Origin of the sequence: Streptomyces albidoflavus (assembly GCF_000719955.1) — a bacterium.
Lineage (GTDB): Bacteria > Actinomycetota > Actinomycetes > Streptomycetales > Streptomycetaceae > Streptomyces > Streptomyces albidoflavus.
Map to the genome: position 1 here is coordinate 57,672 of NZ_JOII01000019.1, position 56,440 is coordinate 114,111.

The 56,440-nt window shown below is 73.1% G+C and carries 50 protein-coding genes, 2 tRNA genes and 1 pseudogene (2 of these 53 only partly in view); 11 read left to right on the plus strand and 42 right to left on the minus strand.

Annotated features, from left to right (window positions below; all coding sequences use genetic code 11):
- The 6 genes from rplS to IF45_RS0120000 form a co-directional block, all read right to left on the minus strand.
- Positions 1–144, minus strand: the 5' end (the start) of a protein-coding gene (gene rplS, locus IF45_RS0119975) for a 50S ribosomal protein L19 (protein ID WP_008409401.1). Its footprint begins 207 nt before the window's first position; only the first 144 of its 351 coding nucleotides appear in the window; the start codon lies at positions 142–144; its stop codon lies beyond the left edge, outside the window.
- 132 nt (positions 145–276) lie between these two features.
- Positions 277–1,098, minus strand: coding sequence for a tRNA (guanosine(37)-N1)-methyltransferase TrmD (gene trmD / locus IF45_RS0119980; protein ID WP_015507031.1), 822 nt, complete (start codon positions 1,096–1,098; stop codon positions 277–279).
- Complete coding sequence (rimM, locus tag IF45_RS0119985) at positions 1,098–1,712, minus strand: ribosome maturation factor RimM (protein WP_008409399.1); 615 nt, start codon at positions 1,710–1,712, stop codon at positions 1,098–1,100. The genes trmD and rimM overlap by 1 nt, the downstream gene beginning before the upstream one ends.
- A gap of 163 nt (positions 1,713–1,875) precedes the next feature.
- Entirely contained in the window at positions 1,876–2,112 is a 237-nt protein-coding gene (locus tag IF45_RS0119990) for an RNA-binding protein (RefSeq protein WP_003951123.1), read from the minus strand.
- Between the two features lie 2 nt (positions 2,113–2,114).
- Entirely contained in the window at positions 2,115–2,549 is a 435-nt protein-coding gene (rpsP, locus tag IF45_RS0119995) for a 30S ribosomal protein S16 (RefSeq protein WP_003951122.1), read from the minus strand.
- 237 nt (positions 2,550–2,786) lie between these two features.
- Positions 2,787–3,428: a hypothetical protein gene (locus IF45_RS0120000; RefSeq protein WP_008409397.1), complete on the minus strand. Its 642-nt coding sequence runs from the start codon at positions 3,426–3,428 to the stop codon at positions 2,787–2,789.
- Positions 3,429–4,029: 601 nt separating this feature from the next.
- Between IF45_RS0120000 and IF45_RS0120005 the strand changes: the two genes are divergently transcribed.
- Entirely contained in the window at positions 4,030–4,881 is an 852-nt protein-coding gene (locus IF45_RS0120005; RefSeq protein ID WP_030308729.1) for a hypothetical protein, read from the plus strand.
- A gap of 258 nt (positions 4,882–5,139) precedes the next feature.
- On the opposite strand, the gene ftsH is transcribed toward IF45_RS0120005, so the two are convergent.
- From ftsH to nsdA, 6 genes are all read right to left on the minus strand, one after another.
- A complete protein-coding gene (ftsH, locus tag IF45_RS0120010) occupies positions 5,140–7,080 on the minus strand; it encodes an ATP-dependent zinc metalloprotease FtsH (RefSeq protein WP_030308731.1) in 1,941 nt (646 codons plus the stop codon).
- Positions 7,081–7,587: 507 nt separating this feature from the next.
- On the minus strand, positions 7,588–9,138 hold the full coding sequence (ffh, locus tag IF45_RS0120015; RefSeq protein WP_030308733.1) for a signal recognition particle protein: 1,551 nt from the start codon (positions 9,136–9,138) through the stop codon (positions 7,588–7,590).
- Between the two features lie 484 nt (positions 9,139–9,622).
- The gene (locus IF45_RS0120020) at positions 9,623–12,175 is read right to left on the minus strand and encodes a [protein-PII] uridylyltransferase (protein WP_030308735.1); all 2,553 of its coding nucleotides are present in this window, start codon (positions 12,173–12,175) and stop codon (positions 9,623–9,625) included.
- A 26-nt stretch (positions 12,176–12,201) separates the two neighbouring features.
- Positions 12,202–12,540, minus strand: coding sequence for a P-II family nitrogen regulator (locus IF45_RS0120025; RefSeq protein WP_003951116.1), 339 nt, complete (start codon positions 12,538–12,540; stop codon positions 12,202–12,204).
- Positions 12,537–13,814: an ammonium transporter gene (locus IF45_RS0120030; RefSeq protein ID WP_003951115.1), complete on the minus strand. Its 1,278-nt coding sequence runs from the start codon at positions 13,812–13,814 to the stop codon at positions 12,537–12,539. The genes IF45_RS0120025 and IF45_RS0120030 overlap by 4 nt, the downstream gene beginning before the upstream one ends.
- 189 nt (positions 13,815–14,003) lie before the next feature.
- The gene (gene nsdA / locus IF45_RS33995; protein WP_030768840.1) at positions 14,004–15,461 is read right to left on the minus strand and encodes a transcriptional repressor NsdA; all 1,458 of its coding nucleotides are present in this window, start codon (positions 15,459–15,461) and stop codon (positions 14,004–14,006) included.
- Positions 15,462–15,926: 465 nt separating this feature from the next.
- Here nsdA and IF45_RS0120040 point away from each other — a divergent pair, with 465 nt between their 5' ends.
- On the plus strand, positions 15,927–16,592 hold the full coding sequence (locus IF45_RS0120040; RefSeq protein WP_003951113.1) for a bifunctional DNA primase/polymerase: 666 nt from the start codon (positions 15,927–15,929) through the stop codon (positions 16,590–16,592).
- A 133-nt stretch (positions 16,593–16,725) separates the two neighbouring features.
- On the opposite strand, the gene ftsY is transcribed toward IF45_RS0120040, so the two are convergent.
- The 5 genes from ftsY to IF45_RS0120065 all read right to left on the minus strand — a co-directional run bounded on the left by ftsY (position 16,726) and on the right by IF45_RS0120065 (position 25,627).
- Positions 16,726–17,940 carry a signal recognition particle-docking protein FtsY gene (ftsY, locus tag IF45_RS0120045; RefSeq protein ID WP_030308737.1) on the minus strand — a complete coding sequence of 405 codons (1,215 nt, stop codon included), beginning with the start codon at positions 17,938–17,940 and terminating at the stop codon, positions 16,726–16,728.
- A gap of 804 nt (positions 17,941–18,744) precedes the next feature.
- Positions 18,745–20,163 carry a sugar porter family MFS transporter gene (locus IF45_RS0120050; RefSeq protein WP_008417049.1) on the minus strand — a complete coding sequence of 473 codons (1,419 nt, stop codon included), beginning with the start codon at positions 20,161–20,163 and terminating at the stop codon, positions 18,745–18,747.
- A gap of 154 nt (positions 20,164–20,317) precedes the next feature.
- Complete coding sequence (locus IF45_RS0120055) at positions 20,318–24,235, minus strand: AAA family ATPase (protein WP_030308739.1); 3,918 nt, start codon at positions 24,233–24,235, stop codon at positions 20,318–20,320.
- A 511-nt stretch (positions 24,236–24,746) separates the two neighbouring features.
- Complete coding sequence (locus IF45_RS0120060; protein ID WP_003951107.1) at positions 24,747–24,956, minus strand: hypothetical protein; 210 nt, start codon at positions 24,954–24,956, stop codon at positions 24,747–24,749.
- 389 nt (positions 24,957–25,345) lie between these two features.
- The gene (locus IF45_RS0120065) at positions 25,346–25,627 is read right to left on the minus strand and encodes an acylphosphatase (RefSeq protein WP_003951106.1); all 282 of its coding nucleotides are present in this window, start codon (positions 25,625–25,627) and stop codon (positions 25,346–25,348) included.
- A 144-nt stretch (positions 25,628–25,771) separates the two neighbouring features.
- Here IF45_RS0120065 and IF45_RS0120070 point away from each other — a divergent pair, with 144 nt between their 5' ends.
- Entirely contained in the window at positions 25,772–26,761 is a 990-nt protein-coding gene (locus tag IF45_RS0120070) for a CAP domain-containing protein (protein ID WP_030308741.1), read from the plus strand.
- 66 nt (positions 26,762–26,827) lie between these two features.
- Here the strand turns inward: IF45_RS0120070 and mutM are convergent, their stop codons facing one another.
- The 9 genes from mutM to IF45_RS0120115 form a co-directional block, all read right to left on the minus strand.
- Entirely contained in the window at positions 26,828–27,688 is an 861-nt protein-coding gene (gene mutM, locus IF45_RS0120075; RefSeq protein WP_030308743.1) for a bifunctional DNA-formamidopyrimidine glycosylase/DNA-(apurinic or apyrimidinic site) lyase, read from the minus strand.
- 101 nt (positions 27,689–27,789) lie between these two features.
- A complete protein-coding gene (gene rnc / locus IF45_RS0120080) occupies positions 27,790–28,572 on the minus strand; it encodes a ribonuclease III (RefSeq protein ID WP_010641955.1) in 783 nt (260 codons plus the stop codon).
- A 19-nt stretch (positions 28,573–28,591) separates the two neighbouring features.
- Positions 28,592–28,765 (minus strand): 50S ribosomal protein L32, encoded by a 174-nt coding sequence (gene rpmF, locus IF45_RS0120085; protein ID WP_003951102.1) that lies wholly within the window; start codon positions 28,763–28,765, stop codon positions 28,592–28,594.
- 2 nt (positions 28,766–28,767) lie between these two features.
- Positions 28,768–29,337, minus strand: coding sequence for a YceD family protein (locus IF45_RS0120090; RefSeq protein ID WP_008406290.1), 570 nt, complete (start codon positions 29,335–29,337; stop codon positions 28,768–28,770).
- 298 nt (positions 29,338–29,635) lie between these two features.
- Positions 29,636–30,775: a F0F1 ATP synthase subunit B family protein gene (locus IF45_RS0120095; RefSeq protein WP_030308745.1), complete on the minus strand. Its 1,140-nt coding sequence runs from the start codon at positions 30,773–30,775 to the stop codon at positions 29,636–29,638.
- A gap of 124 nt (positions 30,776–30,899) precedes the next feature.
- On the minus strand, positions 30,900–31,379 hold the full coding sequence (gene coaD / locus IF45_RS0120100) for a pantetheine-phosphate adenylyltransferase (RefSeq protein ID WP_003951099.1): 480 nt from the start codon (positions 31,377–31,379) through the stop codon (positions 30,900–30,902).
- 26 nt (positions 31,380–31,405) lie between these two features.
- Entirely contained in the window at positions 31,406–31,993 is a 588-nt protein-coding gene (gene rsmD, locus IF45_RS0120105; RefSeq protein ID WP_030308747.1) for a 16S rRNA (guanine(966)-N(2))-methyltransferase RsmD, read from the minus strand.
- Positions 31,994–32,059: 66 nt separating this feature from the next.
- Positions 32,060–34,264 (minus strand): ATP-dependent DNA helicase RecG, encoded by a 2,205-nt coding sequence (recG, locus tag IF45_RS0120110; RefSeq protein WP_030308749.1) that lies wholly within the window; start codon positions 34,262–34,264, stop codon positions 32,060–32,062.
- 77 nt (positions 34,265–34,341) lie between these two features.
- Entirely contained in the window at positions 34,342–36,081 is a 1,740-nt protein-coding gene (locus IF45_RS0120115; protein WP_030308751.1) for a DAK2 domain-containing protein, read from the minus strand.
- A gap of 231 nt (positions 36,082–36,312) precedes the next feature.
- Between IF45_RS0120115 and rpmB the strand changes: the two genes are divergently transcribed.
- Positions 36,313–36,498: a 50S ribosomal protein L28 gene (rpmB, locus tag IF45_RS0120120; RefSeq protein ID WP_003951095.1), complete on the plus strand. Its 186-nt coding sequence runs from the start codon at positions 36,313–36,315 to the stop codon at positions 36,496–36,498.
- A 335-nt stretch (positions 36,499–36,833) separates the two neighbouring features.
- On the opposite strand, the gene thiD is transcribed toward rpmB, so the two are convergent.
- Entirely contained in the window at positions 36,834–37,658 is an 825-nt protein-coding gene (thiD, locus tag IF45_RS0120125; protein ID WP_030308753.1) for a bifunctional hydroxymethylpyrimidine kinase/phosphomethylpyrimidine kinase, read from the minus strand.
- A 400-nt stretch (positions 37,659–38,058) separates the two neighbouring features.
- Positions 38,059–39,039, minus strand: a complete 981-nt coding sequence (locus tag IF45_RS0120130) for a thiamine-phosphate kinase (protein WP_008413996.1) — start codon at positions 39,037–39,039, stop codon at positions 38,059–38,061.
- Positions 39,040–39,395: 356 nt separating this feature from the next.
- On the opposite strand from IF45_RS0120130, the gene IF45_RS0120135 reads away from it, so the two are divergent.
- A complete protein-coding gene (locus tag IF45_RS0120135; RefSeq protein ID WP_003951092.1) occupies positions 39,396–39,629 on the plus strand; it encodes an Lrp/AsnC family transcriptional regulator in 234 nt (77 codons plus the stop codon).
- Between the two features lie 20 nt (positions 39,630–39,649).
- Positions 39,650–40,135: a DUF3515 domain-containing protein gene (locus IF45_RS0120140; protein WP_030308755.1), complete on the plus strand. Its 486-nt coding sequence runs from the start codon at positions 39,650–39,652 to the stop codon at positions 40,133–40,135.
- Between the two features lie 80 nt (positions 40,136–40,215).
- Here the strand turns inward: IF45_RS0120140 and IF45_RS0120145 are convergent, their stop codons facing one another.
- The 3 genes from IF45_RS0120145 to IF45_RS0120155 all read right to left on the minus strand — a co-directional run bounded on the left by IF45_RS0120145 (position 40,216) and on the right by IF45_RS0120155 (position 43,355).
- A complete protein-coding gene (locus tag IF45_RS0120145) occupies positions 40,216–41,388 on the minus strand; it encodes a D-alanine--D-alanine ligase family protein (protein ID WP_003951090.1) in 1,173 nt (390 codons plus the stop codon).
- Between the two features lie 153 nt (positions 41,389–41,541).
- A complete protein-coding gene (locus IF45_RS0120150; RefSeq protein ID WP_003951089.1) occupies positions 41,542–42,552 on the minus strand; it encodes an NAD(P)H-dependent glycerol-3-phosphate dehydrogenase in 1,011 nt (336 codons plus the stop codon).
- The gene (locus IF45_RS0120155; protein WP_003951088.1) at positions 42,549–43,355 is read right to left on the minus strand and encodes a lysophospholipid acyltransferase family protein; all 807 of its coding nucleotides are present in this window, start codon (positions 43,353–43,355) and stop codon (positions 42,549–42,551) included. Before IF45_RS0120155 ends, IF45_RS0120150 begins: the two co-directional genes overlap by 4 nt.
- A gap of 161 nt (positions 43,356–43,516) precedes the next feature.
- Here IF45_RS0120155 and cofC point away from each other — a divergent pair, with 161 nt between their 5' ends.
- Both cofC and IF45_RS33680 read left to right on the plus strand, forming a co-directional pair.
- Complete coding sequence (gene cofC / locus IF45_RS0120160) at positions 43,517–44,221, plus strand: 2-phospho-L-lactate guanylyltransferase (protein WP_015507040.1); 705 nt, start codon at positions 43,517–43,519, stop codon at positions 44,219–44,221.
- Positions 44,222–44,310: 89 nt separating this feature from the next.
- Entirely contained in the window at positions 44,311–44,517 is a 207-nt protein-coding gene (locus IF45_RS33680; protein ID WP_030308756.1) for a hypothetical protein, read from the plus strand.
- A gap of 110 nt (positions 44,518–44,627) precedes the next feature.
- On the opposite strand, the gene IF45_RS0120170 is transcribed toward IF45_RS33680, so the two are convergent.
- The 4 genes from IF45_RS0120170 to leuC form a co-directional block, all read right to left on the minus strand.
- Positions 44,628–45,281, minus strand: coding sequence for an HU family DNA-binding protein (locus tag IF45_RS0120170; RefSeq protein WP_030308757.1), 654 nt, complete (start codon positions 45,279–45,281; stop codon positions 44,628–44,630).
- Between the two features lie 174 nt (positions 45,282–45,455).
- Entirely contained in the window at positions 45,456–45,683 is a 228-nt protein-coding gene (locus IF45_RS0120175) for an SCO5555 family protein (RefSeq protein WP_003951086.1), read from the minus strand.
- A gap of 506 nt (positions 45,684–46,189) precedes the next feature.
- The gene (gene leuD, locus IF45_RS0120180; RefSeq protein ID WP_010641979.1) at positions 46,190–46,783 is read right to left on the minus strand and encodes a 3-isopropylmalate dehydratase small subunit; all 594 of its coding nucleotides are present in this window, start codon (positions 46,781–46,783) and stop codon (positions 46,190–46,192) included.
- Between the two features lie 6 nt (positions 46,784–46,789).
- Positions 46,790–48,208: a 3-isopropylmalate dehydratase large subunit gene (gene leuC / locus IF45_RS0120185; protein WP_018895591.1), complete on the minus strand. Its 1,419-nt coding sequence runs from the start codon at positions 48,206–48,208 to the stop codon at positions 46,790–46,792.
- A 176-nt stretch (positions 48,209–48,384) separates the two neighbouring features.
- On the opposite strand from leuC, the gene ndgR reads away from it, so the two are divergent.
- Positions 48,385–49,101 carry an IclR family transcriptional regulator NdgR gene (gene ndgR, locus IF45_RS0120190; protein ID WP_003951083.1) on the plus strand — a complete coding sequence of 239 codons (717 nt, stop codon included), beginning with the start codon at positions 48,385–48,387 and terminating at the stop codon, positions 49,099–49,101.
- Positions 49,102–49,204: 103 nt separating this feature from the next.
- Here ndgR and IF45_RS0120195 read toward each other — a convergent pair whose 3' ends face one another.
- A complete protein-coding gene (locus tag IF45_RS0120195) occupies positions 49,205–49,684 on the minus strand; it encodes a DUF4188 domain-containing protein (protein ID WP_030308758.1) in 480 nt (159 codons plus the stop codon).
- Between the two features lie 117 nt (positions 49,685–49,801).
- Here IF45_RS0120195 and IF45_RS0120200 point away from each other — a divergent pair, with 117 nt between their 5' ends.
- Complete coding sequence (locus tag IF45_RS0120200; RefSeq protein ID WP_003951081.1) at positions 49,802–50,488, plus strand: MerR family transcriptional regulator; 687 nt, start codon at positions 49,802–49,804, stop codon at positions 50,486–50,488.
- Positions 50,489–50,559: 71 nt separating this feature from the next.
- Here the strand turns inward: IF45_RS0120200 and IF45_RS0120205 are convergent.
- The 6 genes and pseudogenes from IF45_RS0120205 to IF45_RS0120230 all read right to left on the minus strand — a co-directional run bounded on the left by IF45_RS0120205 (position 50,560) and on the right by IF45_RS0120230 (position 54,374).
- Positions 50,560–50,632, minus strand: a tRNA-Glu gene (locus IF45_RS0120205).
- A gap of 135 nt (positions 50,633–50,767) precedes the next feature.
- Positions 50,768–50,840: transfer RNA gene (locus IF45_RS0120210), tRNA-Glu, on the minus strand.
- 8 nt (positions 50,841–50,848) lie between these two features.
- A pseudogene (locus IF45_RS31945) lies at positions 50,849–51,574 on the minus strand (HAD family hydrolase); the annotation flags it as partial.
- Between the two features lie 104 nt (positions 51,575–51,678).
- Positions 51,679–53,172: a glutamate--tRNA ligase gene (gltX, locus tag IF45_RS0120220; RefSeq protein ID WP_008411788.1), complete on the minus strand. Its 1,494-nt coding sequence runs from the start codon at positions 53,170–53,172 to the stop codon at positions 51,679–51,681.
- Complete coding sequence (locus IF45_RS0120225) at positions 53,165–53,941, minus strand: fumarylacetoacetate hydrolase family protein (RefSeq protein ID WP_030308759.1); 777 nt, start codon at positions 53,939–53,941, stop codon at positions 53,165–53,167. The genes gltX and IF45_RS0120225 overlap by 8 nt, the downstream gene beginning before the upstream one ends.
- Positions 53,942–54,071: 130 nt before the next feature.
- The gene (locus tag IF45_RS0120230) at positions 54,072–54,374 is read right to left on the minus strand and encodes a hypothetical protein (RefSeq protein WP_003951077.1); all 303 of its coding nucleotides are present in this window, start codon (positions 54,372–54,374) and stop codon (positions 54,072–54,074) included.
- A 620-nt stretch (positions 54,375–54,994) separates the two neighbouring features.
- On the opposite strand from IF45_RS0120230, the gene IF45_RS0120235 reads away from it, so the two are divergent.
- Positions 54,995–56,440, plus strand: partial view of a sensor histidine kinase gene (locus IF45_RS0120235; protein WP_030308760.1) — the 5' portion only. It continues 2,292 nt past the right edge of the window; the window shows 1,446 of its 3,738 coding nt (coding positions 1–1,446); its start codon is at positions 54,995–54,997; its stop codon lies beyond the right edge, outside the window.

Consider the following 56,440-nt stretch of genomic DNA (forward strand, 5'->3'; position numbering starts at 1 on the left):
GATGACGACGCCCTTGAACTGCTGCACACGGGAGCGGTTGCCCTCGATGACGCGGACGTGCACGTTGACCGTGTCGCCGGGACGGAAGGCGGGGACGTCGGTACGCAGCGACGCGGCGTCGACGGAGTCGAGCAGGTGGGACATGATGTCTGCTTCCTCGCTGATGCCACAGGTCATCAACGGAACATGAGAGGGATGTGCGAGTGCTGCCGCGTCCCGGAGCGCCGTCGGTCCCCCTGTGGCAGGGGCGAACGCTCGTGGACGTACAACAGCGGGCTATTCTTCCACGGCTTCGGGCCCGCGCCCAAATCGTCCGTCCGGACCCTGCTGCCAGCCCAGGGAGGCGAGGAGCGAGCGGTCCTTCTTGTCGAGCGTGGCGGGGTCGCAGCGCTCGATGAGGTCGGGGCGGTTGCGGGCGGTGCGGCGGAACGCCTCGTCGCGGCGCCACCGCGCGATCTTCCCGTGGTGGCCGCTGAGCAGCACCTCCGGGATGTCGCGGCCGCGCCAGGACGGCGGCTTGGTGTAGACGGGGCCTTCGAGCAGGTCCGCCATGGCACCGGGCGCGAAGGAGTCGTCGCGGTGCGACTCGGCGTTGCCGAGGACGCCGGGCAGCAGCCGGGCGACCGCCTCGGTGATGACCAGCACGGCGGCCTCGCCTCCGGCCAGTACGTAGTCGCCGATGGAGACCTCGTGGACGGGTATCCGCGAGGCGTACTCGTCCATCACGCGCCGGTCGATGCCCTCGTAACGGGCGGGGGTGAAGATCAGCCAGGGGCTGGCGGAGAGTTCGACCGCCAGTTCCTGGGTGAAGGGCCGGCCGCTGGGCGTCGGGACGACCAGGGCGGGGCTGTGCGCACCGGCCTCGTACCCGTCGGCGAGGACCTGGTCGAGCGCCTCGCCCCACGGCTCGGTCTTCATGACCATGCCGGGGCCCCCGCCGTAGGGGGTGTCGTCGACCGTGTTGTGGCGGTCGTAGGTCCAGTCGCGCAGGTCGTGGACGCGGACGTCGAGGACGCCGCGGTGCCGGGCCTTGCCGACCAGGGAGACGTTCAGCGGGTCGAGGTACTCGGGGAAGATCGTGACGGCGTCGAGACGCATCAGCGCGCCTCTCCTGCCTGGTCGGGCGCCCCGTCGGCACCGTCGTCCGGGGCCCCGTCGCCCGCCTCGTCCTGCTCCGCGTCGCGGGCGGAGGCGACGACGGCGCGGTCGTCGATGAGGCCCGGCGGCGGGGTGATGACGGCGCGCTGCTCGTCCAGGTCGATCTCGGCGACGATCTCGGCGACGAACGGGATCATGACCTCGCTGCCGTCGGGCCGCTCGACGATGAAGAGGTCCTGGGAGGGCAGGTGGGAGATCTCCGTGATGCGCCCCACCTCGACGCCGTCCTCGGTGACCACGTCGAGGTCCATGAGCTGGTGGTCGTAGAACTCCTCGGGGTCGTCCGGGAGCTCCTCGGGGTCGACCTCGGCGATGAGGAGGGTGTTGCGCAGCGCCTCGGCTCCCGTACGGTCGCTCACCCCGGCGAAGCGCAGCAGCAGCCGTCCGCTGTGCACCCGCCCCGTCTCGATGGTCAGCGGGCCGGTCCCGGGGGGATCGGTGGCGAGTACGGCGCCGGGCCCGAGGCGGACCTCCGGCTCATCGGTGCGCACCTCGACGGTGACCTCGCCCTTGATTCCGTGGGCACGGCCGATCCGTGCGACTACCAACTGCACCTGTGCTGCTCCTGGTCGTTCGTCGTTCGATGAGGAGGATCGGGAACGGGCCCGAGCTTCCCGCGCCGCGGGGACGGGCTCGGGCCCGGAACGGAGCGGGGGCCGGAAGCGTACCTACCGCTTCCGGCCCCCGGCCCTGTGTCCTGCGAGAGCCCCGGAGGGCTCAGACCTGGTCCACGTCGACGAGGTCGACGCGGATGCCACGGCCACCGATGGCTCCCACGACGGTGCGCAGGGAGCGAGCGGTACGGCCGTTACGGCCGATGACCTTGCCGAGGTCGTCGGGGTGGACCCGGACCTCCAGCACGCGCCCGCGGCGCAGGTTGCGCTCGGCGACCTGGACATCGTCAGGGTTGTCGACGATGCCCTTCACGAGGTGCTCGAGAGCCTCCTCGAGCATGCTCAGGCCTCGGTCGACTCGGCGGCCGGGGCCTCAGCCTCGTCCGCCTTCTTGTCGGCCTTCTTCTTCTGGGTGATGGCCTCGCCCTTCGGGCCGCCCTCGATGTCCTTGGTGAGCTGGTCGAACAGCGCACGCTTGTCGGCCTTCGGCTCCGGCTGGAGCAGCGGCGCGGGGGCGGGAAGGCCCTTGTGCGCCTGCCAGTCACCGGTGAGCTTCAGGATCGCGAGAACCGGCTCGGTCGGCTGGGCGCCGACGGAGAGCCAGTAACGGGCGCGCTCCGAGTCGACCTCGATGCGGGAGGGGTTCTGCACCGGGTGGTACAGGCCGATCTCCTCGATCGCACGGCCGTCACGGCGGGTGCGGGAGTCGGCGACGATGATGCGGTAGTGAGGCGAACGGATCTTGCCCAGACGCTTCAGCTTGATCTTGACTGCCACGGGAGTGGTGTCTCCTGGTCTTGACGAGGTGGGCACAACGGGATGCCACGTGGGGTTGCGGTACTCGGGGTGCCCGATGGACGCGTCAGCCGGAGGAGAGAGGGGTCCTGTGCGACTGTCGAGTACAGCTTGCCATTCTGCCATACGGGGCGGGCCCGTCCTCCCACGCCCGTGACCGCCGTCGGCCGGCCCCGCCCCGGCACCCTCAGGCCGGGGGCTCGGGCCGCGCCGAGGCGGTCACCCGGCGACGGCGACCGCCTCGGGGATACGGAAGGGCTTGCCGCAGCCGCCGCACATGATGGGGGCCTGGGCGAGGACGGAGGGGACGACGCGGACGTTGCGTCCGCAGTCGCAGACGGCCTTGACGCGGACGCCGCCGCCGGAGGAGCCGTGGCGGGCGGCCGGGCCGCGGAAACTGCGCGCGGTGTCGCCCGCGGTGGCCACCGAGTGGGCCTTGAGGGCGCGGTGGAGGCGGTCGGCGGTCTGGCGGTAGCGCCGCTTGGCCTCCGGGTTGAGCCCGACCAGGGAGAAGCCGCTGCTGGGGTGCGGCTCCTCGGGGTGGTCCAGGCCGAGCTCCTCGGCGACGGCGAGGAATCTGCGGTTGTGATACCGGCCGGCCCGTGAGGTGTCGCGAATGCCACGGGCTGCGGCGATGCCATGGACTGCTTCATGGAGCAGTCGCTCGAAGGAGAGCTCGGCGCCGCAGGCGGACGAGGACTCTCCGATCAGGGACTCGGGCGCGGCAAGATCTGGCAGCTCGGGGTGGTACCGCTGAATGTCGGCCCACGCCTGTGCCAGCTCTGCGGCGAGAACAGGTGGTGTCGTGCTCACGTCGTGCCCAACGAGCAGAAGCCGCTCCGTGTTCCTATTCCGGGCCATCCCAAATATTTTGCACGTACCCGTCAGTTGCCGCTGATGCGTCGTGAGGACAGCGAGTGCGCCGAACTGCACAGAAGTCGCTCAGCCGGTCACAACCCCGTACGTATCCCCGGGTACGCCGCCTCCTGTAGCCCGGCCTGTCGGATCGGCTCCCCCGGTCCGCCACCGGTGGCGCTCGGGGGCGCGGGGCGGCTTCGGGGCGCGTGCGGGGCAGGGGTCGTGCGGCTCGCGGTCGACGGTACCGGGCGGCCTCGCGCCGCCCCGCACCGGGCCCTGCGGCGGGGCGGACCGGGCCGCGTACGCCGGGCCGTCCCCGGCGCGCGGCCGTACAGCCACGGACGGATGTACAGCTCTTCGGCGGCCCGCGTGAACCGGTGCGGGGCGGTCCCGTCCGCACTGCGTCGCAGGCAGGAGGGGGCGCGGCGGCCGCAGGGGCGGCCAGGTGGTGCGGGGGCGCGCGAGGGGAGCACGCAAGCACGGGGGCGGCGTCCACTGGACGCGGGGCCGCGGGCGTCGTTCCCTGGCATACGGGGGCACGAGCACGGCACCGGGGGCGGAACACGGACAGGCCACAACCTCTCGGCAGATGGGGGCTCATGCGATGACTTCGACGCTGGTGCGGCGGCACGGATCGCGGCACGAGACCGACCCGGCGCGACTGCGGGCGGCGGCCCGGGCGCGGGACTGGACGGAGATCCAGGAACGGATGCTCGTCCCGCTCCAGGAGGCGGTCTACGCCCGGGTCGGGCTGGGACCGGGCGCGCGGGTCCTGGAACTGGGGTGCGGCGCGGGGCTGGGGCTGCTGCTCGCGGCGGGGCGCGGCGCCTCGGTGGCCGGGGCGGAGACGGAGCGGCCGGAACTGCTCGCGTACGCGGAGCGGCGGCTGCGGAGCACGGTGGGCGCCCCGTCGGGCGGCGGCCCCGTACTGGGGGACGAGGCGTGGGGCGCGGCGGGGCTGGGCGCGGGGCATTCGCTCGTGGTGTCGTTCCGGCCGCTGGGCTGCACGGCCGGCGACGGGGCGGCACTCGGGTCACAGCTGGCGCGGGCGCTGGACGGGGCGCGGCGCGGTACGCAGGTGGTGCTCACGGGGTGGGGGCCGCCCGAGCGGTGCGCGGCCTCGGGCGTGCTGCGGGCTGCGCAGCGGCTGGCGGAGCCTGTGGCGGGACCGGGCGCCGGACGTTCGGCGGGGCGTGACGACCTGGAGGACGTCGCGAGTGCGGCGGGGCTGCGGCTGGAGGGGTCGGGGCGGGTGAGCTGCCCGTTCGGCTACCCGGACCAGGAGAGCGCGGTGCGCGGCCTGCTGTCGACGGGGCTGCTGGACGCGGCCCTCGCGGCCACGGACACGGCGCGGGTGGCGAAAGAACTCGGCGAGGCGCTTCATCCGTACACGGGTTCCGACGGGAGCGTCTGGTTGCCGAACGTGTTCCGGTATCTGGTGGCGCGGTCGGTGTGAGCGGGGGTGGGCGGGGTGGGCGACGGGCGGTGCGGTGCCCGCGCCGTGCGCGCCGCGGCGCCGTTCCACGGGGCGCGCGGCGCGCCCCGTACTGAGTGACGAACGCGCAGGTCGCGCGCCCCGTAGCGGCCCCGTGGCGCGCGGCGTCGGCGGGGCGCGGCGCACGCGTGTCGCGCCGTTCTGCGGGGCGTCGCGTCCCCGGCGTGACGGGGCCCTCGCGCCGCGCGCCTCGCGGCTCCGCCCGGGTGGCTGGTCCGGCTAGCCCTTGTGCAGCCGGGGGATGCCCGCCGCGCGGTAGGCGTCGGCCTCTTCCAGGGTCTCGTTCTCCAGGAGGGCCGCGGCGAGGGCGTCGAGCTGGTCACGGTGGTCGGTGAGCTGGCGGCAGGCGCTCTCGTAGCACTCCTCGACGATGCGGCGCATCTCCTCGTCGATGGTGTCGAGCGTGGCCGGGGCCGCGGAGAGGCCGTACGCCTGCTGGGCGTCCTGGGGGAGGGCGGAGAGGCGGCCGACCTTGGAGCTCATGCCCCAGCGGCCGACCATGCCGCGCACCATGCCGGTGACCTGCTCCAGGTCGTTCTCGGCGCCGGTGGTGACCATGCCGAAGACCACCTGCTCCGCGGCCATGCCGCCGAGCGCGCCGATGATGCGGCCGCGCAGGTACTCCTCGGTGTAGGCGTACTTGTCGGCCTCGGGTGTGGAGAGGGTGACGCCGAGGGCGCGGCCGCGCGGGACGATGGTGATCTTGCGGACGGGGTCCGCGCCCGGCTGGAGCATGCCGAGGAGGGCGTGGCCGCTCTCGTGGTAGGCGGTGCGGCGTCGTTCGTCCTGGGGCATGACGAGGGGGCGTTCGGCGCCCAGCTGCACCTTCTCCAGGGCGCTGGAGAGGTCGCTCTGGTCCACGCGTTTCTGGCGGCGTTTCACCGCGAGGAGGGCCGCCTCGTTGGCGAGGTTGGCGAGATCGGCGCCGGTCATGCCCGGCGTGGAGCGGGCGATCTGGGCCAGGTCGACGTCGGGTGCGAGCGGGATGTCGCGCGTATGGATCTTCAGGATGGCCTCGCGGCCGCCACGGTCGGGCGGGCTGACCGCGACGACGCGGTCGAAGCGGCCGGGGCGGGTGAGGGCGGGGTCGAGGATGTCGGCGCGGTTGGTGGCGGCTATCACGATGACGCCCTCGGAGCCGGAGAAGCCGTCCATCTCGGTGAGGATCTGGTTGAGGGTCTGCTCGCGTTCGTCGTGGCCGCCCATGCCCGAGCCGCCGCCTCGCGCACGACCGATGGTGTCGATCTCGTCGATGAAGATGATCGACGGTGCCACCTTGCGGGCCTCGGCGAAGAGTTCGCGGACGCGCCCCGCGCCGACGCCGACGATCATCTCGATGAACTCTGAGGCCGAGGCCGAGAAGAACGGCACGTCGGCCTCCCCAGCGACGGCGCGGGCCAGCAGCGTCTTGCCCGTACCGGGCGGACCGGTGAGCAGGACGCCGCGGGGCATCTTGGCGCCCATGGCACGGTAGGCCTCGGGGTGTTTGAGGAAGTCGACGATGTCGTTGAGCTCGCCCTCGACCTCGTCGATCCCGGCGACGTCGGCGAAGGTGGTCCGCCGACCCTCTTCCAGTTCCACGGGTTTGGGCGGCGGCTTGCGGCCGAGCATGCCCCCTCCCCCGCCGAGGCCGGCGCTCATGCGGCGCGCGATGAACACCCAGAGCGCGACGAGGAGCAGTATCGGCGCCAGCGAGATCAGGAGATTGGAGAGGAGGCTCCGTTCGGCGACGACGGGCTCCGCCGTGACCGTGACCTTGTTCCGTTCCAGCTCGGCCCAGAGGCCGTCGTCGGCGAACTCGGGGCGCTGCGTGGTGAAGGTCTTGTAGTCGCCGTCGCCGTCGTCCGCGCCGTTGTCGTCGGGGCGTGGCTGGGCCTTCTTCAGTTCGCCCTGGATGGCGTCGCCCTTGGCGTAGATCTTGGCGACGTTGTTGTCGTCAACCTGCCGGCTGAACTCGGTGTACGAGATCGTCGTGTCGTCGCTCTGGTCGAAGAAGGAGAGCACCAGGTTGGCGATGACGAAGACCAGCAGGGCGGTGATGAGAAGCCGCCACCAGCCGCCGGGCATGCGGCCGCGTTTCTTGGGCTGGTCCGGCTCCGGTGCCCCCTCCGAGCGCCAGGGTTTGTCGGTGCGGTCGCGCGGCGGGACGGGGCTGGTCACTCGCATCTCCTTCACGCCGACGCCGGATGCGGCCGACATTAGTGCGCTTATCACCCCATTGCGCGAGGGGCCTGTCAGGCGGGTGATCCTCGGAGGGCGGGCGGTGGAGCGTCGTCGCGGGGCGGGCGACCTGCGCCGGTGCGGGCGGGGCGGGCCGAGGTGCGCGGACGGCGGTGCCGCGCAGCCCTGCGGGGCGCGCGGCCGGAGCGCGCACGCCCCGTGCGGGGCACCGCGCCCGCCGCGCCACGGCGGGGCCGCTGCGCCGCCCGCGCCGCAGGCCCCGTACGGAGCGGTCCGCCCGCCCGCATCGTCGCAGGTCGCCCGCCCAGTAACGCGCCGTCGACGGAGCCTCGCCGGACCGCGCCGCACGCCACCACGCAGCCACCCCGACGCCCCCCCCGGCGAGACCCCCGCGCACCGCCCCGCACACACGAAAGGGGCGCACGCCCGAAGACGTACGCCCCTCCTCGCCCCGCTCCCGATCGTCAGATCGAGGCGGGTACTGCCTCAGCCCATGAACTTCTTGAACTCGTCCGGCAGCTCGAAGTCCTTGCCGGGCTGGCCGCCGGGGAGGCCGAACGGGCTGCCTTCCTGGGCACCCTGCTCGCGGCGGGCCGCCGCGGCCTCTTCCTCGGCCTTGCGCTTCATCGGGTTGCCACTCTTGCGCTTGCCCTTGGCCTGCTTCTGCTTCTTCTTCTGACGGCCGGGGCCACCACCCGAGCCGGGCATGCCCGGCATCCCGGGCATGCCGCCGCCCTGGGCCATGCGGGACATCATCTTCCGCGCCTCGAAGAAGCGCTCCACCAGGCTCTTGACGGCGCTGACGTCGACACCGGAGCCCTTGGCGATGCGGGCGCGGCGGGAGCCGTTGATGATCGTGGGTTCGGCGCGCTCGCCCGGCGTCATCGACTTGATGATGGCGGCGGTGCGGTCGACGTCCCGCTCGTCGAGGTTGCTGATCTGGTCCTTGATCTGCCCCATGCCCGGCAGCATGCCGAGCAGCTTCGAGATCGAGCCCATCCTCCTAACCTGCTCCATCTGGGCCAGGAAGTCGTCGAGCGTGAACTCCTTGGGTCCCTTCTGGAGCTTGCGGGCCATGTCTTCGGCCTCTTGCTGGCTGAAGGTCTTCTCGGCCTGCTCGATCAGGGTGAGCATGTCGCCCATGTCGAGAATGCGGGAGGCCATGCGGTCCGGATGGAACGCGTCGAAGTCCTCGAGCTTCTCGCCGTTGGAGGCGAACATGATCTGCTTGCCGGTGACGTGCGCGATGGAGAGCGCGGCTCCACCGCGGGCGTCGCCGTCGAGCTTGGAGAGCACCACGCCGTCGAAGCCGACGCCGTCGCGGAAGGCCTCGGCGGTGTTGACCGCGTCCTGGCCGATCATGGCGTCGACGACGAAGAGGACCTCGTCGGGCTGGACGGCGTCGCGGATGTCCGCGGCCTGCTGCATCAGCTCCTGGTCGATACCGAGGCGGCCGGCGGTGTCGACCACGACCACGTCGTACTGCTTGGTGCGCGCGTGGGCGATGGAGTCCTTGGCGACCTGGACCGGGTCGCCCACGCCGTTGCCCGGCTCGGGGGCGAAGATGCCGACGCCGGCGCGCTCGGCGACGACCGAGAGCTGGTTGACGGCGTTGGGGCGCTGGAGGTCGGCCGCGACGAGGAGGGGGGTGTGCCCCTGGCCCTGGAGCCACTTGCCGAGCTTTCCGGCGAGCGTCGTCTTACCGGCACCCTGGAGGCCCGCGAGCATGATCACGGTGGGCGGCTGCTTGGCGAAGCGCAGGCGGCGCGTCTCGCCACCGAGGATGCCGACCAGCTCCTCGTTGACGATCTTGATGATCTGCTGCGCCGGGTTCAGCGCCTTGGAGACCTCTTCACCGAGGGCCCGCTCCTTGACCTGCTTGATGAAGGCGCGCACCACGGGCAGCGCGACGTCCGCTTCCAGGAGTGCGATGCGGATCTCGCGTGCGGTGGCGTCGATGTCCGCCTCGGACAGGCGCCCCTTGCCGCGGAGGCTCTTGAATGTCGCTGCAAGGCGATCGGAGAGGGTGTCGAACACGGCGCTCGTCGGTCCTCGGGAGTCGGGGGCAGGGTGGGTCGTTGTACAGGGTATCCGCCCCGGCAAGTGGGCCGTCCCACCGCCTGAGGCGGTACGGGGCGGGGCACAGCCCGGTGCGACGCGCGGAGCGACCCGCGCGGAGCCACCGCGGGGCACGCGGCGCGGTAAGCGGCGGCGCCGCGCAGCGCACCGTACTCGCGCGGTACGGGGCGGGGCGAGACGGCCCGGGCCAGGCGCGCCCCGCCGTACGGAGCGGCGCCGTAATCCTCGCCGCTGCGCAGCATGCCTTACCGCGCCCCGTACGGGGCGCGCGGCGCAGGCCCGGCCCCCGCCCCGGCCGCCCAGCCCCGCCACCCCCGAACCTGAGCCCTCACCGAGGCCCAGGCGCCCCACGTAAGCCCCCACGTCGCGCAGCATGCCTTACCGCACCGCACGGTGCGCGCCCCGAAGCCCCGCTCGGCCCCGAACCGTCGGGCTCCTCACCTCACCCCCGCAACGCCTCCTCCACCCCCTTCGCCACCCGAGCCGCCTCCTCCTCCCCCAGCGGCCTCCCTCCCGCATCGGTGACGTAGAACGCGTCCACCGCATTGGCCCCCAGCGTGCTGACATGAGCACTGCGCACGCGGAGCCCGTCGCCCTCCAGGGCCTGGCCGATGCGGTGGAGGAGGCCCGGGGCGTCCTGGGCGCGTACCTCGATGACGGTGGCGTGGTGGGAGGCGGCGGGGGCGACGCGGACCCGGGGCGGCGGGGCGGTGATGCCGCGGCGGCGCGGGTAGGCGGCGTCGCGTTCGGCGAGGCGGGCGCGGATGTCGAGCGAGCCGTCGAGGGCGCGGACCAGGTCGGCGCGGAGCCGGGCCGCCTGCGGGAGGGAGCCGTACTCGGCGGCGACGCGCCAGTTGAGCAGCAGGACGCCGGCCGGGTCGTCGGCGGCCGCGGCGGGGGCGGACCGGGGGGCGCCGTCGAGGCCGCGCGGCAGGCTGACGCCGCTCAGCTCCGCCGTGCGCACCGTCAGGCGGTGCAGGGCGAGCACCCCGGCGACGGCGGGCAGCACGCCCATCGCGTAGCTCTCCCGGGCGCCCTGCGCGGGGCGGGCGGGGAGGGCAAGGACGAGTTCGACGCCGAGCGGTTCCTGCCCGGTGTCCGCCCCGTCCGCGGCGTCGTCCGCCCCGTCCTCCGCCCCGTCGCGGTTGAGCGTCTCCGCGCGGGCGTGGAGGGCGAGGACCGGGCCACGGGTGCGGTAGGCCTCGACGGCGAGCCGTTCCTGCTCGGCGGTGGGCGCCGGTACGGCCGGCTCCTCGGGCTCCTCCCCCGCCAGGACCGCGCCGACGCGGCCGACGAGGTCGGTGACGAGCGAGTCGCGCCAGGCGGACCAGGCGGCGGGGCCGGTGGCGAGGGCGTCGGCCTCGGTGAGGGCGTGCAGGAGTTCCAGGGTCGTCTGGCTGCCGACGGCGTCGGCGACGGAGCGCACCGTGACGGGGTCGTCGAGATCCCGCCGGGTGGCGGTCTCCACCAGCAGCAGGTGGTGCCTGACGAGGGCGGCGAGGACGGCGGTGTCGTGCCGGTCGAAGCCGAGCCGCCCCGCGACGTCGCGGGTGATGATCTCCCCGGCCACCGAGTGGTCGCCGGGCCACCCCTTGCCGATGTCGTGCAGCAGGGCGGCGACCAGGAGCAGGTCGGGGCGGCTGACGCGGCGGGTCAGGGAGGCGGCGCGGACGGCGGTCTCGACCAGGTGCCGGTCGACGGTCCAGGTGTGGACGGCGTTGCGCTGCGGCCGGCAGCGGACGCGTTCCCAGTCGGGCAGGAGCCGGGTGATGAGCCCCTCGGCCTCCAGCGCCTCCCAGACGGGCACGGTGGAGCGCCCGGCGCCCAGCAGGGTGACGAGCTGGTCGCGGGCCTCGGCGGGCCAGGGCGTGGGCAGCGGCCGGGTGGTGGCGGCGAGGCGGCGCACCGTGTGCAGGGAGAGCGGCAGCCCGGCCTGGGCGGCCGCGGCGGCGGCGCGCAGCGGCAGGACGGGGTCGCGTTCGGGGCGGGCGGCGCGGGCGAGGCCGACCTCGCCGTCCTGCTCGACGACGCCCTCGGCGAGCGGGCTGCGGTCGACGGGGGGCTTGCCGGGGAGCATGGCGCGCAGCCGGGGCCGTACCGAGCGGGAGCGCAGGACGCGGCCCACCTCGCGCCAGGTGACGTCGGCGGCGTAGGAGAGGGTGCGGGCCGACTCGTAGACCTGGCGCAGGAGGGTGTCGGCGTCGAGAAGGCCGAGGGCGGCGGCGACCTGGTCTTGTTCCTGGAGGGCGAGGCGGTCAGTGGAGCGCCCGGTGGTGAGGTGGAGGGCGTCGCGGACGTCGAGGAGGCGGCGGCGGGCGTCGTCGAGGCCCTCGCGGGGCGCGTCGGCGAGCCAGGAGGCGGCGACGGCGCGCAGCGCGGTGGCGTCGCGGAGGCCGCCGCGGGCCTCCTTGAGGTCGGGTTCCAGAAGGTACTGGAGTTCGCCCGCGCGTTCGGCGCGTTCCTCGCAGAGTTCGCGCAGGTGCGGGAGGCGCTTGGGGGCCTGGTTGCGCCAGTCGGCGAGGACCGTGGTGCGCAGGGCGGCGGTGGTGCCGAGGTCGCCGGCGAGGTGGCGGGCGTCGAGGAGGCCGAGCTGCGCCTTGAGGTCGTCGGCGGCGGTCCTGCGGGCCTCGCCCAGGGTGCGGACGGAGTGGTCGAGGTCGAGGCCGAGGTCCCAGACCGGGTACCAGATGCGGTCGGCGAGCCGGGCGATGTCGGCGGCCGGGGCGCTGCCGTCGTGCAGCAGCAGGAGGTCGAGGTCGCTGCGGGGGGAGAGTTCCCCGCGGCCGTAGCCGCCGACGGCGACCAGGGCGACGCCGCGCAGGCCGCCCGCGGCGGCGGTGAACAGGCCGTTCAGCCAGTCGTCGGTCAGGGCGGAGAGGGCCTTGCGGCGCGACGGCCCGGGCCGGGCCTCCTGCTGGAGGAGGCTCAGCCGGGCCGCCGCGTAACCGCCGGGTCCCGAGTCTTCCGCTGCCGTACTCACGTCGGTGCTCGTCACCCGGCGACTCCGTTCCTCGTGTGTGGTCAGAGCGCGTCGGGTCCGCGCTCGCCGGTGCGGACCCGGACCGCGGTGTCCACGGGCAGGCTCCAGACCTTGCCGTCACCGATCTTGCCGGTGCGGGCGGCCTTGACGACGACCTCGATGAGCTGTTCGGCGTCGTCGTCCTCGACCAGGACCTCGATGCGGATCTTGGGGACCAGGTCGACGGTGTACTCGGCGCCGCGGTAGACCTCGGTGTGGCCACGCTGCCGGCCGTAGCCGCTGGCCTCGGTGACCGTCAGTCCGTGGACGCCGAAGGCCTGGAGGGCGTCCTTGATCTCGTCGAGCCGGTGCGGCTTGACGACCGCGGTGATGAGCTTCATGCGTCCACCTTCGAGTTCGGAGCGGCCGGGGCAGCGTCGGCCTTGGGGAGGTTACCGCTGGTCAGGGAGGCCCCGACGGCGGTGAAGTCGTAGGCGCTCTCCGCGTGGTAGGCCTGGTCGACGCCGCCGACCTCGTCCTCCTCGGGGGCCCGGAAGCCGATCGTCACGTCGACGAACTTGGCGAGCAGCCAGGAGACGACGAAGGAGAAGGCCATGGTGGCGAAGGCGCCGATGGCCTGCTTGCCGAGCTGGCCGAGGCCGCCGACGCCGTCGACGGCGAGGACGCCGACGAGCAGGGTGCCGATGACACCGCCGACCAGGTGGACGCCGACGACGTCCAGCGAGTCGTCGTAGCCGAGCTTGTACTTGAGGCTGACGGCCCAGGAGCAGAGGGCGCCGGCGACGAGGCCGATGAGGATGGCGCCGAAGGCGTTGACGTGGGCGCCGGAGGGGGTGATGGCGACGAGGCCGGCGATGGCGCCGGAGGCGGCGCCGAGCGTGGTGAACGCGCCGTGCCGGATGCGCTCGTAGATCAGCCAGCCGAGCATCGCGGCGCCGGTGGCGACCTGCGTGTTGAAGGCCATGTTGGCGGCGGTGCCGTCGGCGGCGAGGGCGGAGCCGGCGTTGAAGCCGAACCAGCCGAACCACAGCAGCGCGGCGCCGAGGACGACCAGCGGCAGGTTGTGCGGCCGCATCGGGTCCTTCTTGAAGCCGATGCGCTTGCCGACCACGAGGACGGCGGCCAGCGCGCCGACACCGGCGTTGATGTGGACCGCCGTACCGCCCGCGAAGTCGATCACGTCGAGCTGGTAGAGCCAGCCGTCCTCCTGCCAGACCCAGTGGGCGACCGGGAAGTACACCACGGTGACCCACAGGGCGATGAACAGGGCCCAGGCGCTGAACTTCACGCGGTCCGCCAGGGCGCCGCTCATCAGGGCGGGCGTGAGGGTGGCGAACATCAGCTGGAAGAGGGCGAAGGCGATGACCGGAATGCCCTCGTCACCGCCGGTGAGGGTGGTGGGGTCGATGCCCTTGAGGCCGATGTGGTCGAAGTTGCCGAGGAGGCCGCCGCCGATGTCGCCGCCGAAGGTCAGCGAGTACCCGTAGAGCACCCACAGGATGGCGACGATGCCCATCGAGATCAGCGACATCATGAGCATGTTGAGGGCGCTCTTGACCCGCACCATGCCGCCGTAGAAGAAGGCCAGGCCGGGCGTCATCAACATGACGAGCGCGGCACTGATCAGTACGAATGCGGTATCTGCACCGTTCAAGGCCAGTGTCTCCTTGCAGATCGGAACGGCCCTTGCGGATGCCTGGAACGTCGGGCCGACTGTGCTGAGGAGACTGACGCAGTGCGGTTTCGGCCGATGCGCCTCGTTGTTTCACGGCAGTGACGAAGCCGTCCGCCGTGTTACGCGTGCATGAACGTGCCGCCACGGCCGGGGACCGGGCGGGACGGGTCAGACGGCCTGGGCGGCCTCGGGCAGGTGGCTGGCGAGCAGCTCGGCGAGGGCGTCGGTCTCGCTGCGCCCGGGGTACTGGCGCAGGGCCCGGTCCACGGTCTTGCGGAGCCGGGTGTTGACCCGCTCGGAGCGGACCTTCGCCGCGAGGTGCGCGGCCTCCTCGGCGCAGACGGCGGAGTCGGCCAGCTCGTCGCGGAGCAGGTGCACGGAGGCCATGCCGATGAGGTTCAGTGCGTACGAACGCTGGTAGAGGCTGTCCTCGCGGAAGAGGTCGACGGCCTGGCGCATGCCCTGCGCGGAGAGGTTGGCGTAGAGGGTGCTGCCGCCGGCGGCGTAGGCGAGGTCCCGGTAGGAGTGGGCGTTCTCGCTGCTGAGCTCGGCCTCGGTGAAGAACCTGATCCAGCTGGGCTCGGGACCGGTGGCGTCCTCGAGCTCGGCGAAGGTCGCCTCGGCCATCCGGGCGGCCCGCTTGCACTTGCCGGGATTGCCGAGCGCGGCGTGGGCGCGGGCCTCCATCGCATACAGCATGGCCTGGGTCCGGGGACCGGCGCAGTCCCGGCTGCCGTACTGGGCGAGGTGGACCAGTTCCAGCGCGTCGTCGGGCCGCCCGAGGTGGATCATCTGCCGGCTCATGTGCGACAGGACGTACGAGCCGAGCGGCTTGTCGTCGGCCTCCTTGGCGGCGTGCAGGGCCAGCACGAAGTACTTCTGGGCGGTGGGCTGGAGCCCCACGTCGTAGCTCATCCAGCCGGCCAGCTCCGCCAGCTCGGCGGCGACGCGGTAGAGCCGGCGGGTGGTCTCGGCGGGGTGGGGTTCCTGGAGCAGTTCGGTGACCTCGTGGAGCTGGCCGACAACCGCCTTGCGCCGGAGCCCGCCGCCGCACTGGGCGTCCCAGCGGCGGAACATGTCGATGGTGGACTCCAGCAGCTCCAGTTCGGGGGAGGAGAGGCGGGGGCCGCGGCGGCGTTCGGCGACGCGCTGGGGGCCGTCGGTGGTGAGCGAGGTCTGCGGGGTGGGGACCAGCCAGCGCTGCATCGGCTCGATGAGGGAGGCGCCGGCGGCGACGGTGAGGGAGGTGCCGAGGAAGCCCCGGCGGGCGAGCATCAGGTCGCTGCGGGAGAACTCGCTGAGGTGCGCGATCGTCTGCGGTCCGGTCCACGGCAGGTCGACCCCGGCGGCGGAGGGGGTCTGGTGCTGGGGGCGCAGCCCCAGGCCCTCGACGGCGACGACGCAGCCGAACCGCTCGGAGAAGAGGTCGGAGAGGATGCGCGGGATGGGTTCGCGCGGCTGCTCGCCGTCGAGCCAGCGGCGCACCCGGGAGGTGTCGGTGGAGACGTGGGCGGCGCCGAGCTGGCGGGCGCGGCGGTTGACCTGGCGGGCCAGCTCTCCCTTGGACCAGCCGCTGCGCAGGAACCAGGAGCTGAGCAGCTCGTTCGGACGCTTCTCCGCGTGCATCGCGTTGATGTCGTCGTCGCCGTTCACCGGAACGCCCCCGTCTCCTCGCACCGCCCGGCGGGTGGAAGCGCCGGGCACCAGCTGAGTGCCGCGCGGCGACGCCTCCTGGAGCGGCGTCACCCTTCGAACGTGCGGCCGAAGCGGCTGCGGCACGCCCACGCGTACACGAACGCGTGAGCTTGTGTACCGAAAGTAACGCCCCGCTCACCTCCGCGGGGGCCGGACTCGGGGAAACGCCACCATTCGCCACCCCCCTTTCCGAACTGCCGCCCCGTCACGCGCGCTTGACTGGACTCGAGCGGCTGAAACAGGAGTGGAGACGCACCAGGGGGCGCGCGACGCGCCGCGCACCACCCCCAGCATCGCGGAACGTCACCCCGCACACCACCCCCCGATCGGGGGTGCTCCCCGTGACCGTGCGACTCCGTCACGTAACCGGCACTGCGCGGACCCGTTGGAGGGGGCATGGGTTTCACGATCGGCGGTATCCGGGACATCCGGTCCGGCATCCGGCGACGCGGACGCACCGCGGACCGCCTGGCGCTGGCTGAACTGAGCGGCCGCTGGGGCTGGGACGTGGTGCCCGGCGCCCGCGCCACGGCGGACGGCTGCTCCTGCGGCACGCGACGCTGCGCCGCGCCCGGCGCCCACCCCCTCGACCGGGGACGGCGCGTCGCGGCGGGCACCGCGGCGGACCACGCGGCCCGTCTCTGGGCCCCGTACGGCGGGGCGGCGATGATGCTCCCCGTCGGCGTCGCCTTCGACATCCTCGACGTCGCGGAACGCGCGGGCCGGCGCGCCCTCGTCCGCCTGGAGCGCATGGGACTGCCGCTGGGCCCCGTCGCGGTCACCCCCGAGGGGCGCGCCCAGTTCTTCGTCGCCCCCGGCTCCGCCCGCGCCCTGCCGGGCCTGCTCTACCGGATGGGCTGGGACGACGCCGGCCTCGACCTGCGCCCCCTGGGCCCCGGTACGTACATCACCGCGCCGCCCTCCGACCGGGCCGGCCTCGGCCCCGTCCGCTGGCTCCGCTCCCCCGGCGCCGCCTCGGCGGGCCGGCCCCCCGAGGCCCGGCTGCTGCTGGGGACACTGGCCTACGTGACCCACCGGACCCGGACCCCGGCCTACGCGTAGCGGGCGCGCCCCGTACGCCGAGGAGCCCCGTACCGGGCGCGATGCCGGTACGGGGCTCCTTGGTGCGCGGGGCGCGCCCGGCCGGTGCCGCCGCCGTGGTCACGGGGCGGCCGGGCGGGCCGTGCGGGGGCGGTCAGTCGCCGATCAGGGCGTCGACGAACGCCTCCGGGTCGAACGGGGCGAGGTCGTCGGGCCCCTCGCCCAGACCGATCAGCTTGACCGGGACGCCCAGCTCGCGCTGGACCGCCACGACGATGCCGCCCTTGGCGGTGCCGTCGAGCTTGGTCAGCACGATGCCGGTGATGTTCACGACCTCGGCGAAGACCCGCGCCTGGACCAGGCCGTTCTGGCCGGTGGTGGCGTCGAGGACCAGGAGCACCTCGTCGAGCGGGGCCTGCTTCTCGACGACGCGCTTGACCTTGCCGAGCTCGTCCATCAGCCCGGCCTTGGTGTGCAGCCGGCCCGCGGTGTCGATGAGGACGACGTCGGCGTGCTCGGCGATGCCCTCCTTGACCGCGTCGAAGGCGATGGAGGCGGGGTCGCCGCCCTCGGGGCCGCGCACGGTGCGCGCCCCGACCCGCTCGCCCCAGGTCTGGAGCTGGTCGGCGGCGGCCGCGCGGAAGGTGTCCGCGGCGCCCAGCACGACCGACTTGCCGTCGGCGACCAGGACCCGGGCCAGCTTGCCGGTGGTGGTGGTCTTCCCGGTGCCGTTGACGCCGACGACCATGACGACGGCGGGCGTCTCCAGGCCGTTGTCCGTCTTCACGGCGCGCGGGGCGTCGGTGGCGACGAGCTTCAGGAGCTCCTCACGGAGCAGGGTGCGCAGCTCCTGCGGGGTGCGGGTGCCGAGGACCCGGACGCGCTCACGGAGCCGCTCGACCAGTTCCTGGGTGGGGACGACGCCGACGTCGGCGGTGAGGAGGGTGTCCTCGATCTCCTCCCAGGTGTCCTCGTCCAGGTGCTCCCGGGAGAGCAGGGTGAGCAGCCCCTTGCCCAGCGCGTTCTGCGAACGGGCCAGGCGGGCCCGCAGCCGGACCAGGCGCCCCTCGGTCGGCTCGGGCACCTCCACCTCGGGGGCGGCTGGTGCGGGCTCGGCTTCGGCCGGCGGGGCCTCGGGGGCCTCGGCGGCCGGAAGATCCACCTCCTCGATGGTGCGGCGCGACTCGTCGCGCGGCGTCTCGGCCTCGTCGCCGACACGCGGCTCGGCCGGGGGGGTGGTGATGGTCGGGGTGGCGCTCGGGCGCTCGGCGGGCGGCAGCTGCTTCTTCCTGCGGCCGCCGACCACGAGCCCGCTGACCGCACCGACCAGAACCACGGCGATGACTACAGCAAGGATGACGATTTCCATAACCCGTCCAGTATCAGCCATGGGGGTGGCGGGGAGAGGGAGCGGCGAGAGGTGGGGCGGGGTGGGGCGCTGCCTGGGGCGCGTTTGTGCAGGTGGTGCGCGGCGTACGGGGCGGGTGCGGACGGGGCGGACTGTGGGGCGCCGTGGAGGCGGGCTTGGTACGGCGTTGCGTGGGGCGCGTGGCTCCGTACGCTGCACGTACCGGTCGGCCTCGACGCCGAGGGACGCTGTGTCTGCCCCGTACGTCGCGCGCCCCGTACGCCGCGCCGCAGGCCCCGCACCGCGCCCGCCCCGTCCGCCGCGCGCCACCTGCGCAAACGCACCCCGTGCCCCCTCCCCCGCCGCACCGTACGGAGCGCGCCCCGCGCCCAACCCGGCGGCGCCCGTTGCCCGCATCCGCCCGCCCGGCGCCGCCTCCTGCCGCACACTCCCCATCAGGTGAGCAAGCCCTCAGCAGGTTGACCACCGCCCTAGCCCTATCGCGCACCCCCGCAACGTCACGCCGCGCGCCCCGTACGCCGCGCCGCAGGCCCCGCACCGCGCCCGCCCCGTACGTAGCGCGCCACCTGCACGAACGCGCCCCGCGCCGCAGCCCCCGCCGCACCGTACGGAGCGCGCCCCGCGCCCGCCGCGCACCCCCACTCCCCACTGCCCCGCGCACTCCCTGTCGAGTGACCCGCCCCGCTCCCTATTGACGCCCCTCCCCGCAACGAAACGGGACGCCCCGCCCGAAAGCGAAGACGCCCCATCCACTCCCCCGCCCCAAGCCGCCGAGGCGGCCGGGGCCCACGCCCCAAAGAAACCTCAGCCCATCTCCTCCAGTGCCTTGCCCTTCGTCTCCTTGACGAACTTCAGGACGAACGGGATGGAGAGCACCGCGAAGCAGGCGTAGATCACGTAGGTGCCCGAGAGGTTCCAGTCGGCGAGGCTCGGGAAGCTGGCGGTGATGGCCCAGTTGGCGATCCACTGGGCGGAGGCGGCCACGCCGAGTGCGGCGGCGCGGATGCGGTTCGGGAACATCTCGCCCAGGAAGACCCAGACGACGACGCCCCAGGACAGCGCGAAGAAGAGCACGAAGACGTGGGCGGCGATCAGCGCGGTGGTGCCTTCGGTGCTGGGCAGCTTGCCGTCGACCAGCGGCGCGGAGAAGGCCCACGCCTCGACGGCCAGGGCGACCGCCATACCGCAGGAGCCGATGAGGGCCAGCGGCCGGCGGCCGATCCGGTCGACGAAGATCATCGCGATGACGGTACCGATGATGTTGATGATCGAGGTCGTGAAGGAGTAGAAGAACGAGCCCTCGGGGTCGATACCGACGGACTGCCAGAGGGTCGTGGAGTAGTAGAACGCCACGTTGATGCCGACCAGCTGCTGGAACATCGACAGTCCGATGCCGACCCAGACGATCGGCAGGAACCAGAACCGTCCGCCCAGCAGGTCCTTGAACGACGGCTTGTGCTCGCGCCGCATCTTCTCGTCGATCTCCGCGACCCGGGCGTCCAGGTCGACCTCGGAGCCCTCGACCTCGGCCAGCACCTTGCGGGCCTTGTCCTTGCGGCCCACCGAGATGAGGTAGCGCGGCGACTCGGGGATCACGAAGGAGAGCATCCCGTAGAGGACGGCGGGGATGACCATGACACCGAGCATCAGCTGCCAGGCCTCCAGGCCCAGGAGCTTGCCGCGCTGGTCGCCGTCGGCGGCGGTGAGGATGCCGTAGTTGACGAGCTGGGAGACGGCGATGCCGATGACGATGGCGGCCTGCTGGAAGGAGCCGAGCCGGCCGCGGTAGGCGGGCGGGGCGACCTCGGCGATGTAGGCGGGGCCGATGACGGAGGCCATGCCGATGGCGAAGCCGCCGATGCAGCGCCACATCGCCAGGTCCCAGAGGGCGAAGGGCAGGGCGGAGCCGATGGCGCTGGCGGTGAAGAGGACCGAGGCGATCCGCATGCAGTTGATACGGCCGATGCGGTCGGCGATGCGTCCCGCGACGGCGGCGCCGATGGCGCAGCCGATCAGGGCGATGGCGATGACCTGGGCGAGCGTCGCCGAACCGACCTCGTAGCGGTGCCTGATGGCTTCGACGGCGCCGTTGATGACGGAGCTGTCGTAGCCGAACAGGAAGCCGCCCATCGCCGCGGACGCCGCGATGAAGATGACGTGCCCGAGGTGCTCGGGGTGCGCCTCCCTCGCTCCTGAGCGGGGCGGCGTGGCGTCGTTGGTCACAAGTCCTCCTCGGCCCCGTCGTCCTGCCGGGCCTAGGGGAACCGGACGTTGGGGCGGACGGCGGTCTGTTCCAGTGGCGCACACCCGGCCCGGCACCGCCTGCCCGGAAGCCGTCGGCTCACCCGTTCGAGTCCGCGCCGGGTCCGCCGCCCCGTCAGCGCAGCCGCTGGCTGATCACCTTGGAGACGCCGTCGCCCTGCATGGAAACGCCGTAGAGCGCGTCGGCCACCTCCATGGTGCGTTTCTGATGGGTGATGACGATCAGCTGGGAGGACTCCTGGAGCTCCTGCATGATGCGGATGAGCCGCTGGAGGTTGGTGTCGTCGAGCGCCGCCTCCACCTCGTCCATCACGTAGAACGGGCTGGGGCGCGCCTTGAAGATGGAGACGAGCAGGGCGACGGCGGTGAGGGACCGTTCGCCGCCGGAGAGCAGCGAGAGCCGCTTGACCTTCTTGCCGGGCGGACGGGCCTCGACGTCGACGCCGGTGGTCAGCATGTGGTCGGGGTCGGTGAGGATCAGCCGCCCCTCGCCGCCCGGGAAGAGCCGCGAGAAGACGCCTTCGAACTCGCGAGCGGTGTCGTGGTACGCCTCGGTGAAGACCTGCTCCACCCGCTCGTCCACCTCCTTGACCACCTGGAGGAGGTCGGCGCGGGTACGGCGGAGGTCGTCGAGCTGCTCGGAGAGGAACTGGTGCCGCTCCTCCAGCGCGGCGAACTCCTCCAGCGCCAGCGGGTTCACCTTCCCGAGCTGCTGGTACGCCCGTTCGGCGGCCCGCAGCCGTTTCTCCTGCTCCGCCCGGTGGAAGGGCCTGGGCCGGTTGCGGGGGTGCTCGGGGTCCTCGGGCAGCTCCTCGCCCTCGGCGGGCGGCGACGGCGGTACGGGCTGCTCGGGCCCGTACTCGGCGATCAGCGCGGCCGGCTCGACGCCCAGTTCCTCCAGGGCGCGGGTCTCCAGTTGCTCGATGCGCAGGCGCTTCTCGGCGCCGAGCACCTCGCCCCGGTGGACGGAGTCGGTGAGTTTGTCGAGTTCGGCCTTGAGGTCGCGGCCCCGGCTCCGTTCGGCGCCCAGCTCGGTCTCGCGGGCCGCTTTGGCGCGCTCGGCGGCGGCGCGCTCGGCGGCGGCCCGTTCCACGGAGATCTCGATGTGGGCCAGTAGCTGGCGCGCTCCCGCCGCGACGGCCGCCGCGACGCGCGCCTCGTGGCGCAGCCGGGCGCGGCGCCGCTCGGCGCGCGCCCGGGTCTCGCGCTCGGCGCTCGCGGCGCGGTCGAGCCCGTCGGCGCGCCCCGCGAGCGCCTTGACCCGCTCCTCGTGGGTACGCAGCTGGAGCCGGGCCTCCATCTCGGTCTGGCGGGCGTTGGCCCCGTCGGCGGAGAGCCGGTCGCGTACGGCGGTGTCGGGCTCCTCCTCGGCGGGTGCCTCCTCGGCCACGGCGAGCCGCTCGGCCAGTTCCTCGGCGTCGGCGACGGCCTTGTCGAGGGCCTCCTGTGCCCGGGCGGCGGCGGCCGTGGACCGTTCGGCCTCGCCCGCGGCGGCGCGGGCCTGCCCGGCGAGGCGCCCGAGCTGCTGGGCGACGGCGGACTTCTCGCGGTCGGCGCGGCGGCGCCGTTCGGCCAGGTCCTCGGTGAGGGCGGCCTGTTCGGCGCGGAGCCGGGTGGCGTCCTGCTGGGCGGCGGCGAGTTCCGCGCACCGCGCGTCGAGCCGGGCGAGTTCGGCGGCGGCCTCGTCCACCTGCGCCTGGGCCTCCAGGAGGCTGGGCGCGCCGGCGGAGCCGCCGTGGGCGTAGTGCGGCCCGAGGACGTCGCCGTCCCGGGTGACCGCGACGACCGCCCCGTCCCCCGCCCCGACGACCGTCTCCGCCTCGGCCAGCCCGTCGACGACCACCATGCCGTCGAGCAGGGCCCGCAGCGCGGGGGCCAGGTCGGCGGGGGCCCGGACGAGGTCCACCAGACGGGGCGGGTACGGGGCGGCTGAGCTGGGGCTTTCTCCCGTGCCCGGGGCGGGCTCGGCGCCGGGCCCCGGGGCGGCGTCGGCGTGGCGTGCGGCACCGAGCGCGACGCGTTCGGGCGCCGCGCCGGGACCGCCTGACGCCGCGTCGTACGGGGCGGTCTCCGCCGCGCCCTGCCCCGCGACCGTCCCGACGCCGTCCCGGGGCGCCCCGTCGCGCCCCGCTCCGTCCCGGCCCGCCCCGTCGCGCGGCGCCGGTGCGTACGCCCCGTGCCCCGCCCCGTCGCCCCGCCCCGCAGCGCCGTCGCGCCCCAGCTCAGCCGCCCCGTCGTCGTCCCCCGCCCGCGCCGGCGCGGGCACCGACGCGCCCTCGCCCGCCGCACCGTCGGACCCGGCCCCGCCCCGCCCCGTCCGCCCCAGCACCAACGCCGCGCGCCCCGCGTCGCGCTCACGCAGCAGCCGCAGCGCCTCGGCGGCGGCATGGGGACCGGCGGCGGCGAGGGCGTCGGCGGCCGATCCCAGCGCGGCCGCCACCGGCACCTCGTAACCCGGCGTCACGTCCAGGAGGGCGGCGAGGGGCCCCGCCACCCCGTCGAGGAGGTCGCGGGCGGCGAGCAGTTCGCCGGTGCCGTCCTTGCGGCGCAGTCCCTGGGCGAGGACCTCGTGGCGGGCGGCGAGGGCGGCGCGGCGGCGTTCGGCGGCGGTGGCCTCGTCGCGGGCGGCGGCGAGGGCGGCCTCGGCGTCGGCGAGGGCGGCCCGGGCGGCGTCGTGCCGGGTGCCGAGGTCGGTGTCGGCGGCGTCGAGACCGTCGACCTCGGCGCGGAGCTGCTCGTACTCCTCCTGGGCGGCGACGGCGCGTCCGCCCGCCTCGTCGCGGGCGGCGGCGAGCCGGTCGATCTCCTCCTGGGCGGAGGCGGCGCGGCTGCGGGCGGCGTTGACCTGGCCGTGCAGGCGGGCGAGGCCCTCGCGCCGGTCGGCGAGGGCGCGGGCGACGTCCTTGAGCCGGCGTTCCTCGGCGTGGAGCGCGCGCTCGAGTTCGGCGCGGTGCTCGACGGTGTCCTCCAGCGCGTACTGGGCCGCTTCGAGGGAGGCGGCGAGTTCGGCCTCCTGTTCCCGGATGCGGGCGGCCTCGCGTTCCAGTTCCTCGGGGTCGCGGCCGCGCCGCTCCTCGACGGGTTCGGCGCTCGCGCTGCGGACCCGGGCGTCGGCGAGGCCGATGGTGCCGCGGACGCGTTCGGCGAGCTGGGAGAGGGCGTACCAGGTGTCCTGGGCGCGCTGGAGGCGCGGCGCGAGGCGGCGTACCTCGCCTTCGAGGGTGGCCTCGCGGCGCTGGGCGGCCTTGAGTTCGGCCTCGGCGGTGTCGCGGCGCCGCTTCAGTTCGGCCTCGTCGGCGATCTCGGCGCTGAGCGCGCGGGTGAGGGTGACGAGGTCGTCGGCGAGGAGGCGGAGCCGGGCGTCGCGCAGGTCTGCCTGGATGACGGCGGCGCGCCGGGCGACGGCGGCCTGGCGGCCGAGGGGTTTGAGCTGGCGGCGCAGTTCCTCGGTGAGGTCCTGGACGCGGGCGAGGTTGGCCTGCATGGCGTCGAGTTTCCGCAGCGCCTTCTCCTTGCGCTTGCGGTGTTTGAGGACGCCCGCCGCCTCCTCGATGAAGGCGCGCCGTCCCATGGGGTCGGCGTGGAGCACGGAGTCGAGCTGGCCCTGGCCGACGATGACGTGCATCTCCCGGCCGATTCCGGAATCCGAGAGGAGTTCCTGGATGTCGAGGAGCCGGCAGGTGTCGCCGTTGATCTGGTATTCGCTGCCGCCGTTGCGGAACATGATCCGCGTGATGGTGACCTCGGCGTATTCGATGGGCAGCGCGCCGTCGGAGTTGTCGATGGTGAGGGAGACCTCGGCCCGGCCCAGCGGGGGCCGCCCGGTCGTTCCGGCGAAGATGACGTCTTCCATCTTCCCGCCGCGCAGGGATTTGGCGCCCTGTTCGCCCATGACCCAGGAGAGCGCGTCGACCACATTGGATTTACCGGAGCCGTTCGGGCCCACGACGCAGGTGATCCCGGGCTCGAAACGCAGGGTCGTGGCGGAGGCGAAGGATTTGAATCCGCGCAGGGTCATGGCCTTGAGGTGCACGCCGTCGGACTTTACCGCCCGCCGGTGGGGCCGGGCGGGTGCGGAGGGGAGTCTCCCGGTTGTGGTCCGGCGGTTTCACGGTGTGAGGCGCCGGGCAGATCAGACGGTAATGACGGCGCCGGCACACGGCGATCTTGTAGGGGGGCAAGGAAAAAGGGACGCCGAAGCGTCCCTCGCACTGCGGTCCGGCATCCACCGGCGCCCCGTGCGCCTTGCGGCGATCGGGCGGCGGCGGAAGTGACGACCGGTGCTGTTTCCTGAATTCGATCTTTCCCGGACTGAACCGAAACCGGACCCGCGCGCAAGCGCACAGGTCGGAGGCTGATCGCGTGGCGGTGATCGACAAGGATCGGGCCTCGCGACGAGATCGGTCTCCTGGAATTGCTGACAGGATTCCGGAACGGAAGATCGTGCTCGTCGACGGATGGGCGACTGCGTACCTGGATACGTCCGGCTGCTACCCGGCTGCGGACTCGGCTCTGCCCGTGGATCTCCACGGGGCGGGCGTCAGTCAGGTGAGCGCAGGCTCCGCCTTGGATACGTCGAGGCTGTCGAGGAGCGCGTCGCTGTGGTGAGAAGCGGCAGCCGCGAGCGCGTCGTTCTCGGCCTGAATCCGAACGATCTCGGATTCGAGGTCCTGGACGCGCTGCTGGAGCCGTCGCATCTCGGCGAGGAGCCGCGGGTCGGAACCGCCGACGTAACCGAGAAGCGCCTTTGCCATGATGGATGGTCCTCCACACTGAGTTACCGAACGAATCGGTGTGGGTCGTGAGGGAATCGCACCCGCGGTGCCTGGCAATGCTGGATTTTTGTTGGCTCTCACATGCCAAACAACAGTGGGGCGCGGGGATTCCAGAGTCTCACCAAAAAGTTTGACGGTCAACACGATCACAGCCCGTATCGACGGAGCTCCGGCGGTCCGGGCGCGGCCGTACGGCGGCGCGGCCGATTCTGCGGAGCCCGGCGGGCGTGGTGATCAACCTGGTCGGGGCAGCCTCGCACGGCGGCGCGTTCTTGGCAACCACCAGGTCATGGCCGTCCCGCGGGCCGGACACGCCGCCTGAGGCGCCCGCGCCGGAACGCCCCCGAAGGACGGCGCGCGTCCCTCCGTCAGCGGATCGCGAAGGTGTCGTAGCCGCCGCGTGGCGTGTCCCAGATCTCAGTGACTCCGTCGACGCGGCCGGGTGTGTCGCCCCGCGCGAGCCAGTCGAGGAGGGACTGGCAGCCGGCCCGGGGCCCCTCGGCCACGACCTGGACGCGCCCGTCGTCGAGATTGAGAGCAAAGCCACTCAGCCCGCCGATCTCCAGCGCCCTGGCCCGGGTGAACCAGCGGAAACCCACCCCTTGCACCTGTCCCCGGACCCAGACCACCAGCCGCGCTTCTTCGTTCATGGCTGCACGCTAACCGGCCAATTGGCTCAGGAGCATCTCGCCCTCACCCGTCTTGGGCTACAGTCCCGACGCAACGATCCTCACCCGATCGAGTGAGGATCGTGCGGGGATCGCTTCACCGTCCGGCCAAGGAAGGCTCAGTACATGGGACGCCACCGCCGCGCCGCCCACGGCGCGACCCACGGCAACGCCGCACGTGCAGAGCGGCCGGAGCAGTCCGACCGGCCGTACGACACCGGCCACCACGGACGGCAGGAGCCCGCTCCGGTCCCGGAGACCCGTTCGCACCGCCGGCCCAAGCGCGGCGCGGTACCGGTGCGCACCGGGCTGCTCGGTGTCTCGGCGGCCGTGGCCATGGGCGCCGTGGCGGTCGCGACCGGTCTGCTGCCGGGCGCGGGCGACCGCTACGCCGTGACCGGCGAGGGTCCCTCGGGCCGCGTCGAGGCGGCGGACGGCCCCAGCGACCTGGAGACCAACGGCAGCGCCGACGGCCGCTCCGGCGAGGGGGCGAGCCGCGGCGCGGACCGCTCCGCGGGACCGAGCACCGAGCCGTCCTCCTCGGCCGACGGGAAGAAGGACAAGGCGGAGGGGAAGTCCGGGAAGCGGGACGCCTCCGGGAAGGCCGACGCCGGGGAGACGGCGTCGAAGCAGCCGGCCGCCTCGCGTACGCCGGAGAGCGCCCCGGCGCCGACCCCCTCGCGGACGACGCAGGCACCCGCCCCCTCGCAGCCCACCGCCACGCCTTCCACCCCCGCCGGTTCCTCCGCGGCCGCCGCCGTGCTGTCGCTGGTCAACCAGGAGCGGGCCAAGGCCGGGTGCTCCCCGGTCACCGCCGACGCCGAGCTGGAGGCGCTGGCGACGGCGTTCAGCAAGGACATGGCGGCACGCGGCTTCTTCGACCACACCGACCCCGACGGGGACTCCCCCTGGGACCGCGCGGCGCAGGCCGGAGTGACCGGCCTCGGCGGCGAGAACATCGCCCGGGGCCAGGCCAACGCCCAGTCCGTCATGGACTCCTGGATGAACAGCCCCGGCCACCGCGCCAACATACTCAACTGCGACTACAAGACCCTGGGCGTCGGCGTGCACTTCGCCGAGGGCGGCCCGTGGTGGACGCAGAACTTCGGCTTCTGACGGCGTACAGCTGACACATGACGGCGCCGGACCAGCCCTGCGGGGCTGGTCCGGCGCCGTCATGTGTCAGCCCGTCGCCCGCGGCGGGCGCTGGCAGCGCGGGCAGAAGTAGCTGGAGCGGTTCATCCAGGGGCGGCGGCGGATCGGGGTGCCGCAGCGGTCGCAGGGCTCGCCCTCGCGGCCGTAGGCGTCCAGGGAGCGGTCGAAGTAGCCGGATTCCCCGTTCACGTTGACGTAGAGGCTGTCGAAGCTGGTGCCGCCGACGTCGAGGGCGGCGGTCATGACGGCCCGGATGTGGGTCAGCAGCTCCGCCGAGCGGGGGCGGGTGAGGGTGGCGGTGGGCCGGTCGTAGTGGAGGCGGCTGCGCCAGAGGGCCTCGTCGGCGTAGATGTTGCCGACGCCGCTGATCAGGGACTGGTCGAGCAGGGCGCGCTTGACGGTGGTGCGGCGGCGGCGCAGGGCTTGGTGGAAGGCGTCCTCGTCGAAGAGCGGGTCGAGGGGGTCACGCGCGATGTGGGCGATGACGTCGGGCAGCCCGTCGGGCCCGGTGTCGTGGAGCGAGAGGCCGCCGAAGGTGCGCTGGTCGACGAAGCGCAGCTCGGTGCCGAGGTCGTCGGCGAAGCACAGCCGTACCCGCAGGTGCTTCTCGTCCGGGGCCTCGCCGGGCTGGACGAGGAGCTGGCCGCTCATCCCGAGATGGGCGAGGACGGCGAAGGGCGCGTCGTCGACGGGGAGCCAGAGGTACTTGCCGCGCCTGAGCGGGGCGGCGAAGCGCAGGCCGGTCAGGCGGCGGGCGAAGTCCTCGCCGCCGGCCAGGTGGCGGCGGACCGCGCGGGGGTGCAGGACGTCGGCGGAGGCGACGGAGCGCCCGGTGATCCACCGCTCAAGTCCGCGCCGGACGACTTCGACCTCGGGCAACTCGGGCACGTGCGCTTCTTCCCCTCACGCGAGGTGCGCGCCGGACGGGGCGCACCTGGACAGCAGGACGCCGGCCGCCCCCGGTGGGGACGGCCGGCGGTGCGGGCGGGTCAGGCCGAGGCCGCGTCGGAGGACGGAGCCGTAGCTTCGGCCTCCTCCTTGGCGCGCTCGTCCGCCGCGGCGCGGATGGCGCGCCAGGCGGACTCGGCGGCCTGCTGCTCCGCCTCTTTCTTGCTGCGGCCGGTGCCGGTGCCGTACGAGACGCCTCCGACGCGGGCGGCAGCAGTGAAGGTCTTCTCGTGGTCGGGGCCGGTCTCCGTGACCAGGTACTCGGGTACGCCGAGCCCCTCGGTCGCGGTCAGCTCCTGGAGGCTGGTCTTCCAGTCGAGCCCTGCGCCCAGGCTGGAGGACTTCTCGATGAGCGGGTCGAAGAGCCGGTGCACCAGCTCGCCCGCCGCTTCGAGGCCCTGGTCGAGATAGACCGCGCCGATCACCGCTTCCAGGGTGTCGGCGAGGATGGACGCCTTGTCCCGGCCTCCGGTGCCCTCTTCGCCCCTGCCGAGGCGGATGAAGGAACCGAGTTCAAGGCCGCGGCTGACCTCGGCCAGCGCACGCGAGTTGACCACCGCCGCCCGGAGCTTGGCCAGCTGGCCCTCCGGCAGGTCGGGGTGGGTGCGGTAGAGCGTGTCGGTGACCACCAGGCCGAGCACGGAGTCCCCGAGGAACTCCAGCCGCTCGTTGGTGGGCAGGCCGCCGTTCTCGTACGCGTACGACCGGTGAGTCAGCGCACGCACCAGAAGGGCGGACTCGAGGTGGTACCCGAGCCGCCCTTCCAGAAGCGTGTGGGACGAGGCCGTGGTGTCCGCCTTCTTGGCGTTGGACAGTTCAGACATCGGGCCTCTCACCAGCCGCTCAGACCTCGAGGACCTGGCGCTTGTTGTAGGTGCCGCAGCTCGGGCACGCGATGTGCTGCTGCTTCGGCTCGTGGCAGCGCTCGCACGCAACCAGGGTGGGGACCGCAGCCTTCCACTGCGACCGGCGGTGGCGCGTGTTGCTGCGCGACATCTTCCGCTTCGGAACAGCCACGGCTACTTCTCCTGCTTCTCGTCGACACCGGGGTCGGCGCCGCTCAGATCGTCCTTCTCGCCTGCCTGGATGGTCCCGGCGAGTCCCTGCAATGCCGCCCAACGGATGTCGGTGGCGTCGTGGTGGTGGTCCGGATCGTCCGCGAGCCGTGCCCCGCACTGGGAACACAGGCCCGGACAGTCGTCCTGGCACACCGGCTGCATGGGCAGTGCGAGCACTACCGCGTCACGCAGCACCGGCTCGAGGTCGAACATGCCGTCCTCGAGCGGGATGACGTCCTCGTCGTCCTCGGCGTCGTCGCCCGGTTCCGCGGTGCGGCCCCGGTCGGCGGCGTCAGGGTACGAGAACATCTCCTGGAAGTCCGCTTCGAGCTCCAGCCCGAGCGGCTCCAGACACCTTACGCACTCCCCCTTCGCGGCGGCACGGGCGGTCCCCGTGACGAGGACCCCTTCCATGACCGACTCGAGGCGGAGGTCGATCTCCACCGGCGAGCCTTCCGGCACGCCGATGACGTCTTCGATTCCGAACTCGGGAGAGCCCGGGGCCTGCACCGTGCGGTTCAGCTGCTGCATGGCACCCGGACGCCGCCCCAGCTCATGTGTGTCGAACACGAGGGGGTTGCGGTGGTCGAGGCGCGTGTTCAGAGCTTTACCTTCTTCCGGTTCACAAGATCGAGGGGGATGCGGCCCTGCCGGATGCCTCCGGGGACGGCCCGCGGGCCTGCCGGCCCGGTCCGTCGTCGCCGGGGAGTCCGCCGGGTCCCCCGCGGGTGTTCCGCCGGGGCCGTGGACAGGCACGACCGAACAGTCAGGATACTGGACCGGGCCGCTGTCTCCCAATCGGGCCCGGGTCGTCGGCCCCGGCGGGCGGTCAGCGCCCCTGTTCGTAGCGGCGCAGCTCCTCCGCGCTGATCATGCCGGTGTCGAAGAGGCTGGTCTCGTCGAGCGCGTTGGCGGGCCGCTCCTGGGGCACCGGCGGTACGGCGTACCCGGCCGCGTCGTAGCCGCCCTGCGCCGGGTAGCCCTGCTGCGGGTACCCCTGCTGGCCACCCTGCTGCCCGTAGCCGTAGGCGCCGGGCTGCTGCTGGTCCTGGTAGCCGTACGCGGCGGCCTGCTGCGGGGCGTACTCCTGCTGCTGGTAGGCGTAGGCGTCCTGCTGGGCGGGGGCGCCGTAGCCGTACGGGTCCTGGGCGGCGGGCGGGGCCTGGCCGGCGTACGGGTCCTGCGGCGGGACCGGCGGGGCTGCGGGGACGGCGGGTGCCGGGGGCGTCGCGGCCGGGGGCGGCGGGGTGGTGGGGCCCGCGAGGCCGGCGAGGTAGTCGGCGTCGCTGGTGGCGGCCTGGGCGGCGTCGTCGCCGAGTTCGCCGAGGGCGGCGAGCTCGTCGGTGGCGACGCGGCCGTGCAGCTTCTGCCGGCCGCGGCCGACGGCCTCCAGGGTCTTGCCGAGGACCGCCTCGAAGGCGCCGAGCTTGGCGCTGACGTAGTCGTCGGCGCGGCGGCGGAGCGTCTCGGGGTCGTGGCTGCGCTCGGGGGCTTCGGGGTCGTCGTAGCCGTCGTCCGCCGTGGGGTCGGCCCCGAGGAGCTTCTCGCGGCCGCGGCCCACGGAGCCGATGGTCTTGGTGAGGACCACTTCGAAGTTGGCGAGCTTGGAGTCGACGTAGTCGTCGGCCTGGGCGCGGATCTCCTCGGCCTCCGCGCGGGCCTCGGCGAGGATGCGGTCCGCCTCGTCCTGGGAGCGCTGGGCGACGGCGGTGCCGGAGACCAGGCTGCCGCGTTCGGCGTGGGCGGACTGGATGATCCGCTCGGCCTCCTGGCGGGCCTGCTCGACCATCTGCTCGCGGTCGCCGATCAGCTCCTGGGCCTGCGCGAGGGAGCCGGGCAGCGCCTCGCGGACCTCTTCGAGCAGGGCGAGCAGCTCGGCGCGGTTGATCACGCAGGAGGCCGACATGGGCATGGACCGGGCGCTGCCGACCGTGTCGACGATCTCGTCGAGCTTCTTCTGGACGTCCACCGGGTGCTCGCCAATCTCTGTGCCATGTTGGGAAGTCGGACGCACCGACTGTACGGCCAGCGGGCGCCCGGCGGACACCGGGTGAGACGGCGTCAGCTCCCTTGCGGCCCCCGGCGGGCGGGGCTCACTTCCTGCGGAGGCGGTCGCCGAGGGCGGCCAGGACGGGCTCGGGGACCAGGTGGGAGACGTCCCCGCCCCAGGCCGCGACCTCCTTGACCAGGCTGGAGGAGAGGAAGCTGTAGGTGGGGTTGGTGGGGACGAAGAGCGTCTCGACACCGGAGAGGCCGATGTTCATCTGGGCCATCTGGAGTTCGTAGTCGAAGTCGCTGACGGCGCGCAGGCCCTTGACGATGGCGGGGATGTCGCGCTGCTTGCAGAAGTCGACGAGCAGGCCGTGGAAGGACTCGACCTGGACGTTGCCGAACTCGGCGGTGACCTCGCGGATCAGCTCGATCCGCTCGTCGATCTCGAACAGTCCCTTCTTGGACTGGTTGATCATGACGGCCACATGGACGACGTCGTAGAGCCTGGAGGCACGGCCAATGATGTCGAGGTGTCCGTTGGTGATGGGGTCGAACGACCCTGGACAGACGGCACGGCGCAACTGAAGTCCCTCGCTCCCGGGTCCGGTCATCGTGCGTCTTCGCACGTAGAGGCGGCGCGACCGTACCAAAACGTTCCCTCGCCGTAGCGGCGGGCCCGCTCAGGGTGAAATCCGTCCGGCCACCCGAATTCTCCCCCTCTGGTGGCGCGTTCCACCGTGACGAGCGCCTCATCGGCGAGCCATCCGCCGGTACGCAGTGTGAGCAGGATCTCCCGGAGTTCCTGGTCGGTGACGGCGTACGGCGGGTCGAGGAAGACCAGATCGTAGGGGGCGCCGGACGGCGGGGCGGCGACGGCCTGGGCGGCCTTGGCGGCGCGGACCTCGGCGCCGGGCAGGCCGAGGGAGCGGACGTTGTCGCGGATGGTGCGGACGGCGCGGGCGTCGGCCTCCACGATCAGGGCGTGCGCGGCGCCCCGGGAGAGCGCTTCGAGGCCGACGGCGCCGGAGCCGCCGTAGAGGTCGAGGACCCGGGTCCCGTCGAGCGGCCCGCCGTGCAGCGACTGCCAGGTGGAGAAGAGCCCTTCGCGGGCCCGGTCCGAGGTGGGGCGGGTGCCGGTGCCCGGCGGTACGGCGAGGCGGCGTCCGCCGGCGGTGCCGGCGATCACGCGGGTCATCTGAGTCCTTCGGGGCTGGGGGTGCGGCCGGGGTCCACGATATGGCGTACGGGCCGGGGCGGCCGGTCAGCCCTTGTCGAGGTACTGCTCGCGCTCCTCGTCGAGCAGGGCGTCCAGGGCGGTGCGCAGGGCGGGCAGGCCGGCCAGGTCCGGGTCCTCGGCGACGGTGCGGGTGGCCTCCTCGCGGGCCTCGGCGATGATCTCCTCGTCCTCGATGACGGCGAGCATCCGCAGCGAGGAGCGGACCCCGGACTGGGCCTGGCCGAGGACGTCGCCCTCGCGGCGCTGCTCCAGGTCGATACGGGAGAGTTCGAAGCCGTCGAGGGTGGCGGCGACGGCGCCGAGGCGGGCGCGGGCCGGGGCGGCCTCGGGCATGTCGGTGACCAGGAGGCACAGCCCCGGGGCGGAGCCACGCCCGACGCGGCCGCGGAGCTGGTGGAGCTGGGAGACGCCGAAGCGGTCGGCGTCCATGATCACCATGGCGGTGGCGTTGGGGACGTTGACGCCGACCTCGATGACGGTGGTGGCGACCAGGACGTCGACCTCGCCGGCGGCGAAGCGGCGCATCACGTCGTCCTTGTCGTCCGGGGCCATGCGCCCGTGCAGGACCTCGATCCGCAGTCCGGCCAGCGGCCCGGCGGCGAGCTGCTCGGCGACCTCCAGCACGGCCAGCGGCGGCCGGCGGTCGCCCTCGTCGGCGGCCTTCTTCTTCGTCGCCTTCGTACCGCCCTCCTCCTCGTCCCCGATGCGCGGGCAGACGACGTACGCCTGGTGGCCGTTCTCGACCTCCTCGCGGACGCGTTCCCAGGCGCGGGCGAGGAAGTGGGGTTTGTCCTGGGCGGGGACGACGTGCGTGGAGATCGGGGAGCGTCCGGCGGGGAGCTGGTCGAGGACGGAGGTCTCCAGGTCGCCGAAGACGGTCATGGCGACGGTGCGCGGGATGGGGGTGGCGGTCATGACGAGGAGGTGCGGGGTGCGGGCCTCCTCCTTGGTGTGGCCCTTGGCGCGCAGGGCGTCGCGCTGTTCGACGCCGAAGCGGTGCTGCTCGTCCACGACGACCAGGCCGAGTCCGTGGAACTGGACCGTGTCCTCGATCAGGGCGTGGGTGCCGATGACGATGCCGGCCTCGCCAGTGGCCAGGTCGAGAAGGGCCTTGCGGCGGGCGGCGGCCGTCATGGAGCCGGTGAGCAGGACGACCTTGGTGGCGTGCTCGGGGGCGCCGAGAGTACCGCCGTCGGCGAGGTCGCCCATCATCTCGGTGATCGAGCGGTGGTGCTGCTGGGCGAGGACCTCGGTGGGGGCGAGCATCGCGGCCTGGCCGCCGGAGTCGACGACGGCGAGCATGGCGCGCAGCGCCACCATCGTCTTGCCGGAGCCGACCTCGCCCTGGAGGAGGCGGTGCATGGGGTGGTCGGTGGCGAGGTCGTCGAAGATCTCGCGGGAGACCTTCTGCTGGCCCTCGGTGAGGGTGAAGGGCAGCCGCGCGTCGAAGGCGGTGAGCAGTCCGTCGGGGGCGGGGCGCCGGGGCACGGCGGAGAGCTGGCCCTCGGCGTGGCGGCGGCGGGCGAGGGCGACCTGGAGGACGAACGCCTCGTCCCACTTGAGGCGGGCCCGGGCCTGGGCGACGTCGGCCTGGCTCTGCGGGCGGTGGATCTTGCGCAGGGCCTCGGGGAGCGGGAGGAGACCGCGTCCTTCACGGAGCGCGCCGGGGAGCGGGTCGAGGGCCTCGTCGGCGCTGGGGAGGACGGCGTCGACCGCCTTGGCGATCTTCCAGGACTCGAGTTTGGCGGTGGCCGGGTAGAGCGGGATGAGGGCGCCGGCCCAGGACGAGACGTCCTCCGCGCCGTCCCCGCGCAGGAGTTGGTAGGCGGGGTGGGCGAGCTGGAGGCGGTGGTTGAAGACGGAGACCTTGCCCGCGAACATCGCCCGGGTGCCCGGCTGGAGGTCCTGGTGCGGCTTGTGAACGCCCCGGCCGAAGAAGACGAGGCGCAGCGAGCCGCTGCCGTCGGTGATGGTGACTTCGAGCCGTTTGCCGCGCCCGGCGTTGAAGGTGTGCACGCGGGCGTCGGAGACCTGGGCGACCACCGTGACGTGCTCGTCCAGCGGGAGGTCGGCGAGGGTGGTCAGCTCGCCGCGCTCGGCGTAACGGCGTGGGTAGTGGTGAAGGAGGTCCCCGACGGTGTGCAGGTCGAGGTGGTCGGCCATCACCTTCGCGGTGGGCGGGCCGACTACTTTCTTCAGGTTCTCATCGAGCGCGGGCACGTGGTCCATTGCACACCACGCGGCTGACAATCGGCGCGAGGGGCCGGGCCGGACCACCCCTTGACGTTGAGGGGTGGTACTTCCCCCTACTCCACCCCGATGAGCATCGGCGAGCCCTGCCGCCCGCCCCGGTACACGACGGTGTCCACCGCGAGGTGGCGGGTGCGTACGTGGCGTTCCAGCAGGTCGGCCACCTGCTCGGGCACCTCGTCGTCGAGGACGAGGGTGACCATCTCGCCGCCCGCCGAGAGCATACGGTCCAGGACGGTGCGGGCGGTGTCGGTGAGGTCGGTGCCGATGACGGCCACGTCGCCGTCGACCAGGCCGAGCACGTCGCCCGCCTGGCAGATGCCGACGGTGGTCCAGGACTGCCGTTCGGCGACCGAGATCGCGCCGTGCCGGGTGGCGCCGGCCGCGGAGGTCATGGCGACGACGTCCTCGTCGAACCGGCGGCCGCCCTCGTGGACGGCGAGCGCCGCGATGCCCTGGACGGCGGAACGGGTGGGGATGAGCGCGACGCGGATGCCGTCGCCGCGGGCCTGTTCGGCCGCGGCGGCGGCGGTGTGCCGCAACTCGGGGTCGTTGGGGAGCAGCACGACCTCGTGGGCGTGGGCCCGGCGGATCGCCTCGGCCAGTTCGCCGCTGGCGGGGGGTTCCCCGGCGCGGGCGTGCACGGTGGTGGCGCCGCCCTGCGCGTACAGCTCGGCCAGCCCCTCGCCCGGGACGACGGCGACGACGGCGCGGGGGGCGCGTTCGCGGGGCGGCTGCGCGGCGTCAGGGCGGGCGGCGGTCTGGGCGCCGAAGTGGGTGATGCGGACCCGGTGCGGCCGTCCGGCCTCGATGCCGGCCTCGACGGCGGCCCCCGCGTCGTCCACGTGGACGTGGACGTTCCACAGCCCGTCCCCGCCGACGACGACGAGCGAGTCCCCGAGCGCGTCGAGCCGGCCCCGCAGCCGTTCCACGGCGGCGTCCTCGGCGTCCAGGAGGTAGATCACCTCGTACGCGGGGCCCTCGGTGGCGGCCTCGCCGGGGGTGTGGTCGGCCGGTGCGGCGGCACACGGGCCGACGAGATCACCCGGGGGGCGGGGGCCGGGGCGGGCCGGAGCTTCACCGGTGAGTGCCTCGACCAGAGTGTGGAGGACGGTGACGAAGCCGCGGCCGCCCGCGTCGACCACTCCGGCGCGGGCGAGGACCGCGAGGTGCCGGGGCGTCTCGCCGAGGGCGGCGAGGGCGGCGTCGTGGGCGGCGCGGGCGACGGCGGCGCAGTCGGCCGCGCCGGCGGCGTCCGCCCCGTCGGCGGCGGCGGTGGCGACGGTCAGGACGGTGCCCTCGACGGGGTGGGCCACGGCCCCGTAGGCGGAGTCCGCCGCGCGGCGCAGGGCCCGGGCGAGGAGCGGGCCGTCGGCGTGGGCGGCGTGAGCCTCGTCACCCGGCGTGGTGAGGACCTGGGCCATGCCGCGCAGCAGCTGGGCGAGGATCGTGCCGGAGTTGCCGCGCGCCCCGATGAGCGCCCCGTGGGCCATGGCGCGTACCGCGTCGGAGAGGGCGGGCCGGGTGGCGCCGGTCTCGTGGGCGGCGAAGACGGCCTCGACCGCCTGGGCGGCGGACTCGACGGTCAGGTAGAGGTTGGTGCCGGTGTCGCCGTCGGCCACCGGATAGACGTTGATGGCGTCGATGTCCTCGCGGGCGCGGCCCAGGGCGGCGAGGGCGAGGGCGCTCCAGCGGCGGACGGCGGGGGCGTCCAGCAGGCCGCCTCCACGGTGCGGGGGACGCTGATGCGGGGCGGGGGGCGGGGACCCTGCGGGCTCCCCTTCCGGCTCGGGCACCTGCGCCTCCTCGTGCGGCTGGACTGCCCGCAGCGTAGACCCGACGGCCCTGGTGGGCGGGGGCGGGGGCTCCGCCACCCGTGGTAATTTCGTCGGGCAGGAGCGGCCGTTGTATGCTTCTCCAGTTGCCCGATGAGAATCGGGCTTATCCCCCTGGCAGCGCCAATCAGTTACTGATCCCGGCATGCCGGGATTTCACTGTAAGTGCATCTGAAGTCTTTGGAGTGACCCGTGGCTGCCAACTGCGACGTCTGTGGCAAGGGGCCGAGCTTCGGCAACAACATTTCGCACTCGCACCGCCGTACGTCCCGTCGCTGGAACCCCAACATCCAGCGCGTGCGTGCCGTGGTCGGTCGGACGCCGAAGCGGCTCAACGTCTGCACCTCGTGCATCAAGGCCGGCAAGGTCTCGCGCTAATCGCGAGCGGTGTCCCCGCTCCGAGCGGGGGCAACCCGGTTCTCGCGTGGACGTCTCGCACTGGCGCGGCCACCAGGCTTGCTGCTCGAAGGCCGGTTCATCTTCGGATGAACCGGCCTTTTGCCTGCCCGGACACAGGGGCGCGCCTGGGATGGGTACGGGTCGGCTGAGCCGGGCACGCCGCACGGGCCGGGAGCCTACGGGGCGCTCCGCGCGAGGCCCGCACCGTCACGCCGCCGCCCCGTAGAACCGCAGGTCGCACGCGACGTGGCGCCCCGTACGGGGCGCGCCCCGCGCGCCGCGCCCTCGCCCCGACGCGGGCCAGGGGCTACTGGCTACTCCCCCACGCTCCCCTTCGCCCCCGCGTCGATCCGCCACCCATGGTCCACCGGCCCGATCCCCGCGCCCAGCGCGAAGCCGGCCGCGATGGCGCCGGTGAGGTACTCCTTGGCCAGGCCGACGGCCTGCGGGACCGGGTGGCCGAGGGCGAGGTGGGAGGCGATGGCGCTGGCGAGGGTGCAGCCGGTGCCGTGGGTGTGCCGGTTGTCGAGGCGGGGGGCGCGGTACCAGTGGGTCTCGGTGCCGTCGGTGAGCAGGTCGACCGCGTCACCGGACAGGTGGCCGCCCTTGATGAGCGCCCAGGTGGGCCCGAGGGCGAGCACCGCTTCGGCGGCCCGCTCCATGCCCGCCTCGTCGCGGACCTCCACGCCGGTGAGCTGGGCGACCTCGTCGAGGTTCGGGGTGGCCACGGTGGCGACCGGCATCAGCCGGTGGCGTACGGCGTCGAGGGCGGACTCGGCGAGCAGCGAGTCCCCGTGCTTGGAGACGCCCACGGGGTCGACCACGGCGGGGGCCTCGGTGGCGGCGAGCAGTTCGGCGACGGTCGTCACGAGGGAGGCGGAGGAGAGCATCCCGGTCTTGACCGCCTGGACCCCGATGTCGTCGACGACGCTGCGGTACTGGGCGCGGACCGCGTCGTCGGGGAGTTCCCAGACGCCCTGGACGCCGAGCGAGTTCTGCGCGGTGACGGCGGTGAGCACGCTCATGCCGTGCACGCCGAGGGCCAGCATGGTCTTCAGGTCCGCCTGGATGCCGGCGCCGCCACCGGAGTCGGAACCGGCGACGGTGAGCACCCGGCGGGGGCGCGGGGGTATGTCCATGGGGCCGAATCTAGCCGGGCTCCGGAACGGCCCGGGTGCCGGGGCCCGGCGCCGCGCGGCCGGAGCGCGGGGTGTCGCGGCGCTCCGGGACGGGGCGCCCGACGAGGCCGCACACACGGGGCGCCGACGGAGCGGCCCGCCCCGCACGGCGGGCCCGCAGCGCCCCGTACGCCGCGCTCGCCCCGCGCTACCCCGCCCCGTCGGTAAGGGCGACGCCGCCCCGCAGCCCCCTACATCCGGCCCCATGTCAGACCCACGCCACACCGTCACCCCCTACACGTAACCCCCACGCCGCGCCGTCACTCCGTACACGCCGTCCCCCCGCACGCGCCCCGCCCCACGAACCCGGGGCCCTCAGCCCCCGGTTCGCCCCCACTCGTTCCTCGGCTCACTCCTCGACTCAGCCCTCGATCCCCCCACCCCCCGCCTCCCCGAAGTGGTCCCACCCGCCCTTGTGTGTCCAGGGCGCGCCGTCGACCGTCACGCGGGGCAGGGCCGACGGGTGGAGGACCTCGCCGATGACCTTCCAGCGGGCGGGGAGTTTCACGTCGGAGGGGAAGGTGGCGACGATGGCGTGGTCCTCGCCGCCGGTGAGGACCCACTGGAGGGGGTCGACGCCGACGGCCTGGCCGATGTCGTTCATCTGGCTGGGGATGTCGACCTTGCCGGAGGCGACGTCGATGCGGACCTTGCTCGCCTCGGCGATGTGGCCGAGGTCGGCGATGAGGCCGTCACTCACGTCGGTCATGGCGGTGGCGCCGAGTCCGGCCGCCGCGGGGCCCGCGTGGTAGGGCGGTTCGGGGCGGCGGTGGGCCTCGACGAAGGCTCGCGGCGAGCGGAACCCCCGCGACAGCACGGCGTACCCGGCGGCGGACCAGCCGAGCCACCCGGTGACGGCCACGACGTCCCCGGGCTGCGCCCCGGCCCGGGTGACGGGCTCGTGGTTGCGCAGGTCGCCGAGGGCGGTGATGGAGACCATGACGGTGTCGCCGCGCACGACGTCGCCGCCGACCACGGCGGCGCCGGCGACCTGGCACTCGTCGCGCAGCCCGTCCATCAGCTCCGCGGGCCAGGCGGCGGGGAGTTCGGCGGGGACGACGAGGCCGAGGAGGATCGCGGTGGGCACCGCGCCCATGGCGGCGATGTCGGCGAGGTTCTGGGCGGCGGCCTTGCGGCCCACGTCGTAGGCGGTGGACCAGTCGCGGCGGAAGTGCCGCCCCTCCAGGAGGATGTCCGTGCTCGCCACGACCCGCCGGTCCGGTGCGGTGACCACGGCGGCGTCGTCGCCGGGGCCGATCCGTACCGCCGGGGTCATGGTGAGCCGGGACGTGAGCTCCCTGATGAGCCCGAACTCCCCCAGCTCGCCCACAGTGCCTTTCACCGCGCGCCCACCTCTCGTATCAAGTGCCGGTCGAGACCGGTCACGTACCGAACCGTCCGTGCGGTGCCGGCGCCCCGGCCCCGTCCCGCTCCCCCATCGTCCCCGGTCCCGGGGCACCGCCGCGCACCGGGCGCCGGGGCGGCACCGGCCCCCTCGCGTCCCCCGTACGCCGCGTTCCGTTTGCGGTCGCGGGGCGGGGCGGGGGTCGGTACCGTCAACTCACACGTCAACGCCCGCACCCCGCAAGGCGGACGGCGCACGCGTCGGGGCGCGCGGCTCTCCCCGCGGCGGGCGCGGACGCGATAACGTGACGACCCTTTCCCCCACATGATCCTCGTGGCCGCCCTGGAGGTTCCGTGGTACAGGCGTATGTACTGATTCAGACCGAGGTCGGGAAGGCTTCGGCCGTCGCCGAGTTCATCGGCACCATTCCTGGAGTGATCCAGGCGGAGGATGTGACCGGTCCCTATGACGTGATCGTGCGGGCGCAGGCCGACACCATGGACGAACTGGGCCGCATGGTGGTCGCCAAGGTCCAGCAGGTGGACGGCATCACCCGCACCCTGACCTGCCCGGTCGTGCATCTGTAGCCCCCGTCTACGCTGGCCCGGTGAACCTCACCCGTCGCCGGTCCCTCCGGTCTGCCGCCGCCGCGCTGCTGCTGGCCGCCGTCGCCGGCTGTTCCTCCACGGCCGGCCGGCCGGCCGCCGCGGTTCCCGGGCCCGACAGCGCGACGGCCGCCCTCTGCCACAAGCTGGACGACCGGCTTCCGCAGCGCGTCGCCGGCATGGAACGGAACGATCCGGAACCGGAGTCGGCACTGACCGCGGGGTGGGGCAGCCCGGCGATCATACTGCGCTGCGGGGTGCCGAGGCCCGGCGCGATGAACGACCCCGACGCCGAGGGCGTGGAGGCCGACGGTGTCGGCTGGCTCATGGAACAGCCGGGCGACGGCTCGTTCCGCTTCACCACCACGCTGCGCCGCGCGTACGTGGAGGTGGCGCTGCCCGCCGAGCACGTACCGGAAGGGCTCGCGCCGCTCAGCGACCTCGCCCCGTCGATCACCGAGGCGGTACCGGAGGGCATCGCCGACTGACCGGCCGCACAGACGCGGAGCCGGAGCACCCGTGAGGGGGCCCCGGCTCCGCGGCGGACCGCTCGCTCCCGCCGTGCGGCTCAGCGCAGCCCGGTGGACCGGCGCAGCGCCGCCTGCACCAGCTGGTCGACCAGGGCCGGGTAGTCGACGCCGGACTCCTGCCACATGCGCGGGTACATGGAGATCGGCGTGAAGCCGGGCATGGTGTTGATCTCGTTGATGACGAAGCCGCCGTCCTCGGTGAGGAAGAAGTCGGCGCGCACCAGCCCTTCGCAGGAGGCGGCCTCGAAGGCCTCGACGGCGAGGCGCTGCACCTCCGCCGTCTGCTCCTCGGTGAGCGGGGCGGGTACCAGGCCGGGCGCCGAGTCGATGTACTTGGCCTCGAAGTCGTAGAAGTCGTGGGCCTGGACCGGCGGGATCTCGGCGGGGACGCTGGCGCGCGGCCCGTCCTCGAACTCCAGGACGCCGCACTCGATCTCGCGGCCGCGCAGCAGCGACTCGACGAGGACCTTCGGGTCGTGGCGGCGGGCCTCGGCGAGGGCCGCGTCGAGCCCCTCGGGGCCGTCGACCTTGGTGATGCCGACGGAGGAGCCGCCGCGGGCGGGCTTCACGAAGAGCGGCCAGCCGTGCTCACCGGCGAAGTCGATGACACGGGCGCGGGCGGCGGCCTCGTCGGCGTCCCACTCGCGGGGGCGGATCACCAGGTACGGGCCGACCGGCAGCCCGAAGGAGGTGAAGACCCGCTTCATGTACTCCTTGTCCTGGCCGACGGCGGAGGCGAGGACACCCGAGCCGACGTACGGGATGCCGGCCAGTTCCAGGAGACCCTGGAAGGTGCCGTCCTCGCCGTAGGGGCCGTGCAGGACGGGGAAGACCACGTCGACGTCGCCGAGGGCCTTCGGCACCGAGCCGGGCTCGCTGTAGAGGACCTCGCGGTTGCCGGGGGCGACGGGGAGGACGACGGTGCCCTCGCCGGGCTCGGCGAGCGCGTCGACGTCGGGGACGGTGCGCTCGGTGATCGCCATCCGCGCGGGCTCGTCGGCGGTGAGCACCCAGCCGCCCTCGGTGGTGATGCCGATGGGCAGGACGTCGTACCGGGAGCGGTCGATGGAGCCCAGGACGGCGCCGCCGGTGACCACGGAGATGCCGTGCTCGGAGCTGCGCCCGCCGAAGACGACGGCGACGCGCGGCTTGCGGGGTTCGGTTCCGGGCTCGGGGAGGGCCGGGTTCTGGGGGGAGTTCTCGCTGCTCATATCGCGACGAGCGTACCTGCTGGTAGGCCGCTCGTCAGCGCCCGAGGGGCCCTGTCGCGCCGGGGGCACCCGACCGCCGCACCGCGCGGCGGGCGCCCCGTGGGGCGGCGTGCGGCGCGAGGCGGCAGGTCGGAAGCGGTGCGTCCGGTCCGGTCAGCGGCGCTCGGGCTTGGCGCTGCGGCTCATCAGTTCCTTGAGGGCGACCAGCGGCGGCTTCCCGTCGTGCACGATGCCGACGACCGTCTCGGTGATGGGCATGTCGATGCCGTGCCGGCGGCCGAGGTCGAGCACGGACTCGCAGGACTTGACGCCCTCCGCGGTCTGCTTGGTGACCGCGATGGTCTCCTCCAGCGTCATCCCCTTGCCGAGGTTGGTGCCGAAGGTGTGGTTCCGCGAGAGCGGCGAGGAGCAGGTCGCCACCAGGTCGCCGAGGCCGGCGAGGCCGGAGAAGGTCATCGGGTCGGCGCCCATGGCGAGGCCGAGCCGGGTGGTCTCGGCGAGGCCGCGGGTGATGAGGGAGCCCTTGGTGTTGTCGCCGAGGCCCATGCCGTCCGCGATGCCGACGGCGAGGCCGATGACGTTCTTGACGGCACCGCCCAGTTCGCAGCCGACCACGTCGGTGTTGGTGTAGGGGCGGAAGTACGGGGTGTGGCAGGCGGCCTGGAGCCGCCGGGCGACGTCCTCGTCGGTGCAGGCGACCACGGCGGCGGCGGGCTGCCGGGCGGCGATCTCCCGGGCGAGGTTGGGGCCGGTGACGACGGCGATCCGCTCGGGGGGCAGCTTGGCGGTGTCGGCGATGACCTCGCTCATCCGCATCGCGGAGCCGAGTTCGACGCCCTTCATGAGGGAGACGACCACGGTGTCGGGGGCGAGCAGCGGGGCGAGGGTGGTGAGGTTGGCGCGCGCCGTCTGGGAGGGGACGGTGAGGACGGTGAAGTCCGCGTCCGCGGCGGCCTCGGCGGGGTCGGTGGTGGCCCGCACCGAGGCGGGCAGCACGGCACCGGGCAGGTAGCCGGAGTTGGTGTGCGCGGTGTTGACCTCGTCGGCGACCTCCTGGCGGCGGGCGCACAGGACGACCTCGCAGCCCGCGTCGGCGAGGACCATGGCGAACGCCGTTCCCCAGGAGCCGGTTCCGAAGACCGCTGCCTTGACCGGGGGTGTCACTGGTTGTTCTCTCCTGACTTCTGCCCCGGCGCGCTCTCGCACACCGCCGGGGCGGGGGGCTGCGGGCGCACACCGGTCCGCCGCTGCTTCAGGCGGGCCGTGCGGGGGTCGTACGGGGTGGCGGGGGCGGGTTCGCCGCGCATCTCGGCCAGCAGTGCGGTGACGGCCGCCATGATGGTCTCGGTGACCTCGCGCAGCACCTCGGGGGTGGGTTCGAGGTCGTAGTACGCGCTGAGGTCGACCGGCGGGCCGGCCTTCACCTGGAGGGTCTTGCGCGGCAGGAGCCGGAGCTTGTTCTCCTTGGCGTACGGCGGCATGGCGAGGTTGGCGCCCCACTGGGCGACGGGGATGACGGGGCAGCGGGTGCGCAGGGCGACCCGGGCGGCGCCGGTCTTGGCGGTCATCGGCCACATCGCGGGGTCGCGGGTGAGGGTGCCCTCGGGGTAGAAGGCGACGCACTCGCCGCGCTCGATGGCGTCCAGGGCGGCCCGGAAGGCGTCCAGCGCATTGGTGGTTTCGCGGTAGACGGGAATCTGCCCGGTGCCGCGCATGACGGCGCCGACAAATCCCTTCCCGAAGAGCCCGTTCTTCGCCAGGAATCGCGGAACGCGTCCGGTGTTGTACTGGTAGTGAGCGTAGGACAGCGGGTCGAGATACGAGTTGTGATTGACCGCGGTGATAAATCCGCCGTCAGCCGGAATGTTCTCCATTCCGCTCCAGTCCCGCTTGAACAGAAGCACCAGCGGCGGTTTTGCGATGACCGCTGCCAAGCGGTACCAGAAGCCGATTCTGCGGCGGGACACTCGGGCACCTTCCTCTTCGCGGACCCTGGGATGCGATCTGCGCCCTGGGGCGGACGCACAAGTGTCGCCCCGGGTCCCCTTTCTGTCGAGAACACCGTACGCCCACCCTCGCGCGGCGCCGCCAGGCACCGGCGGCGGGGCGGGCCCGGGAGAGGGCGAGAATGACCAGGATGCGTACTGAACCCGACGCGGGCCCGGCGGCCTCCTGGAGCCTGGTCGTCCCTCTCAAACCCCTTGTGCTGGCCAAGAGCAGGCTGGCCCCGGCGCTCGACGGCGCGGCGCGGGCCCGGCTCGCGCTGGCGTTCGCCCAGGACACGGTGGCCGCCGCGCTGGACTGTGCGGCGGTCCGCGATGTGGTGGTCGTCACGGACGACGCCCGGGCCGGCGCGGCGCTGGCGGCGCTCGGGGCGCGGGTGACGGAGGACACCCCGGCGGCGGGGCTGAACGCGGCCCTGGCGCACGGCGCCCGCACGGTGCGCGCGGCGCGGCCCCGCGCGGCGCTCGCCGCGCTCAACGCCGACCTGCCCGCGCTGCGCCCCGCCGAGCTGGAACGCGTCCTCGCGGCGGCCGCCGCCCACCCGCGCTCCTTCCTCGCGGACGCCGCCGGGATCGGTACGACGCTGCTGGCGGCGGCGCCGGGCGCCCCGTTCACGCCGCGGTTCGGCGGCCCCTCCCGCGCCCGGCACGCCGCGGCGGGCGCCGTCGAACTGGCCCCGGGCGCGGTGCCGGGCGTACGGCGCGACGTGGACACCCCGGCCGATCTGCGCGCCGCCCGCGAGCTGGGGCCGGGCCCGCACACCTCGGCGGCCCTGGCGGCGCTGCGCGAGGCGGCCGCACCCCGCGCGTCGACGGCCCCGCCGGGCTGAACACGCCGCCCCGCACGGCGCGGTACGCCGCGCGCCCCGCACCTCCCCCGTCCCGCCCCGCCCCGCCCGCGACGGCTACGCTGCGGGGCATGCAGGCGACCGCGTACACGTACGACCCCGAGACCCGTGGCGGCAGTGTGCTGCTGGACGACGGCACCCCGGTGCCCTTCGACGCGGCGGCGTTCGACGCGGGCGGGCTGCGCATGCTCCGCCCGGGCCAGCGGGTGCGCGTCGAGACCGTCCCGGGCGCGGACGGCGCCCCCCGCATCACGCTGGTGACCCTCCAGACCTTCTGAGCCGCCGGCCGGGTGCCGGACACGCCGCGGGCCGGGCTCCCCGAGGGGGGCCCGGCCCGATGCGCGTGGTCCGGCCGTGTCCGAAGGCTCCGCGGCGGTCCGCTACTTCGTCACTTCTTGCGAGCCGTCGCCGTGGTCTTCTTGGCGGTGGTCTTGCGGGCCGAGGACTTCTTGGCCGGGGCCTTGGTGGCGGTGGCCTTCTTCGCCGGGGCCGTCTTCTTGGCCGTGGCCTTCTTCGCCGTCGACTTGGCCGGGGTGGCCTTCTTCGCCGTGGCGGTGGTCTTCTTCGCGGCGGCGGTGGTCTTCTTCGCCGTGGCGGTGGTCTTCTTGGCCGGGGTCGCCTTCTTGGCGGTGGCGGTGGTCTTCTTCGCCGCCGAGGCCTTCTTCGCGGTCGCCTTCTTGGCGGCGGCCTTCGCGGTGGTCTTGGTCCCGCCGGTGAGGCTGCCCTTGGGCGCCTTCTTCACCGCCACGTCGTTCTTCGGGAGCTTCTTCGTCCCGCTCACCAGGTCCTTGAAGCCCTGGCCGGCCCGGAAGCGGGGCACGGAGGTCTTCTTCACCCGGACCCGCTCGCCGGTCTGCGGGTTGCGGGCGTACCGGGCGGGGCGGTCGACCTTCTCGAAGGACCCGAAGCCGGTGACGGAGACCCGCTCCCCGGCCACCACCGCGCGGACCATCGCGTCGAGCACCGCGTCGACGGCTTCGGCGGCGTTCTGACGACCGCCGACCTTGTCGGCAATCGCTTCTACGAGCTGCGCCTTGTTCACGTCTTCCCCTTCGGAGGCATTGCCAGAACCAATGTGTTCAAGCTTTTTCGCACGGTAGGCAGATATATACCGCAAATCAAACACGAAACGGGCTAATCACCCGTGCGCCGCAACGGAGGCGACCTGTCGCTCCACGAAGGGGCCTTGAGGCTCCTGCGGGGGCTCACTTGACGCTCAGAGATCTTCGGGGAATCGCCCTTCGTCGAGCTCTGCCGTGAAGCGGTCCAGACGTCGGGCCGCCGCCGCGAGATCGTGTTTTGCCACGGCCGTAATGGCCAGCAGCTTTCGGGAGAGCGCCCTGCGGACGTCCTCCGGGACTTGCAGCGCGCGCACTCGGGAGTGCGCTTCTTTCAGCCGGTCGGCGACAACGTCGTAGAGCTCGATCTCGCTGTCGCGTTCCATGCGCCGATTGTGCCATCTGCGGCGAGTTGTCGCCCCACAGGGGGGCAACTGCCGCGCGGGGCCCACCCTTTCAGAAGGAGGGAGCAACCTGCGCCCCACCATGCGAAAGAGGGCCAACTCCCGCTTCTGCCAGCACACTTGACCGGTACGGGGACCACCCTTCCGGGTGTCGTCCGAGTGGCCGCGTCAACTCGCCGCAGGGTCAGCCGGATGGCCCCTTCCGCCTTCCGGAGCCGACCCCGAGGGGCACTTTCACGCCAACTCCGAACACCTTTGGCGTCCAGGGCATTCCCATGCTGTAGGGCGCCTTCCCGGGCACCCGGCGGCCAACCCGGCACGGGCCCGGCCACGGCCGCGGCACCGGTCCCGCCACGGGCACCGGTCCCGGGCTCGCGGCTCCCGCACATTTCCCCGCGCCCCACTGGACCGTTCGGGTGCCCGGACGCACGAACGCCGCGCCCCCGCTCCGGTGGGAGCGGGGGCGCGGTGGCGGTGCGGGGATCGGGTCAGACGGGCAGGGTGCGCGGCTTGAAGGCCGGGCGGCCCGACTCGTAGGCCGCGATGGCCTCCTCCTCGCGCAGCGTGATGCTGATGTCGTCCAGGCCGTTCAGCAGGCGCCAGCGGGAGTTCTCGTCCAGCTCGAACGGGGCGGTGACGCCCGCGGCGCGGACCTCGCGGTCCTGGAGGTCGACGGTGATCTCGGCCGTGGGGTCGCTCTCGGTGAGCTCCCACAGGGCGTCGACGACCTCCTGGTCGAGCAGGACGGTGAGCAGGCCGTTCTTCAGCGAGTTGCCGCGGAAGATGTCGGCGAAGCGGGAGGAGATGACCGCCTTGAAGCCGTAGTTCTGGAGCGCCCAGACGGCGTGCTCCCGCGAGGAGCCGGTGCCGAAGTCGGGCCCGGCCACCAGGACGGTGGCACCCGCGCGTTCGGGTTTGTTCAGGACGAACTCCGGGTCCTTGCGCCAGGCCTCGAAGAGCCCGTCCTCGAAGCCGTCGCGGGTGACCTTCTTGAGCCAGTGCGCGGGGATGATCTGGTCGGTGTCGACGTTGCTGCGGCGCAGCGGGACGGCCCGGCCGGTGTGCGTGGTGAAGGCTTCCATGGCTGATCAGACTCCCGCGGGTACGTCGGTGAGGTCGGCGGGCGAGGCGAGCGTCCCGGTGACGGCGGTGGCGGCGGCCACCTGCGGCGAGACCAGGTGGGTGCGGCCGCCCTTGCCCTGGCGCCCCTCGAAGTTGCGGTTGGAGGTGGAGGCGGAGCGCTCACCGGGGGCGAGCTGGTCGGGGTTCATGCCCAGGCACATCGAGCAGCCCGCGTGCCGCCATTCGGCGCCGGCCTCCTTGAAGACGGTGTCCAGGCCCTCCTCGACGGCCTGCAGGCCGACCCGGGCGGAGCCGGGTACCACCAGCATCCGCACACCGTCGGCCACCTTGCGGCCCTTGACGATGCCGGCGGCGGCCCGCAGGTCCTCGATACGGCCGTTGGTGCAGGAGCCGACGAAGACGGTGTCGACCTTGATGTCGCGCAGCGCCTGCCCGGCCCGCAGACCCATGTACTCCAGTGCCTTCTCGGCGGCGTACCGCGCGGAGGGGTCCTCGAAGGAGGCGGGATCCGGCACCCGGCTGCTCAGCGGCGCGCCCTGCCCGGGGTTGGTGCCCCAGGTGACGAAGGGCGCGAGGTCGGCGGCGTCGATGACGACCTCGGCGTCGAAGGTGGCGTCGTCGTCGGAGCGCAGCGTCTTCCAGTAGGCGACGGCCTCGTCCCACTCCTGGCCCTCGGGCGCGTGGGCGCGGCCCTTCAGGTAGGCGAAGGTGGTCTCGTCGGGGGCGATCATGCCCGCCCGGGCGCCGGCCTCGATGGACATGTTGCAGATGGTCATCCGCGCCTCCATCGAGAGCTTCTCGATGGCCGAGCCCCGGTACTCCAGGATGTACCCCTGGCCGCCGCCGGTGCCGATCTTGGTGATGACGGCGAGGATCAGGTCCTTGGCGGTGACGCCGTCGGGCAGTTCGCCGTCGACGGTGATCGCCATGGTGCGCGGGCGGGCCATCGGCAGCGTCTGGGTGGCCAGCACGTGCTCGACCTGGCTGGTGCCGATGCCGAACGCCAGCGCGCCGAAGGCTCCGTGGGTGGAGGTGTGCGAGTCGCCGCAGACCACCGTGGTGCCGGGCTGGGTCAGCCCCAGCTGCGGGCCGACCACGTGCACGACGCCCTGCTCGACGTCGCCGAGGGAGTGCAGCCGCACCCCGAAGTCGGCGCAGTTCTTGCGCAGCGTCTCCAGCTGGACCCGGGAGACCGGGTCGGCGATGGGCTTGTCGATGTCGAGGGTGGGGGTGTTGTGGTCCTCGGTGGCGATGGTGAGGTCGAGGCGGCGCACGGCGCGCCCGGCCTTGCGCAGGCCGTCGAACGCCTGCGGACTGGTCACCTCGTGCAGCAGGTGCAGATCGATGAAGAGAAGGTCCGGCTCGCCCTCGGCGCGCCGGACGACGTGGTCGTCCCAGACCTTCTCCGCGAGTGTCCTACCCATCGCTTTCCCTTCGGCCGGCGTCGTCGCCGGCCCAACTAGAGATTCGGTGCGCCCCCGTCCGGACCCCCGTGCGGGGCGGTGGCAGAGCGGGCGGTGAGGTGCCCGCCTGTACAGACTGGCAACTTCCCGGGAAAATTGAACTTGCGTTTCACAGAGTGAGACGCGAGTATCGTTGCATGGACAACTCTAGTGGCGTCGGCGTTCTCGACAAGGCGGCTCTCGTTCTGAGCGCTCTGGAGTCCGGTCCGGCCACCCTCGCCGGGCTGGTCGCGGCGACCGGGCTCGCCCGCCCCACGGCGCACCGCCTCGCCGTGGCTCTGGAACACCACCGCATGGTGGCGCGTGACATGCAAGGCCGTTTCATCCTCGGCCCCAGGCTCTCCGAGCTGGCCGCGGCGGCCGGCGAGGACCGCCTGCTGGCGACGGCCGGACCGGTCCTCACCCACCTGCGGGACGTGACCGGCGAGAGCGCGCAGCTCTACCGCCGCCAGGGCGACATGCGCATCTGCGTCGCCGCCGCCGAGCGCCTCTCCGGCCTGCGGGACACGGTGCCGGTCGGCTCGACCCTGACGATGAAGGCCGGCTCCTCGGCGCAGATCCTGATGGCCTGGGAGGAGCCGGAGCGCCTCCACCGCGGCCTCCAGGGCGCCCGCTTCACGGCCACCGCGCTCTCCGGCGTACGCCGCCGGGGCTGGGCCCAGTCGATCGGCGAGCGCGAGCCGGGCGTGGCCTCGGTCTCCGCGCCGGTGCGCGGCCCCTCCAACCGCGTCGTGGCCGCCGTGTCGGTCTCCGGCCCCATCGAGCGGCTGACCCGGCACCCGGGCCGTATGCACGCCCAGGCCATCATCGACGCGGCCCAGCGCCTCTCCGAGGCCCTCCGCCGCACCAGCTGACGGCCACCCCTTCCCGCCACCCGCACCCCACAGCCGAGACCCCGCCGTCCACGATCCGGACGGCGGGGTCTCGCACGCGCGGGGGCGCCCCGCTCCCCCGCGTTCAGACCTTGAGCCGGTCCCGGGCCCCCACCCCGGCGCCGAGCGGCACCGTCCCGTACGCCCGGCCCAGCCCGAAGGGCGGCATGTCGCCGTAGATGGACTCGTGGTGCCCGGCGGGGACGACGTAGGTCTCGTGCCAGATGCCGACGTGGCCCTTGCTGTCGCGGGCGTAGCGGTTGACCCGGACCCACCAGGGGTGGTGCTTGCGGCCGGTCGCCCGGGCGTAGTCGAGCAGTTTCTCCTCGGACTCCCAGTACTGGACCACGTAGTAGGTGCGCGGCGAGCCGGTGAGCAGTACGTGGTGCAGGAGGCCGGCGGAGCGGTCCTTGACCAGTTCGCGGAGCATCGCGGGCATGGCGAGGAAGACCGGCAGCCAGCGGTGGAGGGCCCACAGGTGGTTGACGCGCATACCGATCAGGAGGACGACGACCTCGCCGTCGCGCGCCGCCGTCCTGCGGCCGAACTGGATCTTGTCCCGCATGGTGGTGTTCCCCCGTCCTCGTGGAGGCCCCACCGGATAGTGGCGCTCTCCCGTCACTTACTGGATAGTGACACTCACCAATGGCCGGCGGCAAGCGGAAAGGCACCCCAAGCACCCATGCGGCTCTCGGAGTTGAGCGAAGAGAGCGGTGTCTCCACCGCGACGATCAAGTACTACCTGCGGGAGGGGCTGCTGCCGCCGGGCCACCGCGTGCACGCCACCCGCGCCTCGTACGACGCCTCCCACCTGCGCCGGCTGCGGCTGGTCCGGGCGCTGATCCAGGTCGGGAAGATCCCGGTGGCCACGGCCCGGGAGATCCTGGCGGCGGTCGACGACGACTCGCTCGGGCTGACGATGCGCCTCGGCGCCGCCCTCTGGGCCCTTCCGCGCCCCCCGGCCGGCCCCGCCGAGGAGGACGAGGCGGCGCGCGAGGCCGCCGCCGAGGTCGACCGCATGCTGACGGAGGTCGGCTGGGAGCGGGTGCGCGAACTGGGCTCCCTCTCCCCCGTCCACCGCTCCCTGGTCGCCTCGGTCGCCACCCTGCGCCGCCTCGGCCATGTCTGCGACGCCACCGAACTGGTGCCGTACGCCCGACAGATGGCCGAGGTGGCCGCCCACGACCTGGATCTGATGGAGCGGTACCCGCGCGAGGTGGAGCAGGTGGAGTCGGCGGTGGCCGCCGCGGTGCTCTACGAGCCGGTCCTGCTGGATCTGCACCGGCTGGCCCAGGAGGAGGAGTCCCAGCGGCGCTACGGCCTGGCCGCGCGGGAGGGTGGCGGTACCGAGGCGGAGCCTGCCCCGTGAGGGGCGCCGCCGCCCTGTCACGGCACACGAAGAAGGGCCTCCCGCGTGATGCGGAAGGCCCTTCTTCTCTGTACCCCCGACCGGATTCGAACCGGCGCTACCGCCTTGAGAGGGCGGCGTGCTAGGCCGCTACACAACGGGGGCCTTGCAGATGAGCTCTGCGAGCGTGCTAGGCCGCTACACAACGGGGGCCCTAGCGATCCCACCCGGCGAGCGACGCCGGGTGATGTCACCGCGTGACCGTGGAGAGCGACTCCGACGATCAGCAGGATGGATCTGTACCCCCGACCGGATTCGAACCGGCGCTACCGCCTTGAGAGGGCGGCGTGCTAGGCCGCTACACAACGGGGGCCTTGCAGATGAGCTCTGCGAGCCAAAACGGGTTTGCCCGGTCAGCAGCGCAGGCAGCTCGGCCAGCCCGGTGATCCGCTCGACGCCCTCCGGGGCGGGGCCCCGGGTGCCGTCCCGGTCGACCCAGACGGAGCGCAGTCCGGCGTCCCGGGCGCCGACGCCGTCCACCTCGCGGTCGTCGCCGACGTAGGCCACCTCGGCGGGGGCCAGGCCCAGCGCCTCGCAGACATGCAGGAAGGCGCCGGCCTCGGGTTTGGCGATGCCCAGCTCGACCGCGCAGACCACGTTCTCGAAGTGGTCGCGGACGCCGAGGGTGGTGAGCTTGCGCTCCTGGACCAGGAGGCTGGCGTTGGAGAGGACCGCCTGGCGGCAGAGGCCGGCGACCGCCGCCAGGGTCTCCGCGGCATCCGGGAAGAGCGACCAGGCGCTCTCGTAGTGCGTGACGTACCGGTCCCACCAGGCCGCCGCCTGGGCCTCGGTGAGCGGGGTGCCGAGAAATTCCCGCACCCGGTCGCGGCGGTGCCCCTCGAAGTCGGTCTCACCGGCCACGAAGCGGCGCCAGTGGGTCCCCGAGACGGTCTTCCACCGGGCGAGCGCCGCCTCCTCTCCGCCGTGCTCCTCCAGGAGCCCCTCCACGGCGAGGTGGGCGCGGATGCCGTCGAGGTCGGCGCGCCCGTAGTCGAAGATCGTGTCGTCGACGTCCCACACCACGGCCTTGATCCGGTTCGTGCCCATGGGACGAATCTAGCCCCGGCGGGAGCCGGGAGGCCAGGGGCGCGAGGACGCCCGTGGGGGCGGCGGCCGGTGCGGCCACCGCCCCCACGGGCGTACGGAGCGGGTTACGCGGCGAGCCTGGCCAGGGCCGCGTCGATCCGGGCGAGGGAGGCGTCCTTGCCGAGGATCTGGAGGGACTCGAAGAGCGGCAGGCCGACGGTGCGGCCGGTGACCGCGACGCGGACCGGGGCCTGCGCCTTGCCGAGCTTGAGGCCGTGAGCCTCGCCGGCCTTGAGGACGGCCTCCTTGAGGGCCTCGGCGCTGGACCAGTCGGCTCCCTGGAGGTTCTCCCGGGCGGTGGTCAGCAGAGCCAGCGGGTCGCCCTTCATCGCCTTGGTCCAGGACGCCTCGTCGAAGACCGGCTCCTTCAGGAAGAGGAAGTCGACGTTGGCCGTGATGTCGGAGAGCACGGTCAGGCGGGTCTGGGCGTACGGCGCGATGGTGTCGAAGACCGCCTGGTCGAAGTCCTCGGGCGCCCAGGGGGCGTACGGGGCGACCAGCCAGGGGGCGCACGCCTCGGTGAAGGCGGCGGTGTCGAGCATGCGGATGTGGTCGGCGTTGATCGCCTCGGCCTTCTTGAGGTCGAAGCGGGCCGGGTTGGCGTTGACGTCCGCGATGTCGAACTTGGCGACCATCTCGGGGACGGTGAACACGTCCTGGTCGGCGGAGAAGGACCAGCCGAGCAGCGAGAGGTAGTTCAGCAGGCCCTCGGGGAGGAAGCCGCGCTCGCGGTAGAGGTTGAGCGAGGCCTGCGGGTCGCGCTTGGAGAGCTTCTTGTTGCCCTCGCCCATGACGTACGGCAGGTGGCCGAAGGCCGGGATCTGCTTGGCGATGCCGAGCTTGACCAGGGCCTGGTAGAGGGCGACCTGGCGCGGGGTGGAGGAGAGCAGGTCCTCGCCGCGCAGGACGTGGGTGATCTCCATCAGGGCGTCGTCGACCGGGTTGACCAGGGTGTAGAGCGGGGCGCCGTTGGCCCGGACGATGCCGTAGTCGGGGACGTTCTCCGGCTGGAAGGTCAGCTCGCCGCGGACCAGGTCGGTGAAGGTGATCGTCTCGTCGGGCATCCGGAACCGGATGATGTGGCTGCGGCCCTCGGCCTCGTAGGCGGCCTTCTGCTCGGCCGTGAGGTCGCGGCAGTGGCCGTCGTAGCCGGAGGGACGGCCGGCGGCGCGGGCGGCCTCGCGGCGCTCGTCCAGCTCCTCGGTGGTGCAGTAGCAGGGGTAGGCGTACCCCTCGGCGACCAGGCGCTCGGCGACGTCGTTGTACAGGTCGGTGCGCTGCGACTGGCGGTACGGCGCGTGCGGGCCGCCGACCTCGGGGCCCTCGTCCCAGTCGAGGCCGAGCCAGCGCATGGAGTCCAGGAGCTGCTGGTACGACTCCTCGGAGTCGCGGGCGGCGTCGGTGTCCTCGATGCGGAAGACCATGGTGCCGCCGGTGTGGCGGGCGTAGGCCCAGTTGAAGAGGGCGGTGCGGACGAGTCCGACGTGCGGGTTGCCGGTGGGCGACGGGCAGAACCGTACGCGGACCGGGGAGGAGGGGGTTGCTGGTGCGCTAGCCACGCTTGATCACCTTGTTGGTGAGAGTGCCGATGCCTTCGATGGAGACGGCGACTTCGTCGCCGACGGTGAGCGGCCCGACGCCTGCCGGGGTGCCCGTGAGGATGACGTCGCCCGGGAGCAGCGTCATGGCCTCGGTGATGTGCACGATCAGTTCCTCGACGGAGCGGACCATGTCGCTGGTGCGGCCGAGCTGGCGCTGGGCGCCGTTGACCGTGCACTGGATGGTGAGGTCGTCCGGCTCGACGTCGGTCTCGATCCACGGGCCGAGCGGGCAGGAGCTGTCGAAGCCCTTGGCCCGGGCCCACTGGTCCTCGCGGCGCTGCACGTCGCGGGCGGTGACGTCGTTGGCGCAGGTGTAGCCGAGGATCACGTCACGGGCGCGCTCGCGGGGCACCTCGCGGCACATCCGGCCGATGACGACCGCCAGCTCCGCCTCGTGGTGCAGCTCCTCGGTGAAGGAGGGGTACGCGATGGGGTCGCCGGGGCCGATCACGGAGGTGGACGGCTTGAAGAAGGCGACGGGGACGTCGGGGACGGCTCCGCCCATCTCCTTGGCGTGCTCCGCGTAGTTGCGCCCGATGGCCACGACCTTGTTGGGGAGGACGGGCGGCAGGAGCCGGACCTTGTCGAGCGGCACCCTGGTGCCGGAGAGCTCGAAGTCGGCGAACGGGATGCCCTTGATGATGTCGAGGACGAGGCTGTCGGGGCTGTCACCCTCGACCGCCCCGAAGGCGACATTGCCGTCGATGGAGAACCTGGCGATGCGCACGGGTTGCGGCTGCCCCTCTGCTACTGCTGACGCTGCTGAAGTCGGACACCCCAGGCTAACGCCCCGTGCCCCCGGGCCGCGCGGAGCGGGCCCGGGGGCACGGGGCGGGAGTGGTGCGGGGCGGCCGGTGCTACTCGGCGGCGGCGACGGCCGGCTCGGGCGCCCGGGCCGGAACCGCGCGGGGGGCCGGGGCCGTCATGAGGATGGTGCGCACCGGGTTGGCCGTCTGGCCGGGGAGCTGCGCGCCGTAGGCGGGGCCGGTGACGGCGGGGGTGGTCGCCAGCAGGGTGCGGCGGGGGTTGGCCGTGGCGGCGGGCAGGGTCCCGGCGTCGGGGCGCGTGGCGGGGCGCTGCAGCGAGGCGGCGTCGGCGAGGCGGGCCAGCGTGGTGCGGCGGGGGTTGGCGGTGGAGCGGGGCGCCGGGGTGGTGGTCATCTGCTGCTGTGGCCCTTGTCTGCGTCGAGGATCTGCCGGTGGTGGGTCCGGCCGTGGGCGGTGCCGGTTCGCGTTCCGGACGCGTCATCCCAGTAAAGCGTCAGGCTAAACATGCACATCCCCCGCAAAGTCGAGAAGGAGCCATGATCTTCGTGTGAGTTTCCTCACGAAGTCGCGGACAACGCGGACAGTTCGGACCGGTTGTTCGAGGAGGGGAATCGGACAATGCACCGCTGAAGCCCTCATTCCGCTCCCGATCATGGCGACTGGGACAGCCGGGCGAGCCGCGCCGGGAGCTCGCACCTCGTCAGCAAACGTCCGTTATGTTGTGGATCGGTTTCCACCGTTGGTGATGTCGTGCTCACATCCGGTCACCTGTGTCCCGGGGTTACCCACGGGCCTTGTTGGAGATCCGGCACTGTGCTGAAATTCCCCGGACCGCCGCTCGAAACGGTCGGCGCGCAGGGGGCGCAACAAGCGCCGCGTGGCGGTGAAAGGGGAGGACGCGCCGGTCCATCACGACCACCTGGGGCCCGGTATCCATCGGAGAAGGCCCCCCGAATCGACTCCGTTCCACCGCATACGGCGGCGGAACGCCTGGTCCAGAGGTTGCGACGCCAGTGCAGGGACGTTTCAAGAGGGATGGCAGCGCTGCGGCCGAATCCGAGCCGCGCGGCGGGAGTGACCGCGGCCAGTCGACCCAGCACGCCCGGAACACCGGCCCGGCCAAGGGCCGGGACAAGGAGCGTGCGGGCGCATCTCCCACCGCCTCCACCTCCCAGGACGGTGCCGCGGAGAACGCCGAGGAGGCCCCGGCCAAGTCGTCGGCGCCCACCGGCCCCGGTTCGCGAATAGCGCTGCGCAACTGGCGCATCAGTACGCGCCTGGTGGCGCTGCTGACGCTGCCCGTGGTCGCGGCCACCTCACTCGGCGCCATGCGTATCAACTCGTCCATGGACGAGATCGAGCAGCTCGACAACATGAAGCTGCTCACCGAGATGACCAAGCACGCCACCCGGCTCGCGACCGCGCTGCAGAACGAGCGCGACCAGTCGGCGGGGCCGCTCACGCACGGCGGCAAGGCGACCGACTACGACGTCCGCAGCCACCGGGAGAACACCGACCGCGCCCGGCAGGTGTTCCTGGAGGGCACCCGCGACCTGGAGAGCGCGGACGAGCAGGCCCTCGACGGCGTCCGCAGCAACGTCCGGCAGATCACCAGCCAGCTCTACACGCTCGGTGACATCCGCAAGGAGGCGTACCAGGACGACCAGTCCGTCTCCCAGACGATCGACGCCTACAGCCAGCTCATCGAGCAGCTGCTCGACCTGTCGACCGACATGGCCCAGGCGACCAGCAACCCGGACATGATCCAGCGCACCCGCGCGCTCGCGGCCTTCTCCTCCGCCAAGGAGTACGCCTCGATCCAGCGGGCCGTGATCGCCGCCGCCCTGCCGGCCAACGACCGCAGCTACGGCGAGCTCTCCGAGACCGACCGCCGCTACGGCTCCAACGCCTTCAAGAACGAGGAAGGCTCCCTCGCCATCCTCGGCGGCGTCTACGACGGCAACGCCGAGACCCTGCTGAAGCCGCTCGGCAACAACGCGACGATCACCGAGGCCAACGCCTACGCCAAGCGCGTGCTGACCGAGCCCAACGGCATGCGGATGCTGGACAAGCGCTCGTACCGCGACTGGCTGGACGACGCCTCCGCCGAGCTCGACCAGATGCAGCGCATCGAGACCACCCTGCTCACCGAGATGGAGCAGAAGGCCCGTGAGCTGCGCAACGAGGCGGAGCGCGACGCGTACATCAACGGTGCGCTGATCTTCCTGGTCCTCGGGGTGTCGCTGGTCGGCGCCTTCGTGGTGTCCCGGTCGATGATCCGCTCGCTGCGCCGGCTCCAGGACACCGCGACCAAGGTCGCCCAGGAGCGGCTGCCCGAGCTGGTCCAGCAGCTCTCCGAGTCGGACCCGCAGGACGTGGACACCTCGGTGGAGTCCGTGGGTGTGCACTCGCGCGACGAGATCGGCAAGGTGGCCGCGGCCTTCGACGACGTGCACCGC

Excerpts from the sequence above, each read along its gene's own strand:
- trmD (WP_015507031.1), bottom strand. The coding sequence starts at position 1,098 with ATGCGTCTCGACGCCGTCACGATCTTCCCCGAGTACCTCGACCCGCTG.
- leuC (WP_018895591.1), bottom strand. The coding sequence starts at position 48,208 with ATGGGTAGGACACTCGCGGAGAAGGTCTGGGACGACCACGTCGTCCGG.
- rsmD (WP_030308747.1), bottom strand. The coding sequence starts at position 31,993 with ATGACCCGCGTGATCGCCGGCACCGCCGGCGGACGCCGCCTCGCCGTA.
- IF45_RS0120000 (WP_008409397.1), bottom strand. The coding sequence starts at position 3,428 with ATGGCCCGGAATAGGAACACGGAGCGGCTTCTGCTCGTTGGGCACGAC.
- IF45_RS0120025 (WP_003951116.1), bottom strand. The coding sequence starts at position 12,540 with ATGAAGCTCATCACCGCGGTCGTCAAGCCGCACCGGCTCGACGAGATC.
- IF45_RS0120195 (WP_030308758.1), bottom strand. The coding sequence starts at position 49,684 with ATGCGGGACAAGATCCAGTTCGGCCGCAGGACGGCGGCGCGCGACGGC.
- leuD (WP_010641979.1), bottom strand. The coding sequence starts at position 46,783 with ATGGAAGCCTTCACCACGCACACCGGCCGGGCCGTCCCGCTGCGCCGC.
- rnc (WP_010641955.1), bottom strand. The coding sequence starts at position 28,572 with ATGTCTGAACTGTCCAACGCCAAGAAGGCGGACACCACGGCCTCGTCC.
- IF45_RS0119990 (WP_003951123.1), bottom strand. The coding sequence starts at position 2,112 with ATGCTCGAGGAGGCTCTCGAGCACCTCGTGAAGGGCATCGTCGACAAC.
- thiD (WP_030308753.1), bottom strand. The coding sequence starts at position 37,658 with ATGGACATACCCCCGCGCCCCCGCCGGGTGCTCACCGTCGCCGGTTCC.
- cofC (WP_015507040.1), top strand. The coding sequence starts at position 43,517 with ATGACCAGGATGCGTACTGAACCCGACGCGGGCCCGGCGGCCTCCTGG.
- IF45_RS0120090 (WP_008406290.1), bottom strand. The coding sequence starts at position 29,337 with ATGCAGCAGCTGAACCGCACGGTGCAGGCCCCGGGCTCTCCCGAGTTC.
- ndgR (WP_003951083.1), top strand. The coding sequence starts at position 48,385 with ATGGACAACTCTAGTGGCGTCGGCGTTCTCGACAAGGCGGCTCTCGTT.
- nsdA (WP_030768840.1), bottom strand. The coding sequence starts at position 15,461 with ATGCACGCGGAGAAGCGTCCGAACGAGCTGCTCAGCTCCTGGTTCCTG.
- IF45_RS0120070 (WP_030308741.1), top strand. The coding sequence starts at position 25,772 with ATGGGACGCCACCGCCGCGCCGCCCACGGCGCGACCCACGGCAACGCC.
- ftsY (WP_030308737.1), bottom strand. The coding sequence starts at position 17,940 with ATGGAAATCGTCATCCTTGCTGTAGTCATCGCCGTGGTTCTGGTCGGT.
- IF45_RS0120175 (WP_003951086.1), bottom strand. The coding sequence starts at position 45,683 with ATGGAACGCGACAGCGAGATCGAGCTCTACGACGTTGTCGCCGACCGG.
- IF45_RS0120005 (WP_030308729.1), top strand. The coding sequence starts at position 4,030 with ATGACTTCGACGCTGGTGCGGCGGCACGGATCGCGGCACGAGACCGAC.
- IF45_RS0120145 (WP_003951090.1), bottom strand. The coding sequence starts at position 41,388 with ATGAGCAGCGAGAACTCCCCCCAGAACCCGGCCCTCCCCGAGCCCGGA.
- IF45_RS0120060 (WP_003951107.1), bottom strand. The coding sequence starts at position 24,956 with ATGGCAAAGGCGCTTCTCGGTTACGTCGGCGGTTCCGACCCGCGGCTC.
- IF45_RS0120230 (WP_003951077.1), bottom strand. The coding sequence starts at position 54,374 with ATGACCACCACCCCGGCGCCCCGCTCCACCGCCAACCCCCGCCGCACC.
- IF45_RS0120040 (WP_003951113.1), top strand. The coding sequence starts at position 15,927 with ATGGGTTTCACGATCGGCGGTATCCGGGACATCCGGTCCGGCATCCGG.
- IF45_RS0120200 (WP_003951081.1), top strand. The coding sequence starts at position 49,802 with ATGCGGCTCTCGGAGTTGAGCGAAGAGAGCGGTGTCTCCACCGCGACG.
- IF45_RS33680 (WP_030308756.1), top strand. The coding sequence starts at position 44,311 with ATGCAGGCGACCGCGTACACGTACGACCCCGAGACCCGTGGCGGCAGT.
- recG (WP_030308749.1), bottom strand. The coding sequence starts at position 34,264 with ATGGACCACGTGCCCGCGCTCGATGAGAACCTGAAGAAAGTAGTCGGC.
- IF45_RS0120065 (WP_003951106.1), bottom strand. The coding sequence starts at position 25,627 with ATGAACGAAGAAGCGCGGCTGGTGGTCTGGGTCCGGGGACAGGTGCAA.